The sequence below is a fragment of the Streptomyces sp. NPDC003042 genome (genome assembly GCF_053591315.1).
On record NZ_JBSFTP010000001.1, the window covers coordinates 54944 to 112614 of the forward strand.

Annotated in this window: 40 protein-coding genes and 2 tRNA genes (2 of these 42 running past the window's edge); 24 read left to right on the forward strand and 18 right to left on the reverse strand. The window is 72.5% G+C overall.

Annotated elements, in window-relative coordinates; genetic code table 11:
- The 3 genes in view from ACWDYJ_RS00275 to ACWDYJ_RS00285 are tightly spaced (at most 35 nt apart) and all read right to left on the reverse strand, a layout consistent with a single transcriptional unit that may run on beyond the window.
- A protein-coding gene (locus ACWDYJ_RS00275; protein WP_451563168.1) for a flavin reductase family protein crosses the window boundary here: on the reverse strand, positions 1-487 show its 5' portion. It extends 32 nt beyond the left edge of the window; 487 of the gene's 519 nt are visible here — the first part of the coding sequence; the start codon lies at positions 485-487; the stop codon falls past the left edge of the window.
- A complete protein-coding gene (locus ACWDYJ_RS00280; RefSeq protein WP_451563169.1) occupies positions 484-1797 on the reverse strand; it encodes a cation:proton antiporter in 1314 nt (437 codons plus the stop codon). The genes ACWDYJ_RS00275 and ACWDYJ_RS00280 overlap by 4 nt, the downstream gene beginning before the upstream one ends.
- 35 nt (positions 1798-1832) lie before the next feature.
- Complete coding sequence (locus ACWDYJ_RS00285; protein WP_451563170.1) at positions 1833-3386, reverse strand: tryptophan halogenase family protein; 1554 nt, start codon at positions 3384-3386, stop codon at positions 1833-1835.
- A gap of 358 nt (positions 3387-3744) precedes the next feature.
- Between ACWDYJ_RS00285 and ACWDYJ_RS00290 the strand changes: the two genes are divergently transcribed.
- The 12 genes from ACWDYJ_RS00290 (at position 3745) to trpC (ending at position 25614) form a co-directional block, all read left to right on the forward strand.
- Positions 3745-4482: an AfsR/SARP family transcriptional regulator gene (locus ACWDYJ_RS00290; protein WP_451563171.1), complete on the forward strand. Its 738-nt coding sequence runs from the start codon at positions 3745-3747 to the stop codon at positions 4480-4482.
- Positions 4483-4728: 246 nt separating this feature from the next.
- Positions 4729-5769 (forward strand): LysR family transcriptional regulator, encoded by a 1041-nt coding sequence (locus tag ACWDYJ_RS00295; protein ID WP_451563172.1) that lies wholly within the window; start codon positions 4729-4731, stop codon positions 5767-5769.
- A gap of 117 nt (positions 5770-5886) precedes the next feature.
- Complete coding sequence (locus ACWDYJ_RS00300; RefSeq protein WP_451563173.1) at positions 5887-6165, forward strand: acyl carrier protein; 279 nt, start codon at positions 5887-5889, stop codon at positions 6163-6165.
- A gap of 35 nt (positions 6166-6200) precedes the next feature.
- A complete protein-coding gene (locus tag ACWDYJ_RS00305; RefSeq protein WP_451563174.1) occupies positions 6201-7433 on the forward strand; it encodes a beta-ketoacyl-[acyl-carrier-protein] synthase family protein in 1233 nt (410 codons plus the stop codon).
- On the forward strand, positions 7433-8527 hold the full coding sequence (locus ACWDYJ_RS00310; RefSeq protein ID WP_451563175.1) for a beta-ketoacyl synthase N-terminal-like domain-containing protein: 1095 nt from the start codon (positions 7433-7435) through the stop codon (positions 8525-8527). Before ACWDYJ_RS00305 ends, ACWDYJ_RS00310 begins: the two co-directional genes overlap by 1 nt.
- Before the next feature lie 128 nt (positions 8528-8655).
- Positions 8656-9402 (forward strand): 3-oxoacyl-[acyl-carrier-protein] reductase, encoded by a 747-nt coding sequence (gene fabG / locus ACWDYJ_RS00315; protein WP_451563176.1) that lies wholly within the window; start codon positions 8656-8658, stop codon positions 9400-9402.
- 78 nt (positions 9403-9480) lie between these two features.
- Positions 9481-10185: a DsbA family protein gene (locus ACWDYJ_RS00320; protein ID WP_451563177.1), complete on the forward strand. Its 705-nt coding sequence runs from the start codon at positions 9481-9483 to the stop codon at positions 10183-10185.
- Positions 10186-10323: 138 nt separating this feature from the next.
- Positions 10324-21402 carry an amino acid adenylation domain-containing protein gene (locus ACWDYJ_RS00325; protein WP_451563178.1) on the forward strand — a complete coding sequence of 3693 codons (11079 nt, stop codon included), beginning with the start codon at positions 10324-10326 and terminating at the stop codon, positions 21400-21402.
- Positions 21399-22310 (forward strand): ABC transporter permease, encoded by a 912-nt coding sequence (locus ACWDYJ_RS00330; RefSeq protein ID WP_451563179.1) that lies wholly within the window; start codon positions 21399-21401, stop codon positions 22308-22310. Before ACWDYJ_RS00325 ends, ACWDYJ_RS00330 begins: the two co-directional genes overlap by 4 nt.
- A gap of 28 nt (positions 22311-22338) precedes the next feature.
- Positions 22339-23613, forward strand: coding sequence for a cytochrome P450 (locus ACWDYJ_RS00335; protein ID WP_451563180.1), 1275 nt, complete (start codon positions 22339-22341; stop codon positions 23611-23613).
- 1 nt (position 23614) lies between these two features.
- Entirely contained in the window at positions 23615-24541 is a 927-nt protein-coding gene (locus ACWDYJ_RS00340) for a TauD/TfdA family dioxygenase (RefSeq protein ID WP_451563181.1), read from the forward strand.
- Positions 24542-24714: 173 nt separating this feature from the next.
- Entirely contained in the window at positions 24715-25614 is a 900-nt protein-coding gene (gene trpC, locus ACWDYJ_RS00345) for an indole-3-glycerol phosphate synthase TrpC (protein ID WP_451563182.1), read from the forward strand.
- Here the strand turns inward: trpC and trpD are convergent.
- Entirely contained in the window at positions 25502-26641 is a 1140-nt protein-coding gene (gene trpD / locus ACWDYJ_RS00350; protein WP_451563183.1) for an anthranilate phosphoribosyltransferase, read from the reverse strand. The genes trpC and trpD overlap by 113 nt on opposite strands.
- 141 nt (positions 26642-26782) lie before the next feature.
- Here trpD and pdxR point away from each other — a divergent pair, with 141 nt between their 5' ends.
- Complete coding sequence (gene pdxR / locus ACWDYJ_RS00355) at positions 26783-28195, forward strand: MocR-like pyridoxine biosynthesis transcription factor PdxR (RefSeq protein WP_451563184.1); 1413 nt, start codon at positions 26783-26785, stop codon at positions 28193-28195.
- Here the strand turns inward: pdxR and ACWDYJ_RS00360 are convergent.
- A complete protein-coding gene (locus tag ACWDYJ_RS00360; RefSeq protein ID WP_451563185.1) occupies positions 28185-28769 on the reverse strand; it encodes an anthranilate synthase component II in 585 nt (194 codons plus the stop codon). The genes pdxR and ACWDYJ_RS00360 overlap by 11 nt on opposite strands.
- Positions 28766-30313 carry an anthranilate synthase component I family protein gene (locus tag ACWDYJ_RS00365; protein WP_451563186.1) on the reverse strand — a complete coding sequence of 516 codons (1548 nt, stop codon included), beginning with the start codon at positions 30311-30313 and terminating at the stop codon, positions 28766-28768. Before ACWDYJ_RS00365 ends, ACWDYJ_RS00360 begins: the two co-directional genes overlap by 4 nt.
- 197 nt (positions 30314-30510) lie before the next feature.
- Here ACWDYJ_RS00365 and ACWDYJ_RS00370 point away from each other — a divergent pair, with 197 nt between their 5' ends.
- The gene (locus ACWDYJ_RS00370) at positions 30511-31941 is read left to right on the forward strand and encodes a class II 3-deoxy-7-phosphoheptulonate synthase (RefSeq protein WP_451563187.1); all 1431 of its coding nucleotides are present in this window, start codon (positions 30511-30513) and stop codon (positions 31939-31941) included.
- On the opposite strand, the gene ACWDYJ_RS00375 is transcribed toward ACWDYJ_RS00370, so the two are convergent.
- The gene (locus tag ACWDYJ_RS00375) at positions 31907-32641 is read right to left on the reverse strand and encodes a thioesterase II family protein (RefSeq protein WP_451563188.1); all 735 of its coding nucleotides are present in this window, start codon (positions 32639-32641) and stop codon (positions 31907-31909) included. The genes ACWDYJ_RS00370 and ACWDYJ_RS00375 overlap by 35 nt on opposite strands.
- 180 nt (positions 32642-32821) lie before the next feature.
- Between ACWDYJ_RS00375 and ACWDYJ_RS00380 the strand changes: the two genes are divergently transcribed.
- From ACWDYJ_RS00380 to ACWDYJ_RS00415, 8 genes are all read left to right on the forward strand, one after another.
- A complete protein-coding gene (locus ACWDYJ_RS00380) occupies positions 32822-33904 on the forward strand; it encodes a cysteine synthase family protein (RefSeq protein WP_451563189.1) in 1083 nt (360 codons plus the stop codon).
- Positions 33901-35400, forward strand: coding sequence for an argininosuccinate lyase (argH, locus tag ACWDYJ_RS00385; protein ID WP_451563190.1), 1500 nt, complete (start codon positions 33901-33903; stop codon positions 35398-35400). Before ACWDYJ_RS00380 ends, argH begins: the two co-directional genes overlap by 4 nt.
- On the forward strand, positions 35397-36596 hold the full coding sequence (locus ACWDYJ_RS00390; RefSeq protein WP_451563191.1) for an ATP-grasp domain-containing protein: 1200 nt from the start codon (positions 35397-35399) through the stop codon (positions 36594-36596). The genes argH and ACWDYJ_RS00390 overlap by 4 nt, the downstream gene beginning before the upstream one ends.
- Positions 36593-38827 carry a thioesterase domain-containing protein gene (locus ACWDYJ_RS00395; protein ID WP_451563192.1) on the forward strand — a complete coding sequence of 745 codons (2235 nt, stop codon included), beginning with the start codon at positions 36593-36595 and terminating at the stop codon, positions 38825-38827. The genes ACWDYJ_RS00390 and ACWDYJ_RS00395 overlap by 4 nt, the downstream gene beginning before the upstream one ends.
- Positions 38824-39759, forward strand: a complete 936-nt coding sequence (locus tag ACWDYJ_RS00400; RefSeq protein ID WP_451563193.1) for a GHMP family kinase ATP-binding protein — start codon at positions 38824-38826, stop codon at positions 39757-39759. Before ACWDYJ_RS00395 ends, ACWDYJ_RS00400 begins: the two co-directional genes overlap by 4 nt.
- Positions 39760-39989: 230 nt before the next feature.
- Positions 39990-42203 carry an MMPL family transporter gene (locus tag ACWDYJ_RS00405; protein ID WP_451563194.1) on the forward strand — a complete coding sequence of 738 codons (2214 nt, stop codon included), beginning with the start codon at positions 39990-39992 and terminating at the stop codon, positions 42201-42203.
- Positions 42204-42207: 4 nt separating this feature from the next.
- Positions 42208-43386, forward strand: a complete 1179-nt coding sequence (locus ACWDYJ_RS00410; protein WP_451563195.1) for a sensor histidine kinase — start codon at positions 42208-42210, stop codon at positions 43384-43386.
- The gene (locus ACWDYJ_RS00415) at positions 43386-44063 is read left to right on the forward strand and encodes a response regulator (RefSeq protein ID WP_451563196.1); all 678 of its coding nucleotides are present in this window, start codon (positions 43386-43388) and stop codon (positions 44061-44063) included. Before ACWDYJ_RS00410 ends, ACWDYJ_RS00415 begins: the two co-directional genes overlap by 1 nt.
- 61 nt (positions 44064-44124) lie before the next feature.
- Here the strand turns inward: ACWDYJ_RS00415 and ACWDYJ_RS00420 are convergent.
- Positions 44125-44197, reverse strand: a tRNA-Ala gene (locus ACWDYJ_RS00420).
- Positions 44198-44375: 178 nt separating this feature from the next.
- Between ACWDYJ_RS00420 and ACWDYJ_RS00425 the strand changes: the two genes are divergently transcribed.
- Entirely contained in the window at positions 44376-44924 is a 549-nt protein-coding gene (locus tag ACWDYJ_RS00425) for a helix-turn-helix domain-containing protein (RefSeq protein WP_451563197.1), read from the forward strand.
- A gap of 31 nt (positions 44925-44955) precedes the next feature.
- On the forward strand, positions 44956-46188 hold the full coding sequence (locus ACWDYJ_RS00430; RefSeq protein ID WP_451563198.1) for a protein kinase domain-containing protein: 1233 nt from the start codon (positions 44956-44958) through the stop codon (positions 46186-46188).
- On the opposite strand, the gene ACWDYJ_RS00435 is transcribed toward ACWDYJ_RS00430, so the two are convergent.
- The 10 genes from ACWDYJ_RS00435 to dnaN form a co-directional block, all read right to left on the reverse strand.
- A complete protein-coding gene (locus ACWDYJ_RS00435) occupies positions 46185-47501 on the reverse strand; it encodes a hypothetical protein (RefSeq protein ID WP_451563199.1) in 1317 nt (438 codons plus the stop codon). The two genes, ACWDYJ_RS00430 and ACWDYJ_RS00435, sit on opposite strands and share 4 nt — an antisense overlap.
- Positions 47502-47624: 123 nt before the next feature.
- On the reverse strand, positions 47625-47759 hold the full coding sequence (locus tag ACWDYJ_RS00440; RefSeq protein WP_451563200.1) for a DLW-39 family protein: 135 nt from the start codon (positions 47757-47759) through the stop codon (positions 47625-47627).
- A 148-nt stretch (positions 47760-47907) separates the two neighbouring features.
- Positions 47908-47981: transfer RNA gene (locus ACWDYJ_RS00445), tRNA-Ile, on the reverse strand.
- A 118-nt stretch (positions 47982-48099) separates the two neighbouring features.
- Positions 48100-48747 (reverse strand): DUF3566 domain-containing protein, encoded by a 648-nt coding sequence (locus ACWDYJ_RS00450; protein ID WP_451563201.1) that lies wholly within the window; start codon positions 48745-48747, stop codon positions 48100-48102.
- Positions 48748-48749: 2 nt separating this feature from the next.
- Entirely contained in the window at positions 48750-51362 is a 2613-nt protein-coding gene (gene gyrA / locus ACWDYJ_RS00455; protein WP_451563202.1) for a DNA gyrase subunit A, read from the reverse strand.
- Between the two features lie 40 nt (positions 51363-51402).
- On the reverse strand, positions 51403-53463 hold the full coding sequence (gene gyrB / locus ACWDYJ_RS00460; RefSeq protein ID WP_451563203.1) for a DNA topoisomerase (ATP-hydrolyzing) subunit B: 2061 nt from the start codon (positions 53461-53463) through the stop codon (positions 51403-51405).
- A 337-nt stretch (positions 53464-53800) separates the two neighbouring features.
- Positions 53801-54328 carry a DUF721 domain-containing protein gene (locus ACWDYJ_RS00465; RefSeq protein WP_451563204.1) on the reverse strand — a complete coding sequence of 176 codons (528 nt, stop codon included), beginning with the start codon at positions 54326-54328 and terminating at the stop codon, positions 53801-53803.
- Positions 54325-55470 (reverse strand): DNA replication/repair protein RecF, encoded by a 1146-nt coding sequence (recF, locus tag ACWDYJ_RS00470; protein WP_451563205.1) that lies wholly within the window; start codon positions 55468-55470, stop codon positions 54325-54327. Before recF ends, ACWDYJ_RS00465 begins: the two co-directional genes overlap by 4 nt.
- A gap of 72 nt (positions 55471-55542) precedes the next feature.
- The gene (gene gnd, locus ACWDYJ_RS00475) at positions 55543-56490 is read right to left on the reverse strand and encodes a phosphogluconate dehydrogenase (NAD(+)-dependent, decarboxylating) (RefSeq protein ID WP_451563352.1); all 948 of its coding nucleotides are present in this window, start codon (positions 56488-56490) and stop codon (positions 55543-55545) included.
- Between the two features lie 162 nt (positions 56491-56652).
- Positions 56653-57671, reverse strand: the 3' portion of a protein-coding gene (gene dnaN, locus ACWDYJ_RS00480; protein WP_451563206.1) for a DNA polymerase III subunit beta. The gene runs 112 nt beyond the window's last position; the window shows 1019 of its 1131 coding nt (coding positions 113-1131); the start codon falls outside the window, past its right edge; its stop codon occupies positions 56653-56655.

Consider the following 57671-nt stretch of genomic DNA (forward strand, 5'->3'; position numbering starts at 1 on the left):
GCCCGTACAGGAGCGGCGGCCGGGCGTGCTGCCGGGTTATCCGGCGGGTCTCACCGAAGACGGTGATGTGGTCGCCCATCCGCTGGGTGAGGACCACCTCGCAGTCGGCGACCGTGTGGGCGTCGCGTACGAGGTGCGGTCCACCGGCCCGCGGCGGCTGCTCCCACGGAACCAGTGCGAACCGGTCGGGGTTGCCCGAGGCGAACAGCTCGGCGGTCCGCCGGGCGTCCGCGTGAAGGAAGTTGACGGAGAAGACACCGGAGTTGAGCAGGGCCGCCAGCGTGGGGCTGCCGACCCGGAGGCACACGAGCAGAGTGGGCGGGGCGAGCGAGACGCTGGTCACCGAGGAGCACGTCATGCCCCACGGTTCGCCGTCCAGATCGCGGGTGGTGACGGCGCAGACCCCGGTGGGGAAATCGCTCATCAGCGACCGGAAGGCGTCAGGAGTCGCCTCCGTGGCCGTCGTCGCGGTGGGCTGGGTGGTCATGGGGAGCTGCCTTCCGTCGCCAGGGCGCGCCGCGATCCGGCGGGTACGGGGATCCCGGCCGCCCGCCCGGACGCGCCGCGTTCCCGGTAGTCGAGGAAATTCAGGAGCGGGCCGGTCAGGGCCGTGGTGCCCAGGGCCATCACGACGAGGGCCAGAACGAGGGGCGCCGTCAGGATCCCGGCGCTGAAACCCGCCTGGAGCACGATCAGTTCGGTCAGACCGCGGGTGTTCATCAGGACGGCGATCCGCCGGGCGTCGGCCGGGGGCCGGCCGCCGATCCGGGCGCCCAGGTAGCCGCCGGCCGCCTTGCCGAGGCAGGCCAGCAGGAACGTGGCCACCAGCAGGAGCCAGGACGCCTTGGAGAAGTTGCCGTTCAGCACGGTCACCCCGGTGACCACGAAGAACGCGGGCACCAGGAAGCGGCCGGAGCGGGAGATCCCGTCCACCGCGGGCGTCCACGCGGCGTCCGCGTCCCGGGGGATCGCGAAGCCCACCAGCGCGGCGCCGACGATGGCGGTCATGCCCATCTCCTCCATGGTGACCGCCACCGCCAGGGTGGCCACCGCCAGGAGGACGGCGACCGCGCGCGGGCTCTTCCCGTACGCCTGGCGGGCGAGGGAGGTCCGCAGCGCGAACCGGATCGCCAGCGCGCAGGCGGCGCCGATCAGCAGCGCGAACACCGAGTGCAGGAAGCCCGAGAGGCTGCCCTCGCCCAGGCTGATGGCGAGCATGCACAGCAGCCAGCCGATCGCGTCCACGGTGATGGCGGCGCCGAGGGCGATCCGGCCCGCCGAGGACTCGCTCATGCCCCGGTCGGTGAGGATCCGGGCCATGACCGGCACGGCCGTGATCGACATGGCCACGGCGACCATGAGGACGAACGCGGCCAGCGGGGCGTCACCGCGGGCTGCGGTGTCGTCGGTGACCACGACCAGTCCGGCCAGCAGCAGGCCGGACAGCAGCGGCGGCACGAGCGAGCCGGCCGCCACCCATGCGGTGGTGCGGCGCGGCGGCGCCTGCGGGCCGGCCTGGAGCTTGTGCGCCAGGCCGACCAGGAAGAGCGCGAGCGCCGCCTTCGATATGAGCTTCAGGATGTCCAGGACCGGGCCCGGGAGCACGGCGTCGAAGGCCCCCTGCCCCAGCAGGGCCAGGGCGGCGGGGCCCGCCAGCAGGCCGGCCGTGATCTCGCCGATCACCTCGGGCTGGCGCAGCAGACGGGCGGCCGCCCGGCCCGCCCAGGCCAGCAGGAGGATCACGGCGAGGATGCCCACGACGTGGGCGGTGCGGGTGAGCGGGTCGATAACTTCCATGGCTTCAGGAGCCCCTTCCGGCCGGCCGGCCGAGGTCAGCTGCGCATCTGGGCGAAGTAGTCGTACGCCTTGGGCAGGACCTCGGACAGGCGCCGGGTCTTCTGCCGGATCTCCTCGAACTCCCGCTCCGCCGCGGAGGGGTCGGACAGGGCGAGCGCCGGGGACGGCTTCAGCTCGATCCCGCCCATGCCGAGGAGGATGCACATGTAGGAGTAGGGCGGCAGCCCGTGGTAGTAGGGGAAGATCGTCTCGGAGTCCGGGACCTGGGTCTTCCACTTCTCGATGCGCGCGGCCAGCGACTCCGGGATCGCGCGGGTCTTGGCGTCGCGCCAGTACTGGGTGTCGTCGCGCTTGGCGGCCACGTAGTGCAGTACGAGGAACTCGCGGACGCCGTCCATGACATGGGCGATGGAGTCGTTGTAGAGCTCGCTGTGGACCGGGTTCCAGTCGTCGCCCGGGAAGTTCTTCGCGAGCTGCTCGATCGCGTGGTGGATGAAGAAGATGCCGGTGGACTCCAGGGGCTCGACGAAGCCGCTGGACAGGCCGATGGCGACGCAGTTCTTGACCCAGGAGTTCTCGCTGCGGCCGATCCGCATGTTGATGTGGTTGGCCGGGACGTCCGCGGCGGCCGGGCCGACGAACTCGCGCAGGGTCCGCTCGGCCTCCTCCGGGGAGAGGTAGTCCTTGGCGTAGACGTAGCCGGTGCCGACACGGCCCATCAGCGGGATCGTCCAGATCCAGCCGGCGTCCTGGGCGGTGGCGGTGGTGCAGGGCAGGATGCCGCGGCGCTCCATGTCCATCGGGACCTGGAGGGCGACGGCGCTGTCGTTGGGCAGGGTGTCCTTGTACGAGATGAACGGGGTTTCCAGGGCCTGGTTGATGAGCAGGCCGCGGAAGCCGGTGCAGTCGATGTACAGGTCACCGGTGATGTCGCCGTGCTCGGCGGTGTTGACGCCGGAGATCCAGCCGCGCTCGTCGAGCTTGACCTCGTTGACGTGGTCGATGACGTGCTTGACGCCTCTCTCCACCGAGTACTTCGTGAGGTACTTGGCCAGCAGGGCGGCCTCGAACTGGTAGGCGTACGGGAACTGCGTCTTGCCCTGGTGCTCGACCATGGTGAGGCCGGCCATCTCGTCCGCGCCCTCGACGAACGGCGAGTCGATGAGCGTGCCGTCGGCCTGGCGCGGGCTGAGGCCCTGGTCGATGACCGAGGCCATGACGAAGCAGTCCTTGTCGAACCGGTCCGTCGGGCCCTGCTGCAGCCACCAGTCGGTGAGCGGGAAGCCGTTGACCGACCGCATCTGCTCGAACGGGTGGTAGAAGTAGTGGCCCTTCTCGCGCCAGTTCTCGAACCTGACGGCGAGTTTGTACGTGGCGTTGCAGGCGGGCATCCAGTCCTTCTCCTTGAGTCCGAGGAACTCGAAGAAGTGCCGGATGTCGCTGAAGGTCGCCTCGCCGACGCCGACGGCGCCGACGTGGCCGGACTCGACCAGCGTGATGTCTATACGGTCCCCGAACGCGGCCTTGAAGTACGAGGCCGTCATCCAACCCGCGGTTCCGCCGCCCACGATCACGATCTTGTTGAGCATCTGTGACTCCCCTTCGCTGACTGTTCACGGATGATCCGGAGCCTAGGAACGGGGCGGCGGCCGGGACAGGCTTTTAAGCGCTCGCCGAATGTCCCAGGCGGGGCGCGAATTTCGGACACTTTTTCGCCCGTCAGCCCCATGTCAGGGAAGTCCGGAAGTATGCAGTCCGGCTGCCGGCCCGACAAGAGCCCCGCACCGGCCATACCACGCGGCTTGATTCAGGCCGCCCCGATGGTATTTCCCCCGATCGGTTGACCCGGGACAGCATGAGGGCCTGCCGACAACAACGGGGGTTGCAGAAGTGGAAATCAACCTACTCGGTTCCGTCTCCCTTTCCTGGGGAGACCGTACCTATGCCATGGCCTCGAAGCGCGTGACGTCGCTCCTCACCTTCCTTGCCCTTTCCCCGCGCCGCACGGTCACGGCCGACCAGATCGAGGACGAGCTCTGGTCCCACCAGCGGATGACCAACTCCCGCAACGCCCTCCAGGCGAACGTGGTCCGGCTGCGCAAGTACCTGGAGTCCCTCACGGGGATCAAGGGCTCGGAGCTGATCCGCACGGTGGGCAGCGGCTACCTGCTGGACCTGGCGCCGGAACAGGTCGACGCCCACCGCTTCCTGCGGCAGGCCGAGACCGGCGGCGCCCTCGTCCACCACGACCCGGCGCGGGCCATCAAGGAGCTGGAGCAGGCCCTCCTGCTGTGGCGCGGCCCCGCCCTGATGGATGCCGTGGAGGGGGTACGCATCCGGCAGGCCGCCTCCCACCTGGAGGAACGCCGGATCACCGCGTACGAGGACCTGATCACGGCGATGCTCTCCACGGAGGCGCACCGGATCTCCGTACCGGAGCTGCGCCAGATCGCGGAGGAGCACCCCGAGCGGGAGCGGCTGAGCGAACTGCTGATGCTCGCCCTGTACCGGGAGGGCCGCCAGGCCGAGGCGCTCGAGGTCTTCCACGGCGCCCGGCGCCGGCTCGCCGGGGACCTCGGGCTGGAGCCCGGACGGGCCCTGAACCGGGCCTACCAGGCGATCCTGGAGCAGGACGACGTCCTGGGCGAACCGCGCCAGGCGCTGGTCTACGCCGGGCGGCGCTGACGGCCGCTGAATTCCCGCTGAATTCCCACTGAGCCGGCGCTGAGTCCGCACTGAATCAACGCTGAATCCATGCTGAATTTCCCGTGGCTTCCCGCCGGTCTTCCGCTGACGTGGTGCGCCCGCGGTCTTGCCCTCAAGCGGAATGCCGATACGGTGAAAGAACCGGTTCCGCCCACCCTCCCTGTCCTCGTTCAGGGACGGTGGGCGGAATTCGCCTTTTCCGGGAACCGCGACGGGGACAGGGGCATGGAACTCGAATTGCGTCACGCTCGCATTGTCGTCACGATCAGCACCACCGGGAGCATTTCGGCCGGCGCCCAGGAACTGGGGCTGCCACAGCCCAGTCTCACGGCGCAGCTGCGCCGAATCGAAAGAGCGGTCGGCGGTGATCTGTTCGTCCGCTCCCGGTCGGGTGTGACCCCGACCGAACTGGGCGCGCGGCTCGTCCCGCGCCTGGCCGACCTGGTCCGCCGGGCCGACGAGGTGATGGCCGAGGCGCTGGCCGTCACCGGGGGCCCGCTGCGGCTGGGGAACACCGAATGGACCCCGCCGACCCTGCGCGACGCCCTCCAGGCCGCGCTGCCGGCCACCCCCGTACAGACCCAGACGCTGAACCCGGCGGCCGCCCTGGAGGCGGTACGGCGCGGGGCGCTCACCGCTGCCCTGGTCCCCCGCACCCCGGGGCGGGGCGACACCGGCGGCACGGGCACGGGCACGGGCGCGGGCACAGGTCCGGGCACGGGCGAACCCGACAGCGGCGAGCCCGCCCTGGGCCGGGCACTGATCGTGCGGGAACCGGTGTGGCTGGCCGTCCCGGACGGCCATCCCCTCGCCGGCCGCGCGTTCCTCGGCGCCGAGGAGCTCGCCGAGGTCACCGAGCGCGCCGGGCTGCGGTGGGTGCGGTCCTCCCCCGAGCACTGGTTCCACGCCGTCGAGCGGAGCGTCCTGGGCTCCGGAGCCCCCGGGCGGGTGCTGCACCGCGTCAACAGCCACCAGGAGGCCATGAACTGGGTCCGGGATCTGGGGGTGGCCGCGCTCACCACGCCCTCCGGGGCCCTGCCGGGCGTCTGCCTCGTACCGGTGACGGGAGCCGTGCGGGTCGAGATGGTGCTGCTGTGGCGCAGCAGCGCCGTCAGCCGCGAGACCCTGCACACGCTGGTCGACACCGTGCGCGCGTACTACTGCGGCTACGCCCGCTCGCTGCCCGGCTACTGGGCCTGGATCCAGGCCCACCGCGCGGAGTTCCGGGAGCTGCGGCGCTACCTGCCCGAGCCGGTCGACGCCTGACCCGGCAGCGCGGTCCGGCAGCGCGGCCCGGCAACGCGGCCCGGCCTCAGCGGGGTTTCAGTACCCGGTCAGAAGCGCGTCAGAGGGTCGTCAGAGCGGTCCGCGAGCATCGGCGGCATGACAACAGCAGCGAACCACCTCGACCTCGAAGCCCGCGACCAGATCAAGGAGATCATCTGCGACATCCTGGAGATCGAGCCCGAGGAGATGACCGAGACCAGCCGCTTCAAGGAGGACCACGAGGCGGACTCCATGGGCGCCATCGAGATCCTCTCCCAGCTGGAGCGGGTCTTCGGCACCGACATCGACCAGGCCGAGCTCTCCCGGATGGTCAACCTGGCCGCCGTCGTCACGGTCGTCGAGGAATCCCTGGCCGCCACCGCGGCGGCCAAGTAGCCCACGGCGCACAGCGACTACGACGGGAGCGCAGGGTGTACGACGATGAGCGGGCGCCGCGCCGTGTGGTGATCACCGGCCTCGGCACGGTCACCAGCATCGGCCTCGGTGTCACGGCCTTCCTGGACGGACTGCGGTCCGGACGCAGCGGGGTCAAGCCGATCACGGCATTCGACACGACGGGCTTCGCGCACGCCAACGGCTGCGAAGTCGACGACTTCGAGCCCACGGAATGGATCCACCGGGCGGACCCGGCGGAGCTGGGGCGGGCCACCCAGTTCTCGATCGCCGCCGCCAAGATGGCCGTCGAGGACGCCGGTCTGACCGCGCAGGACCTCCGGGAGCGCAAGGTCCTGGTCTCGGTGGGCACCACCGACGCCGAGTCCCGCGACCTCGACCTGCTCGTCGGACAGCAGCTGGAGAACGGGCCGGAGCAGCTGGACCACGGAATCGTCCGCCGGGCCCAGGCCGGCCGGCTCTCCAGCGGCATCGTCCGCGAGCTCGGCCTCGTGGACGTGGAGGCCCTGACCATCCCCACCGCCTGCGCCGCCGGCAACTACGCCATCGGCAGCGGCTTCGACGCCATCCGCGACGGGGACGTCGAAGCCGCACTGTGCGGCGGCGCCGACGCGGTGTGCCGTAAGACCTTCACCGGCTTCTACCGGCTCGGCACCATCGCCCCCGAGGTCTGCCAGCCCTTCGACAAGGACCGCAAGGGCATCCTGACCGGCGAGGGCGCGGGCATCCTGATGATGGAGAGCCTGGAATCGGCGCGGGCGCGCGGCGCGCGGATCTACGCCGAGGTGCTCGGCTACGGCCTCAACTGCGACGCCCACCACCCGGTCGCCCCCGACGCGGACAGCCTGGCCCGGTGCATGGAGGTGGCGCACCGAAACGCCGGGGTCAAGGCCGAGGACATCGACTTCATCTCCGCGCACGGCACCGGCACCCACGCCAACGACGTGACGGAGGCCGGCGCGATCCGCCAGGTCTTCGACACCCCGCCGCCCACCATCTCCATCAAGTCCATGATCGGCCACTCCATGGGCGCGGCGAGCGCGCTCGCCTCCGCCGCCTGTGCGCTCGCCCTCACCGAGGGCTTCATCCCGCCCACCATCAACCACCGCGAGACCGACCCCGAGTGCGGCCTGGACTGCGTGCCCAACGAGGCCCGCCCCGCCCGGCTGAACGTCGTGCAGAACAACGCGCTGGCCTTCGCGGGCAACAACGCCGTGCTGATCCTCGGCCGGTACGAGGAGGCCGTCTGATGTCCCCGACCCCTCTGGTCATCTCCGGCTGGTCGGCGGTCTCGCCGTTCGGAGTCGGCAGTGACTCCTTCCGCACCGGGATCACCGCCGGCCGCACCACGGTCGGCGCCGTGGACCGCGAGGTCTTCCCCGGCCCGTTCGGCGAGGGCGCCGTCGTCCCCGACTTCACCGCCGCCAAGTACGTCGGCAAGAAGGGGACCCGGACCATGGACCGGGTCACCGCCCTCGCGGTCACCGCGGTCGGTGGGCTCGTCGAGGTGTTCCGCGAGGAGCTGACCGCCCGCCCCGAGCAGACCGGGCTGGTCCTCGGCACCGGCTCCGGCAGCGTGCAGAGCATCATGGACTTCACCCGTGACGCCCTGGCCGGTGAGCGCCCGTACCACGTCGATCCGGCCCGCTTCCCGAACACCGTGATGAACCGGGCCGCCGGACAGAGCGCCATCTGGCACGGCATCAAGGGCCCGAACACCACCGTCGCGGGCGGCTCCCTGACCGGGCTGCTCGCCCTCGGATACGCGCTGCGCCTGCACCGCGGGGGCCACTGCTCCAGGGTGCTGGTGGGCGCGGCCGAGGAGTACTCCACCCAGCGCTCCTGGCTGGAATGGCACGGCCGCATCGAAGAGGAGCGCGACACCCCGCTCGGCGAGGGCAGCGCGGTGTTCCTGCTGGAGACCGCCGAGGACGCCGCGGCCGCCGGGCGCGGCGCACTGGCCCGGGTCGGGGCCACCGCCTTCCGCGCCTTCCACGAGCCCGACGGCGCCCGCGAGGCACTCGCCGTGTGCGTGCGCGGCGCGCTGGAGAAGGCGGGGGTCGCGCCCGGCGCGGTACGGCTGGTGGCGCCGCTGGGCGCCGGCGGTCCGCTCGTCGCCCAGGAGGAGGGCGCCGTCACCGACGTGCTCGGCGACGACGCCGCCCTCCAGTGGGTACGGATCCGGCCGCTGGTCGGCGACACCTCCGCGGCGGCCGCCGCGCTCCAGCTGGCCGGGGTGCTCGCCGCGGCCGGCGAGGCAGGCCTGGCGCCCGGCGAGGCCGCGCTGGTCACCGGTATCGAGCGGGACGGCCTGGTCGGCTGCGCGGTCCTCACCGGCGGCTGACCCCCACACCCCGGCGGTCGGCCAGGGGACTGTTCCCCCGCCCCGGCCGGCCGCCGGTTCCCCGTCCGCGGGCCCGCCCGCGCCCGCCCCCGCGGGGGCCCACGCCACTTCCGAGGAGAAGCAAGCACATGTCCGCAACCGAACGCCGTGTCGCGCTGGTGACCGGGGGTTCCCGGGGCATCGGCCGCCATGTGGTGACCCGCCTCGCCGAGGACGGCTACGACGTCGCCTTCTGCTACCAGTCCGACAAGGAGGCCGCCGACACGGTGGCCGCCCTGGCCGCCGACGCCGGGGCCCGCGTCCACACCGCGCGCGCCGACGTGTCCGACCACGACGCCGTACGGGACTTCGTCCGCGCCAGCGAGAAGGAGCTCGGCCCGCTGCGCACCGTGGTGTCCTGTGCGGGCATCGTCCGCGACAACCCGCTGGTCATGCTGTCCCCCGACGACTGGGACGCCGTGCTGCGCGTCAACCTGGACGGCACCTACAACCTCTGCAAGGCCGCCGTCTTCGCGATGATGAAGCGCCGCGCCGGCTCCGTGATCACCCTGTCCTCGGTGGCCGGGGTGTACGGCAACGCCACGCAGACCAACTACTCGGCGACCAAGGCCGGGATCATCGGCTTCACCAAGGCCCTCGCCAAGGAGAGCGGCCGCTACGGCATCCGCGCCAACGCCGTGGCCCCCGGGTTCATCGAGACGGACATGCTCTCCGGGCTCTCCGAGGAGCACGTGCGGAAGATGACCGAGCGGATCCCGCTCGGCCGGTTCGGCCGGCCCGAGGAGGTCGCCGACCTGGTCTCCTTCCTCGCCTCCGACCGCGCCTCGTACATCACCGGACAGGTCTTCGGGGTCGACGGCGGCCTCGTCGTCTGACGGCCGGGCCCTGCCTCCCCCACACCAACCCCCCACGTTGCTCCGTTCCACGCAGCCAGGCCGACCGAAGGGTTCACCATGGCCAAGAACAAGACGCCCCGCTTCTACTTCTCGCTGCGCAGCCCGTACTCCTGGCTCGCCTACCGCGAGATCATGACCTTCCACCCGGACCTCGCCGAGCGCCTGGAGTGGGTGCCCTTCTTCGAGCCCGACCCGCTGAGCGCCCGGCTGATGGCCGAACAGGGCGGCCGTTTCCCGTACTCGGAGATGTCCCGCGAGAAGAACCGCTACGTGCTCCAGGACGTCGGCCGGCTGACCAAGGCACGCGGTCTCAACGTCACCTGGCCCGTGGACCGCGAGCCGGTCTGGGAAGTCCCGCACCTGGCCTACCTGGTGGCGGAGCGCCGCGGCCGCGGCCACGCCTTCATCGACGCCGTGTACCGGGCCCGGTTCGGCCGCGGGCGCGACATCTGCGACCCGGCCACCATCGAGGACATCGCCTTCGAGATCGGGCTCGACCCGCGCGAGCTGGCGCGCGCCAGCGACGTGCCGGAGCTGCGCGCCGAGGGGATCAAGATCCTGCTGGACGTGTGCCGCGACGGGGTTTTCGGGGTGCCGTTCTTCGTCCAGGGCTACAGCCGGTTCTGGGGCATCGACCGGCTCGACGAGTTCGTCGCCCACGTGCGCGGCCAGGAGGTGCCGGCCGGGTTCATGCCGGAGCCGCTGGCCGCCGTCGGGATGGGCCGGGCGACCGACGACGCCCACGCGGGCGGCTGCGGCTGACCCGCCGCGCCCCCTGCCCGCCCCGCTCCACTCACGTCAGCGCGCCATCAGTTCGCTCTCAGACCGCCGTCAGCGCGCGCGGCAACGATCTGGTCCGTGACAGGGCTGACATCGGAAAACCTTCGCTAGGGGATAGCCATGACGCATGTTCAGACGGTCGGCGGCCTTCCGCTCACCGCCGGCCAGAAGGACATCTGGTTCGACGCGAAACTCTCTGGCGGGGGAGCCACGTACAACACCGCCATCTACTGGGACATCAGGGGCGAGCTCGATCACGGCCTCTTCCGCACCGCGCTGGAGCGACTGGTGACGGAGTCGGAGTGCCTGCGGACGAGATTCACCGAGGTGGACGGCGAGCCGCGCCAGTTCATCGAGCCGCTGGAGCGCCTTCCGCTGACCGTCACCGACGTCAGCGGTGCCGCCGACCCGGCCGCCGCCGCGCACGAGGCGATCCGCGCCGACCTGCGCGTGCCGTTCACCCTGCCCGCCGAGGGCGCCGACAGCAGCCCGGCGGACGCGCGCGAGCCGCTGTTCCGGCTGAGCGTCTTCACCCTGGGCGCCGAACGCACCTTCTTCTGCCTGCTCAACCACCACCTGGTCTCCGACGGATTCAGCTACGTCATCTACTGGCAGCGGCTCGCCGTGATCTACGAGGCCCTGCTGGCCGGCACCACCCTCGACGAGGGCCGCTTCCCGCCGCTGAGCACCCTGCTCGACGCCGAGGCGGCCTACGTCGGCTCGGCCCGCGCCGAGCGTGACCGGGCCTACTGGGAGGAACGTTTCACCACCCGGCCCGAGCTGATCAGCCTCGCCACCCGCGACGCCGAACCCGCCCAGGGCTTCCTCCAGGAGCAGGGCGTCCTGCCCGAGGACGTCGCCGAGCGGCTGCGCGCCGTCGCCTGGGAGTCCCGCGTCACCTGGCAGACCGTGCTCGTCGCGGCCCTGGGCGCCTACACCGGCCGGATGGCCGCCACCGAGGACGTCCTGCTGTCGCTGCCCGTCACCGCCCGCGTCGGCGGCGACACCCAGAAGGTTCCCGGCATGGTGGTCAACTACCTGCCGCTGCGGCTCGCCGTGGACCGCGCCACCACCCGCGCCGGACTGTTCGCCGACGCCTACCGCGCCTTCTCCCAGGCCCTCAAGCACCAGCGCCACCGGGTCAGCAGGATCCGCCGCGCCATGGGCCTGTCCAGCGACGACCGCCGCCCCTTCGGCCCCTTCCTCAACATGATGCCGCAGGTGGAGAAGCTGGCCATCGGACCGTGCGACGCCACCATCCACAGCCCGTCCACCGGACTGGTGGACGACCTGGAGTTCACGGTCGCCGACAAGGGCGACGCCGGCATCGGCGTCGACCTCAGCGGCAACGAGGCCCGCTACACCCGGGCCGAGGTCCGCGCCCACCTCGACCGGTTCGTCTCCTACCTCGACCGGTTCCTGCGCGCCGACGCCGACGAGCCGCTGGCCGCCCTGGAGCTGCTCTCCCCCGGCGAGAGCCGGGAGCTGGCCGCCGCGCTCACCGGACCGGTCCGCCCGACCCCCTACCTGGGCGCGGTCGAGCGGATACGGGCGCACGCCCGGACCACCCCCGACGCCCCCGCCGTCACCGACGACAGCGGCACCCTGACCTACGCGCAGCTCGTCGGCCGCGCCGGCGCGCTCTCCCGGCACCTGACCGGCACCGGCCCCGTCGCCCTGCTCACCGAACCCGGCCGCGACTTCGTCACCGCCGAGGTCGCCGTCCTCGGCGCCGGGCGGGCCTTCGTACCGCTCGACCCGGGCGCCCCGCTGCCCCGTCTGACCGCCCTGCTGCGCGACAGCGGCGCCGCCTTCGTCCTCACCGACGCCGCGCACCGCGAGCTCGCCGGGCAGGCCGCCGCTGCCGCCGGCGACGGCGCCGCACTGCCCGTCCGCGAGATCACCGCCGAGCAGGACGCTCCCGACGCGCTGCCGCCCGTCCTGGGCGGTCCGCAGGACCTCGCGTACGTCATCTACACCTCCGGCTCCACCGGCAAGCCCAAGGGCGCCATGGTGCAGCGCGGCGGCATGGTCAACCACCTGCTCGCCAAGATCGAGGAGCTGTCGCTGGACAGCTCCGACGCGCTCGTCCACAACGCCCCGGTCACCTTCGACGTCACCGTCTGGCAGACCCTCACCACGCTGCTCGTCGGCGGTCGCGTGCGCGCCTTCAGCCGGGCCGAGGCCTCCGACCCCGACGCGCTGTTCACCACCATCGGCGCCGAGGGCCTGACCGTCCTGGAGGTCGTCCCCTCCCTGCTGCGCGCCACCCTGGACGTGTGGGACGCGGCCGGCTCCGCCCCCGAACTGCCCGCCCTGCGCTGGATGATCTCCAACGGGGAGGCCCTGCCGGCCGAGCTGTGCGCCCGCTGGTTCGCCCGCTACCCCACGATCGCGCTGGCCAACCTGTACGGCCCGACCGAGTGCTCCGACGACGTCACCCACGCCTACGCGCGCACGCGAGGCGAACTCGACGCGATGGCCGCCGCGATCGTGCCCATCGGGCGCCCCCTGCGGGGTACCCGGCTGCACATCCTCGGCGACGACCTGCGGCCCGTCCCGCGCGGCGTGCGGGGGGAGCTGTACATCGCGGGCGCCGGCGTGGGCCGCGGCTACCTCGGCGACACCCGCCGCACCGCCGTCACCTTCCTGCCCGACCCCTTCGCGGGCGACGGCTCCCGCATGTACCGCACCGGCGACCTGGTGACGCTGCGCCCCGACGGCCAGCTCGCCTTCATCGGCCGCCGCGACCACCAGGTCAAGATCCGCGGCCAGCGCATCGAACTCGGCGAGGTGGAATCGGCCCTGCGCGCCCTGCCCGGGGTCGCCGACGCCGTCGCCGCCGCCGTCACCGACCCCGCCGGGCACAAGCGCCTGGTCGGCTACCTGGAACCGGAGACCGGGACCTCCCCGGCCGCCCTCGACACCGCCGCGCTGCGCACCCTGCTCGCCGGCCGGCTGCCCGAGGCACTGGTCCCGACCGTGCTGCTCACCCTGGACGCGCTGCCGCTCACCGCACACGGCAAGGTGGACCGCAAGGCGCTGCCCGCGCCCGACCTCGCCGGTCCCAAGAGCGCCGTCCGGGCCGCCCGCACCCCCGAGGAAGGCATCCTCTGCGCGGTCCTGGCCGAGGTCCTGGGCCTGACCGACGTCGGCCCCGACGACAGCTTCTTCGCGCTCGGCGGCGACAGCATCAGCTCCATCCAGGTCGTCAGCCGGGCCCGCCGGGCCGGGCTGGTCGTCACCGCCCGCGACGTCTTCAAGCACCGCACCCCGGCCGCCATCGCGGCCGTGGCCCGGCGCGCCGGGGCCACCCCGGCGGCCGCCGCCGACGACGGCACCGGCGAGATCGACCCCACCCCCATATCCGACCGACTGCGCGAGCAGCTCGCCGAACTGCCGGACGCCACCCGCGAGTTCGCCCAGTACGTGGCCGTCACCGCGCCCGCCGGGCTCACCTCCGCGATCCTCGAACCCGCCCTCCAGGCCGTCCTGGACCGGCACGACGCGCTGCGCCTGAAGCTCACCTCCCCCGTGCCCGGTCTGTGGACCCAGGAGGTCCTGCGGCCGGGCAGCGTCACCGCCGCCGACGTGGTCACCCGGGTGACCGTGCCCGCCGACGCCGATCACGCGGCCGTACGCGCCGAGCAGGTCGCCGCCGCCCGGTCCCGGCTGCGCCCCGAGGACGGCCTCGTCGTCCAGGCGGTCCTGCTGGAGCAGACCCCCGGCGCGGGCGGCCGGCTGCTGCTGGTCGTCCACCACCTCGCCGTCGACGGGGTGTCCTGGCGGATCCTGCTGCCCGACCTGGAGGCCGCCTGGCAGGCCGTCACCCAGGGCCGCGCCCCCGCCCTGGACCCGGTCCCGACCTCCTTCCGCACCTGGGCGAAGACCCTGTCCGCGGAGGCCCGCACCTCCCGGCGCGTCGGCGAACTCCCGTTGTGGACGGCCCAGTCGGCCGACGCGGGCGAAATCCTCGCCGACCGGCCGCTGGACCCGGCCACCGACACCTGGGCCACCGCCGGCCGGCTCCGCCTGGAGCTGCCCGCCGCGCTCACCGCCGACGTGCTCACCCGCGTGCCCGCCGCCCTGCACGCCGAGATCAACGAGGTGCTGCTCACCGGCCTGGCGCTGGCCGTCACCGGCCGCTCCGGGGCCACGGGCACCCGTACCGTCGTCGAGCTCGAAGGCCACGGCCGCGAACAGATCGGGGACGGCCTCGACGTCTCCCGCACGGTCGGCTGGTTCACCAGCGCCTTCCCCGTCGCCCTCGACATCGGCGACCTCGACCGCACCGAGGTCACGTCCGGCGGCCCCGCCGCCGGCACCGCCCTCAAGCGGGTCAAGGCCGCCCTGCGCGCCCTGCCCGACCACGGCATCGGCTACGGGCTGCTGCGCCACGTCAACCCGCAGACCTCGGCCGTGCTCGCCCGCGCCGCCGTACCGCAGATCGGCTTCAACTACCTGGGCCGGTTCGCGGCCGGTGAGGGCGACTGGGCGATCGAGGCCGGCGGCGCCGGGCTGACCGCCTCCGCCGACACCCCGCTGCGCCAGCCCCTGGACCTGGTCGCCCTCACCGAGGACCGCCCCGAGGGCCCGGTCCTGGTCGCCGAGTGGACCTGGCCGTCCTACGCCCTGGACGAGGCCGCCGTACGCGAGATCGCCGAGGACTGGTTCGCCGCCCTGGCGGCCCTCGCCGCACACGCCGCCGGCCCCGGCGCCGGCGGCGGCCGGATCGCCGCCGAGTTCCCGCTCGTCGACGTGGAGCAGCACGAGATCGACGCCTGGGAGCGGGAGCTGCACGGGCTCACCGACGTCCTGCCGCTCTCCCCGCTCCAGCGCGGCCTGTTGTTCCAGGCCGAGTTCGACCGCCAGGGCATGGACGCCTACACCCTCCAGGTCGTCATGGACATCGGCGGCGCCCTGGACGTGGCCGCGCTGCGCGCCGCCGCCACCGCGCTGCTGGACCGCAATCCGGCGCTGCGCGCCCGGTTCCGCGAGCGGTCCCAGGGCGACCCGGTCCAGCTGATCCCCCGCTCCGTGGAACTGCCGTGGACCGAGGAGGACCTCACCGCCACGGCCGATCCCGGCGCGGAGGCGGGCCGGCGCACCGAGGAGGAGTGGCTCCACCGCTTCGACGTGACCCGGGGTCCGCTGACCCGGTTCACCGTCTACCGGCTGGGCACCGAACGCCACCGCGTCGTGTGGACCACCCACCACATGCTGGTGGACGGCTGGTCGCTGTCCGCCGTACTCGCCGAGGAACTCGTCACCCTGTGGGGCAACGGCGCCGACGTCAGCGCGCTGCGCCCGGTGGCGCCCGGCCGCGCCTACCTGGAGTGGTCCGCCGCCCAGGACAAGCCGGCCGCCCGCAAGGCATGGGAGGCGGAGCTCGACGGCATCGACGAGGCCACCCGGCTCGGCCCCGCCGACCGGGCACGGGTCTCCGTACTGCCCGAGACGTACACCGTGGACCTGCCCGCCGAGCTGACCGCCGCCCTCACCCCATGGGCGCACCGGCGCGGCCTGACCATGAACACCGTCGTCCAGGGCGCCTGGGCCGTGGTCCTGGGCAGCCTCACCGGACGCCGGGAGGTCACCTTCGGCGCGGTCGTCTCCGGCCGCCCGGCGGGGCTGCCCGAGGTCGAGCGGATGGTCGGCGCGTTCCTGCACACCCTGCCCGTACGGGCCGACCTGGAAGCGGCTCAGCCCTTCGAGGAGATGCTGGCCGCGCTCCAGGACCGCCAGCTCGGCCTGGAGGAGCACCAGCACCTGGGTCTGGCCGAGGTGCAGCAGGCCGTCGGCGTCGGCGAGCTCTTCGACACCGTCGTCAGCTTCCACAACTACCCGGCGGGCGCGCTGGACGCCATCGGCGACCACGTGCCCGGCCTGACCATGCTGAACTGGAAGGCCCGCGTCGTCGCCGAATACCCGCTCGCGGTCGGGGTGTTCCCCACCGACGGACAGCGGCTGCGCGTGGAGGCCCAGTACCGGCCGGACGTGTTCGACGCCGAGCGGGCCGAGGTGTTCGTGGACCGGTTCGCCCGCGTGCTGCGCCGGCTCGCCGAGGCCCCCGCCACCCCGCTGGGACAGATCGACACGCTGTCCGGCGAGGAGCGGCGGCAGCTGCTCGACAGCTGGTCCGGCGCCTCGGCGGCCCGGCCGGGCGGCGGCTCCCTGGCCACCACCACCTTCGAGCGGTGGGCCGCGCTGTCGCCCGCCAAGCCGGCCGTCTCGCTGGGCACCGAGGAACTCGACTACGCCGAACTGAACAGCCGCGCCAACCGGCTGGCCCGGCTGCTGGCCGAGCGCGGCGTGGGCCCCGAGCAGCCGGTCGCGGTGATGCTGCCGCGCTCCCCCGGGCTGATCGTGGCGGCCCTCGCCGCCATCAAGGCCGGCGCGGTGTTCCTGCCCGTCGACGCCGACTACCCGGCCGACCGGATCGGCTACATCCTTCAGGACGCCCGGCCGCCGGTCCTGCTGACCGACACCCGGACCGCGCAGCGCCCGACGGGCCTGCCCGACCTGGCCGCGCTCGGCGTGACACCGCTGCTGCTCGACGCGCCCGAGGTGAACGCCCACCTCAGCGCGCTGGCCGGCCACGACCTCACCGACGCCGACCGGGCGGCCCCGCCGCACCCGGACAACACGGCGTACATGATCTACACCTCCGGCTCCACCGGCCGCCCCAAGGGCGTCGTCGTACCCCACACCGCACTGATGTCGATGGTCGACAGCCTCTCCGACCGGTTCCGGCTCGACCACGACGTCCGCGTCCTGCAGTTCGCCTCGTTCAGCTTCGACGCCTCGGTCTTCGGCATCATGCTGGCGCTGCTCAACGGCGGGACCCTGGTCATCGCCGACGAGGAGGCCCGTACGCCGGGACAGCCGCTGGTCGACCTGATCAACGAGGCCCGGATCAACCTGGTCGCCCTGCCGCCCGTCGTGGTCGGCGGGCTCCCCGCCGACGCCACCCTCCCCGCCGACCTGCGCCTGGTGGTCACCGGCGAGGCGGTTCCGGCCGCGGTCGTGGAGCGCTGGGCCGGTTCGGTCCGGCTGTTCAACGGCTACGGACCCACCGAGGCCGTCGTCGGCTGCACCGTCGCCGGTCCGCTGACCCCGCGGGGCGGGCGGCCGCCGATCGGCCGACCCACCAACGCCCACCGGGCCTACGTACTGGACCGGAACCTGCGGCCCGTCGCCCCGGGCGTCACCGGCGAGCTGTACGTCGCCGGGGGCCTGGCCCGCGGCTACCTGGACCGGCCCGGACTGACCGCGTCCCGGTTCGTCGCCGACCCCTACGGCCCGGCCGGCTCCCGGATGTACCGCACCGGGGACCTGGTCGCCTGGCTGCCCGACGGTGAACTGGACTACCTGGACCGCGTCGACGACCAGGTGCAACTGCGCGGCATCCGCGTCGAGCTCGGCGAGATCTCCTCCGCCCTGCTCGCGCAGCCCGGCGTCGAGCAGGCGGTCGTGGTGATGCGCGAGGACGAGGCGGGCGAGCGCCGGCTGGTGGCGTACGTGGTCGCGGGCTCGGCCGTCGGCCCCGAGGCCACCGCCGTCCTGCGCGACCGGCTCGCCGAGGAACTGCCCGACTACATGGTCCCCTCCGCGGTCGTGGCCCTGGAGGAACTGCCCCTGACCGCCCACGGCAAGCTCGACCGCAACGCCCTGCCCGACCCCGACCTGGGCGCCGTCTCCCGCGGCCGGGCGGCCCGGACGCCCGTCGAAGGCATCCTGTGCGGGCTGTTCGCCGACGTCCTCGGCCTGGAACAGGTCTCCATCGACGACGACTTCTTCGAGATCGGCGGGCACTCGCTGCTCGCTACCCGCCTCGTCAGCCGGGTTCGCAGCACCCTCGGCGTCGAACTTCCCATTCGTGCCCTGTTCGAGGCCCGTTCCGTGGTGGCCCTGGCCGGACAGGTCGCGGACGCCGACCGGGCCCGGCCCGCGCTGGTCCCGGCCGCGCCGGGCGGGGAGCGCCCGCTCTCCTTCAGCCAGCAGCGCCAGTGGTTCCTCAACCGGCGCCAGGGCCGCGCCGACGGCTCGTACAACAGCGCCATGGCCTTCCGGCTCACCGGGAAGCTCGACGTGAGCGCCCTAGAGGCGGCCCTGCTCGACCTGACCGCCCGGCACGAGGTGCTGCGGACGGTGATCCCCGAGCACGACGGGGTGCCCTCGCTGCGGGTCCTGGACCCGGGCACGGGCGGGCCGGTGCTGAGGACCCTGTCCGTCTTCACCGACCAGCTCGGCACCGCGCTGGCCGCCGAGGCCGACCGCGGCTTCGACCTCACCGAGGAGACCCCGCTGCGGGTCCGGCTGTTCCCGGCCGGCGCCGACTCGTACGTGCTGCTGATCGTGGTGCACCACATCGCCTTCGACGGCTGGTCCATGGAGCCGCTGCTCGCCGACCTCGCCACCGCCTACCGCGCCCGCACCGGCGGGAGGGCCCCGCGCTGGGAGCCGCTGCCGGTGCAGTACTCCGACTTCGCCGTCTGGCAGCGCGAGCTGCTCGGCGACGCGGCGGACCCGGACGGCCTGGGCGCGCGGCAGCTGGACTTCTGGCGCGACGCGCTGGCGGGTCTGCCCGAGGAACTGCCGCTGGCGACCGATTTCCCCCGTCCGCAGGGTGGCGGGACCGCCGGTGACACCGTGATGTTCGATGTGGACCCGGAACTGCACGGGGCGCTGGCGGACATCGCCCGCGGCACCGGCACCACCGAGTTCATCGTCTTCCAGGCGGCCTTCTCGGCCCTGCTGACCCGGTGGGGCGCCGGAACCGACATCCCGCTCGGGGTGTCCGTCGCCGGACGGACGGACGACGCGCTCGCCGATGTCGTCGGGATGTTCCTCAACACCCTGGTGCTGCGCGGCGACACCGGTGGCGACCCCACCTTCCGGGAGCTGCTGGAGCGGCTGCGGGAGACCGACCTGGCCGCGTACTCGCACCAGGACGTGCCCTTCGACCAGGTCGTGGAAGCGGTCCGGCCGGCCCGCGCGCTGGGCAGGCACCCGCTGTTCCAGGTCTCGCTCACCGTGCAGCACGACGGGGTTCGGGTGCCGGAGCTGGTGGAGCTGAGCGCCGCGCCCGAGTACGTGGGCTCCGACCAGGCCAAGCTGGACCTGGTGCTGGAGCTGTTCAACTGGCCGGGACGGGACGGGATGCGCGGGCTGCTGACCTTCAGCACCGCGCTGTTCACCCGGGGCACCGCGGAGCGGCTCGTGGAGCAGTTCCAGCAGGTGCTGCGGGCGGCCGTCGCCGACCCGGAGGTACGGATCAGCGCGCTGGAGGCGGAGCGCGGCCCCGTCGGGGCCGAGGCCGTCGGGGCCGGGGCCGAAAGCGGCTCTGCGGCCGGAGCCGTACGGGACACCCTGACCGGGCTCCTCGCCCGGCGGGCCGCCGCCGCACCGCGCGACACCGCCGTCGGCGCCGGATCACAGGCCCTGTCGTACGAGGAGCTCGGCGCCCGCGCCGACCGGCTGGCGCACCACCTCGCGGGGCGGGGGGCCGGTCCCGGCCGGGTCGTCGCCCTCGCACTGCCGCGCGCCGCCGACCAGGCGGTGGCCGCGCTCGCGGTCCTGAAGACCGGCGCGGCGTACGTGCCGGTCGGCGCGGAGGAGCCCACCGACCGGATCCGGGAGGTGCTGGAGGCGGCCGCCGCGGTGGCCGTGCTCACCACCGAGGGCCTGGCCGGGCGGCTGCGGAGCACCGGGGTGCCGGTGCTGGTCCCGGACTCCGCGGCGGTGCGCGGCCGGGCAGCGGACTCCGCGGAGCCGGCGGAGCCCCTGGGCCACGTACCGGCGCCGGACCAGCCCGCGTACCTGCTGCGCGGGCCCGGTGACGGCGCGCTGACCCCGGTCGGCCACGCCGAGGCGGCCGCGTACTGCGCGCTCACCGGCGAGGGGCTGTGGCCGGCGTTGGTCGCGGGCACCGCCACGTCCGCCCCCGACCGCCCGGGCCGCGACTGGTCCACTCCGGACCCGTCCGCGCCGGCCGCCGGCGCCGCGGGTGACGCCTCCGTGCCCGGGTCCACGACCACGGCCGACGCCGACGCCGACCCGGTGGTGGAGAGCCTGCTGGGGATCATCCGCGGGGTGCTCGGCACTGACGCGGTCACCGCGGAGCAGAACTTCTTCGAAGCCGGCATGGACAGCATGAAGTCGCTGCGGGTGGTCAGCCTGGCCCGCAAGGCCGGTCTGGGCCTGAGCATCGCGGACGTCTTCCTCCACCAGAGCGCCGACGCCCTGGCCGCGAGCCTGCGCCCGGAGCCGGAGCCGGAGCCCGAGCCCGTCCCGGAGCCTGCGGCAGCGCCGCCGGCCCTGCCGGACGGCATGCGCGGCAGCGCCCGCGGCATGGCCGAGGCCATCGCCGAGGCCGACGCGATCGAGCACGTCGAGCACTTCACCCCGATGCTGACCATCCAGCCCGACGGCGACCGCACCCCGCTGTTCTGCGTGCACAGCGGTGTGGGCCTGTCCCTCTCCTACCTGACCCTGGTGCCGTACCTGCACCCCGACCAGCCCGTCTACGCCCTCCAGTCGCCCACCGTGGTGGCCGGGGCCCCGCTGCCGGAGAGCATCGAGGAGAACGCCGCCTCGTACATCCGGCTCATCAAGGAGGTCCGGCCCGAGGGCCCGTACCACCTGCTGGGCTGGTCCTTCGGCGGTCTTCTCGCCTACGAGATCGCCGTCCAGCTGAGGGCGGCCGGCGACGAGGTCGGCGTCCTGACCGTCATGGACTCCTTCCCCCGTACCGACGCCGTCGACGAGCGCGACGAACAGGTCCGCCTCGGCTGGCTGATGGAGGGCATCGGCCACCACCGCGAGGAGTTCGCGGGCCGCCCCCTGACACCGCAGGACCTCTACGAGACCCTGCGCCGCGACAACAACCCGCTGGCCCGCCTCGGCCTCGAACGCCTCGGCCGCGTGGTCGCCCTGATGGGCCGCCACCAGCTCCTCAACACCCGCTACCGACCGGAGGAGTACGCCGGTGACGTGCAGCTCTTCCTGGCCGAACACTCGCCCTGGGGCGAGGTGACCGACAAGGACGTGCTGTGGAAGGAGTTCATGACGGGCGCCGTACAGGTCCACCGGATCGACTGCGCGCACGACGACATGCTGGGCCCGGAGCCGCTGACCGCCATCGGCCCGGCCCTGCGGACCGCTCTCGACGCGTGGAAGGCCGGTAACCGGTCATGACGACGACCCTCCCGCGCCCCGCGCCGGACCCCGACAAGACCGACAAGACCGCCAGGACCGCCAGGAGCACCAGGACCGCCGCGACCGGGACGCCGCACCTCGCGGCGGGCCGGCCGGCGGGCCCGCGGACCCTGCTCATCGAGACCGGCGCCGTCATCGGCCGGCGGCTGCGCCGGATGCGGCGCGCCCCCGGCCGCTCGATCGGCATCGTGCTCAACCCGATGCTCTCGCTGATCATGCTCGGCTATCTCTTCCGCTACTCGATCCACCTGCCGCAGGGCGGCGACTACGTCGAGTACGTCTTCGCCGGCGGAGCCGTCCAGGTCGGCCTGGCCTGTGTCGGCCCCACCGCGGTATCGCTCGCCCTGGACCTCCAGGGCGGGCTGGTCGACCGGTTCCGCTCGCTGCCCATCAGCCGGGCCTCCATACCGATCGGACACACCGCCGCGGACTGGGTGGTGGGCATGGGCGGACTGGGCACCACCGTCCTGATCGGCCTCCTCCTGGGCTGGCGTTCGCACACCGGGCTGCTGCCCACCCTGGCGGGCTTCGCCCTGATCGCGGTCTTCATCTACGCGATGCTGTGGCTCGGGGTGCTGCTCGCCCTGACCCTGCGCAGCGTCGAGACGATCAGCGTGGTGGCCCCGTTCATCGTGGTCGTGCTGCCCTTCCTGTCCAGCGCCTTCCTCTCCCCGCAGACCATGCCGTCGGCGCTGCGCCCGCTCGCCGAGTGGAACCCGGTGACCGCCGTCATCGCGTCCTGCCGGGACCTGTGGGGGAACCCGGACACGCCCAGCACCGGGTTCGCGGGCGACCATCCGCTCCTGGTGGTCTCGGTCACCCTGACCGTGATCTTCGTGACCTGCACCGTCGTGAGCCTGCGCCGTTTCCGTACGGCGACCAGCTGAAGCCCCCGTCGAAGACCCGAGGAACACCATGACCGTGACCCAGGAGGTGGCCGCGACCGCGGCCCCCGACCCCGCCACCCTCGACCTCACCGACCCGCAGACCTTCCTCGACGTCGACGTCCACGCCATGTGGCGCCGGTTCCGCACCGAGAGCCCGGTCCACTGGCACCCCGCCGGAGCACGCACCCCCGGCTTCTGGGTGATCTCCACTTACGCCGACGCCGTCGCCGTCTACCGGGACAACAAGCGCTTCACCTCGGAAAAGGGCAACGTGCTGGCCACGCTGCTCCAGGGCGAGGACTCCGCGTCCCGCAAGATGCTCGCCGTCACCGACGGCGTCCGGCACCGCGACATCCGGGGCGTGATGCTCAAGTCGTTCGCGCCGCGCGTCCTGGAGCCGGTCGTCGCCGGCGTCCACGAGCACACCCGCGAACTGCTCGGCAAGGCGATCGCGGCGGACCGGGTGGACTTCGTCGCCGACGTCGTCGACCACATCCCGATCCACACCATGGGCGCCCTGCTCGACATCCCGCTCGCGGACCGCCCGCGCCTGGTCGAGTGGAACACCCGGACCCTGGCGCGCCACGGTTCGGGGGACGACGAGTTCGAGTCCCTCATGGCCCGCAACGAGATCATCATGTACATGAGCGAGCTGGCCGCCGCGAGACGCCGCGACCCCGGCGAGGACGTCCTCAGCACCCTCGCCGCCGCCACCGTCGACGGCAGGCCGCTCACCGAGGACGAGATCGTCCTGAACGCCTACAGCCTCATCCTCGGCGGAGACGAGTCCACCCGGACCTCCCTCATCGGCGGGCTGATCGCCCTGGCCGAGCACCCCGAGCAGTGGCGCCGGCTGAAGTCCGGGGAGGTGTCCGCGGACACCGCGACCGAGGAGATCCTGCGCTGGACCACCCCGGCCATGCACTTCGGACGCCGCGCCCTGGTCGACGTACCGCTGGGCGACCAGCTGATCAAGGCCGGTGACGTCGTCACCCTCTGGAACACCTCGGCCAACTTCGACGAGGAGGCCTTCGCCGACCCGGAGGCCTTCGACGTCGGCCGCACCCCCAACAAGCACGTGGTGTTCGGCCACGGGCCGCACTTCTGCCTCGGCGCCTTCCTGGGCCGGGTGCACGTCAAAGCCATGGTGGAGGCGCTGTCCTCCATGGTCTCGGACATCACCCTGCTCGGCCCGCCGCAGCGCCTCTACTCCAACTTCGTCCGCGCCTACAGCGCTCTGCCCGTCGCCCTCACCGCGCACACGGCGCCCGGGGCGGCGACGACCGGCAAGGAGACCCACTGACATGCGACACGAGACACGTACGGCCGGCGGCACCACGCTGGCCGTCCTGTACGCCGACACCCCCTCGGACGAGGTCCGGGCGCGGGCCGAGGAACTCCTCGCCGAGCACGGCGCGGTCCTCGTCCGGGGGCTCGGGCTCACCGACGCGGGCGCCTTCCACCGCGCGGTGACCCTGTTCGGCGACTCCCTCATCGACAGCTACCGGGGCGGCAACACGCCCCGGGCGGCGGTCTCCGACGGGGTGTTCACCTCCACCGAGTACCCGGCCCGCTTCGACATCTCCCTCCACAACGAGATGTCGTACGCCCAGTCCTGGCCCTCCCGGCTGTTCTTCGGCTGCCTCGTCGCGCCCGAGACCGGCGGCGCCACCCCCGTCTGCGACGGCGGCGCGCTGCTGGCGGCGCTGCCGCCGGAGGTACGCGACCGGTTCGCCTCCGGCGTCGTCTACAAGCAGCACCTGCACGGCGGTTTCGGCCTCGGCAAGTCCTGGCAGGCCACCTTCGAGACGCAGGACAAGGCGGTGGTCGAACGGTTCCTGGAGGACTCGGCGGCCGAGTACGCCTGGACGGCCGACGGCGGCCTGCGGGTCAGTCAGCACCGGCCCGGCATCCGCCACAACCCGCGCACCGGCGCGCAGACCTGGTTCAACCAGGCCGACCAGTGGCACCCGTCCAACCTGCCGGCGGACGAGGCCGAGTCCCTGCTGTCGCTGATCGACGACGTGGAGGACCTGCCGCACTGGATCACCTACGGCGACGGCAGCCCCCTGTCGGACGACGACCTGGCCCATGTGCGCGAGGCGCAGCGGGAGAACAAGCTGGTGGAGCCCTGGCAGGTGGGCGACATCATGATGGTGGACAACATGTCGGTGCTGCACGGCCGTGAGGCGTACACGGGCGACCGGAAGATCGTCGTGTCGATGACCTGACCCCCGGCGCACGGCCGGTACGGCGAAGGGGGCCCGGCACGCGGTACGCCGGGCCCCTTCTGGCGGGACGGGACTTTCACCGCACCCTTAAGGACGTGGTCCGCGCCCGCCCCCATCCCTAGGGTCTGATCCCGATGGCGCCCGTGGTGCCCGGGGCGAGAATGGACGGAAATATGAACGCGCTCGACGACATCATCGGCGGCGTACGGGCCGGCCTCGCCGACCGGCGGCGCCGGATCCCGGAGTGTGAGCTGCGCGACCTGGCCTCGGAGGTCCAACCGGTACCGGACTGCGCGGAGTTGCTGCGCGGCACCGACGGTTTGAAGGTGATCGCGGAGGTGAAGCGGTCCAGCCCCGCGGCCGGACGGCTCGCCACCATCGAGGACCCGGCGGAGCTGGCGGCCGGCTACGAGGCGGGCGGCGCGGCGGCGATCAGCGTCCTGACGGAGGAACTGCGCTTCGACGGGTCGCTGGCCGATCTGGACGCCGTCCGGGCCAGGGTCGAAGTGCCGCTGCTGCGCAAGGACTTCATTGTCGACCCGTACCAGGTGTGGGAGGCGCGGGCGCACGGCGCGAGCCTGCTCCTGCTCATCGTCGCGGCGCTCGAACAGCCCCTGCTGATCGACCTGGTCGCGCAGGCGGCGGAGATCGGCCTGACCCCGCTGGTGGAGGTCCACGACCAGGGCGAGGCCCGCAGGGCGCTGGACGCCGGGGCCTGGGTGATCGGGGTCAACGCGCGCAATCTGAAGACCCTGGAGATGGACAAGGGCGCCTTCACGCGGATCGCTCCGGACATTCCGGAGAACATCGTGCGGATCGCCGCGTCCGGGGTGCGCGGCCCGCGCTGCGCGGTCGAGTACGCGTCGATGGGGGCCGACGCGATCCTGGTGGGCGAGTCGCTGGTCACCAGCGGCCACCACCGGGAGGCGGTGGCCGCTCTGGTGGCGGCGGGCCGTCGGTTCAACGGCCGGCGGCCACCCGGTTCGCTGCCGGGCCTGCCCGGTCCGCGGCTGCCAGGTGCTCCAGGGCCGCGCCTTCCAGGGCAAGGTTCTCCAGGGCCCGCTTCGCCGTGACCGCCGCCCAGCGCTCCAGCACGGCCGCCGCGGCACCCGAGTCGACCGCCTCGGCGGCCAGCGCCACCCCGGCGGCGAGCCGCTCGGCCACGGGCCGCGCGTCCGGGGCCAGGGCCGCCAGACCCGCCGCCGCCGACAGCAGCACCGCGTCCCGGACCGGACCCCGCGCCCCGGCGAGCACCTCGCGGGCGACCCGGGCGTTGTGAACCCGGTCCCCTCCGCGCAGTGCCGCGGCCGGCGCGTACGCGATCCCGATGTCCCGCGGATCGAAGGTCTCCCTGCGCACCTCTGATCCCCGCGGGCCGGAGCCGGTGACCGACCACACGGTGGAGGTAGTGGTGACCGTCAGCTCGTCCATCCCGTCGTCGCCCCGGAAGACCAGCGCGGACACCCCGCGGCGGGCCAGTACCTCGGCGATCAGCGGGGCCAGCCGGGCGTCGGCGACTCCGACGGCCTGCGCCGCGGGATCGGCCGGATTGGTCAGCGGGCCCAGGGCGTTGAAGACGGTACGGACGCCCAGTTCACGGCGCGGGCCCGCGGCGTGCCGCATCGCCGGGTGGAACATCGGGGCGAAGGCGAAGGTGATGCCGGTCTCCTCGGCGACCTCCGCGACGTCTGCGGCGGGGAGGTCCAGGCAGATCCCCAGCTCCTCCAGCACGTCGGCCGAACCACAGGCGGACGAGGCGGAGCGGTTGCCGTGCTTGACCACCCGGGCGCCCGTCCCGGCGGCCACCACGGCCGACATGGTGGAGACGTTCACGCTGTGCGAGCCGTCCCCGCCGGTGCCGACGATGTCCAGGGCGGGGCCGGGCACGGCCAGCGGGACGGCGTGCCGGCGCATCCCGCGCACCAGGCCCTCCACCTCCTCGGCGGTCTCCCCCTTGGCGCGCAGGGCCGTCATCAGCCCGGCGAGCCGGACCGGACCGGCCTCACCGGCCATCACCTGGTCCATGGCCCACTCGGTCTCGCCCGCCGACAGGTTCCGGCGGTCCAGCAAGGCGTTCAGCAATTCCGGCCAGGCAGTCACGTAGGTCTCCTCGAACGGGGAAATACATCCGCCACCATTCTGGAAAACGGGACTCCTGGTTTCCAGACCACTGCCCGGCCGCTCGCACGGTCCAATTCGACGGGAATGAAATCGGACGGCCGCAAACGGAAGGAGAAACCAGTGGTCCTGCACGCCGCGGTGACCCTCGTCAGGGAATCTGATGTTCCGCTGACGTCGCAGATCCAGCAATTCATCAAGAAAGAGGTGACCGAGGGAATTCTGCACCCCGGCACCCGGTTGCCCTCCAGCCGCCGGCTCGCCGACGACCTCGGCGTCTCCCGCAGCGTCGTGGTCGAGGCGTACGGGCAGCTCGTCGCCGAGGGCTACCTCGAGGCGGTCCAGGGCGCCGGCACGCAAGTCGTGCGCCATCTGGACCGCGCCGGGGCCGCGCCCCCGGTCCCCTCCCTGCTGGACGACGGGCACCTGCCCCGCGCGGCCCCGTCCGTCCGCTGGGACCTGCGCCCCGGCGGCCGCAACGTCCTCGAGTTCCCGCGCCGTGAATGGCTCGCCGGCTACCAGCGGGCCCTGCACTCCGCCGACCCGGCCGCCCTGGACTACCCTCCGCTCGCCGGGGATCCCCGGCTGCGCGTGGAACTCGCCCAGTACCTCGGCCGGACGTGCGGCGTGCGCAGCAGCCCCGGGCAGGTGATGGTGACCGCCGGGTTCGCCCAGACGCTGGGCCTGCTCGCCGCCGTACTGCCGCAGCTGGGCATCGACGCCCTCGGCATCGAGAACCCCGGCCACCCCGGCCAGCGCCGGTTCGTCCGCGAGAGCGGCCTGCGGCCGGTCCCGCTGCCGGTCGACGGGGAGGGCGTCGACGTGGCCGCCCTGGCCGCGTCCGGGATACGGGCCGTCCTGCTCACTCCCGCCCACCAGTTCCCCACGGGGTCCACGCTCTCCGCGGAGCGCCGCGAGATCCTGGTGCGGTGGGCGCGCGAGGTCGACGGTCTGATCATCGAGGACGACTACGACCGGGGCCTGTGGTACGAGCGCGGCGCCGGGCGGCCGCTGGCCCTCCAGCGGCTCGCACCCGACCACGTGGTCTACGCGGGCACCGTCAGCAAGACCCTCGCCCCCGGGCTGCGCCTGGGCTGGCTCGCCGCGCCCGCGCCGCTGCTGGACCGGCTGCTGCGCGCCCGCGCCCGCCAGGACCTGGGCACCGACGTGCTCACCCAGCTGGCCTTCGCGGAGTTCCTGCGCGGCGGCGCGTACGACCGGCACCTGCGGCGGCTGAACTCCCTGTGCCGCGACCGGCACACCGCACTGTGCGAGGCCGTACGCCGCCACCTGCCGGGGGCGACGGTGAGGGGCCGGGCCGCGGGACTGCACGCGTACGTGACGCTGCCCCGGCACACCGACGAGGCGGCGCTGGTGGCCGGGGCGCTGCGCCGCTCGGTGCTGCTCACGGGGGCGGCCGCCTGCCACGCCCGCCCCGGCGAGGGCGCGCCCGCACTCGTGGTCGGGCACGCGCATCTGCCGAGGTCGGGCGCGGACCAGGCGGCCCGGGAGCTGGCGGCGGTCCTCAGGGGGTGAGGGCGCCGCAGCGCATCGCCAGGAAGTTCTCCATCATGGTCAGCCCGCCGGTGGTCATGATGGACTCCGGGTGGAACTGCACGCCCTCCACCGCCAGCGTGCGGTGCCGCAGCCCCATCACGTAGCCGTGGTCGGCGGCCACGGCCGTGGTCACCAGCGGCTCGGGCAGCGGGTCGGCGACCAGCAGCGAGTGGTAGCGGGTGGCCTCCACGCTGTGGCCCAGGCCCTCGAAGAGGCCCGCGCCGTCGTGCCGGACGGTGCTGGTGCGCCCGTGCATCACCTGCCCGGCCACCTCGACCCGGCCCCCGTACGCGAGCCCGATGGCCTGGTGCCCCAGGCACACCCCCAGCACCGGGACGCGCCCGGCGAACTCGTGCACCAGCTCCACGTGTCCGGACCGCGCCGGATGCCCCGGGCCCGGCCCGAGCACCACCGCGTCGGGCTCCAGGTCGGCCAGCTGCCCCGGCGTCCGGGTCCGCGAGCGCACCACCTCGGTGTCCGCGCCCAGCACCCGCAGGTACTGGTCGATGATGTGGACGAAACTGTCGTACGCGTCGATCAGCAGCACCTTCACCGCAGCAGCTCCTCACCGGTGAGCGCCCAGTAGGCGGCCCCCATCTTGGCCAGCGTCTCCTGCCACTCGGACTCCGGGTCGGACTGGGCGACCATGCCCGCCGAGCTCTGCGTGGAGTACCGGTGGCCGTCGTACTCGATCGTGCGGATGCACAGGGCCAGCTCGCTCCAGCCGCGTACGTCGACCAGCCCGACCGCCCCCGCGTAGGCGCCCCGGCTCTCCCTCTCCAGGCCGTCGATGATCTCCATGGCGCGGACCTTGGGCGCGCCCGACATGGTCCCGGCCGGGAAGGTGGCCCGTACCGCGTCCCAGACGTCCGTCCCCGGCTCCAGCCGACCGCTGACCGTGGAGACCAGGTGGAAGACGTGCGAGAAGGTCTCCACCTCCATCAGCCGGTCCACCGGCTGGGTGCTGGGCAGCGAGACCCGGCCGATGTCGTTGCGGCACAGGTCGACGAGCATGATGTGCTCGGCCTGCTCCTTGGTGCTCTGCCGCATCTCCTTGACGCGGCGCTGGTTGACCTCGTCGTCGGGGCCCCGGCGGGCGGTGCCGGCGATCGGGCGCATCACGATCGCGCCGTCCTCGATCCGGAAGAACAGCTCCGGGCTGGCACCGATCAGGGTCCGTCCGGCCTGCGGCATCAGGTACATGTACGGAGAGGGGTTGCGGCCGCGCAGCCGCCGGTACACCTCCAGCGGGGTCAGGTCGCTCTCCACGTCGAGGCGGTGGCCGATCTGGATCTGGTAGACGTCGCCGACGCCGATGTGCTCCAGGCAGCGCGCCGCCCAGCCGAGGAAGGTCTCGCGGTCGACGCTGTCGCGCACGGAGCGCGGGACGGGCGCCTCGGGATACCCGTCCGCGGCCACCGGGCGCGCCTGCGCCGGGGCGGGCAGTTCGGGCAGTTCGGGCGGCTCCGGCAGGCCCGCGAACGCCGGGCTGTCGGCGCGCAGCCGGCGCACCCGCCCGTCGTTGACGTCGTACCAGACGGTGTCCCGGAACAGGGTGAGCGTGATGTCCGGACGTCCGCCGTCGCCGCCGGTCCGCTCCGGCAGCTCCTCCATGTGCCAGGCCGACTCGTACGCCAGCGAGGTCAGGAACCCGAAGGCGTACCGCTCGCGCGGGAGGTCGGTGGTCAGCGAGAACAGCCCCTGGGCCCGGCCGAGCGCGTCCCAGACCTGCTCGGACCGCTCGAAGCGGAAGACGTACGGCCCCTCGGGAAGTGGGTGGTGGGCCACCGGGCAGCCCGCGGCGGGCCCGTCCGCCGCCGGGGCCGCCGCGGCCAGCCCGGCCGCCTCGACCGCGCCGGCCAGCGCCCGCTTGAGCGCCGGGGCGGCGCCGTCCACCTCGACCCGGTCGGCGTGGACGCGGATCTCGGCGAGCCGTCCGAAGCCGACGACCGCGGAGCGGCGGTCCGGCGCCGCCCCCTCCAGACTCTCGAACAGGAACACCTCCTGCTCGGGCAGCACCGCGCTCAGCGCCGCGTACAGCTCCAGCGGGGCGTGCCGGGCCAGCTCCTCGACGCCGACCCGTACCTCGACCGGCAAAAGACCGGAATCACCCGGACCGCTTGAACCGTTTGGAACGTGTGAATCCCACAATGTGAACTCCCCCTGAATTCGGTTTCCGTCGGAATGAGTGAATCAACTTTCTCCGAACCACCGCCAGACCAATTCCACACCCCCGATGCGGTCCATTTACAAAATGCTTGACCATTCCCGGGCCCCGGTGGGTAACTGAGGCCATGGGAGAAAACAAAAACAGATCGTCCTGGCGCGCATTCCCCGCCGCCCAGCAACCCGACTGGCCCGACCCGGCAGCCCTGCGCGCCGTCACCGGCCGCCTCGCCGAAGCGCCTCCGCTGGTCTTCGGCGCCGAATGCGAACAGCTGCGCCTGAAGATGGCGGCCGTCGCCCGCGGCGAGGCGATCCTGCTCCAGGGCGGCGACTGCGCCGAAACCTTCGCCCAGGTCACCACCGACTCCATCCGCGGCAAGCTGAAGACCCTGCTCCAGATGGCCGTCGTGCTCTCCCACGCCACCGCCCTGCCGGTGGTCAAGGTGGGCCGGATGGCCGGGCAGTACGCCAAGCCGCGCTCCAGCCCCTACGAGGAACTCGACGGGCTGAGACTGCCCTCGTACCGCGGCGACGCCGTCAACGGCCTGGAGTTCACCCCTGCCGCACGCACCCCCGACCCCGAGCGGCTGCGCGTCATGTACGAGGCCTCCGCCCGTACCCTGAACGTGGTTCGGGCCCTGACCACCAGCGGTTTCGCCGACCTGCACCAGGTCCACGCCTGGAATCGGGGCTTCGTCGCCGGCTCCGCCGCCGGCGAGCGCTACGAGGCCCTCGCCGACGAGATCGACCGCACCCTCGCCTTCATGCGGGCCTGCCGGGTCGACACCCGCGAGCTCGGCACCGCCGAGTTCTTCGTCGGACACGAGGGCCTGCTGCTGGACTACGAGGAGGCGCTGACCCGCACGGAACCGGAGACGGGCCGCACCTACGCCGCCAGCGGCCACCTGCTGTGGATCGGCGAGCGCACCCGCGACCTGGACGGCGCCCACGTCGAGTTCTTCTCACGGATCGACAACCCGATCGCCGTGAAACTGGGCCCCGCCACCGAGGCCGACACCGTCCTCGCCCTCCTCGACCGGCTCGACCCGGACCGCGAGCCCGGCCGCCTCACCTTCGTCGTCCGGGCCGGCGCCGACAAGATCCGCGACATGCTTCCCACCCTGGTGGAGAAGGTCGCCGCCGAGGGCGCCCTGCCCTGCTGGGTCAGCGACCCGATGCACGGCAACACCGTCACCGCGCCCACCGGGCACAAGACCCGCTCCTTCGACACCGTCCTCGACGAGGTGAACGGCTTCGTCGAGGTCCACCGCTCCCTGGGCACCCACCCCGGCGGCATCCACGTAGAACTGACCGGCGACGACGTCACCGAATGCACGGGAGGCGGCAACGCTGTACGGCCCGAGGACCTGCCCCACCGCTACGAGACGGCCTGCGACCCCCGCCTCAACCACACCCAGTCCCTCGACCTGGCCTTCCGCCTCGCCGAGATGTACCGGGAGGCCCCTAGGGGGTGTTTCTCGGATCTCCGCGAAACACCCCCTAGCCCGCCTCACCACCAGCGGGTCAGCTCCGCAGCGGACGCAGCGCCTCTTCGATGAGCCCGAACGGCGGCCGTTCGGCGAGGTAGAAGTGCTCGCCGGGCACCGTCAGCGCCTCCACCGGCCCCCGGGTCGACTGCCGCCAGGCACCGCTCTGCGCGGCGGTCACCCGGGGATCCGCGTCGCCCACGATCGCGGTGACCGGGCAGCCCAGCGGCGACCGCGGCCGGCCCTCGTACGCGGCGAGCATCCGGAAGTCCGCCCCGATGTACGGCATCACCAGCTCCACGAACCCGGCGTTGTTCAGCAACTCGGGGTCCGTGCCGCCCAGTTCGACCAGCGTCCGGCCGATCGACTCCCGGTCCCAGGCAGCCGCCGCCGCCGGGTCCCCGGCCATCAGATGCGGCGCCTTCGCCCCTGACGCGAACAGGTGCGCCACGCCCGAGCCGGCCTCCTCCAGCGCCCGCACCACCTCGTAGGCCACGATCGCGCCCATGCTGTGCCCGAAGAAGGCCACCGGCCGCTCATCGGCCGAGGCCAGCAGCTCGGCGGCGATCTCCCGCGCCATCGGCACCAGTTCGGCCGCGCACTCCTCGGAGAACCGCTCGGCGCGTCCCGGGTAGCAGACCGCGTGGACCTCGCAGTCGCCCAGCCCCTTCGCCCAGGACCGGAAGAAGTACGGCGAGCCGCCCGCGTGCGGGAAGCACACCACCCGCCGCTCCGCGAACGGCCGCGCGTCGACCACCTGTGTCCACACCATGCCTGCCACCTCTGCCCCACCCTGCCGTTCCACGGCGTCCGCACACTTCCGACGGCGCGATGGTCCCGGCTCCCGCTGACGGCCCGCTGACGTCCGGCGGGAGTCCTGTCAGTCCGCTGTCAGGCTCCTTCAGCACAGTGACGTCAGTCCGCCACGCCGACCTCTGTCCCTGGAGATTCCATGACGGCGACCTCCGCCTTCCCCTCGATCGCCGAAGCCACGATGATGCCCCGGCTGATCCGGCTCGGCCCGAACCTGTACGGCGCGGCATTCACCCTGATGAAGCTGCTCCCGGCCCATCACATCCTCAAGCAGGCCGAGGAGAGCGGCGAGCTGGGCCCCGACACCGTGATCGTCGAAACCACCTCCGGCACCTTCGGGCTCGCCCTGGCCATGCAGGCGGCCCTGATGCGCCGCGAGCTCATCCTGGTCAGCGACCCCGCCATCGACGCCAATCTGTACCGGCGCCTGACCGACCTCGGCGCCCGCGTCGAGATCTGCCACGAACCGGCCGAGGTCGGCGGGTTCCAGGAGGCCCGGCTGCGCCGGCTCGCCGAGATCCGCGCCGAACTGCCCGACTCCTTCTGCCCCGAGCAGTACAGCAACCCCGGCAACCCGGGCGCCTACCGCCTCGTAGCCGACCAGCTCACCGGAACCCTGGGCACCGTCGACGCCCTCATCGGCCCCGTCGGCTCCGGCGGCTCCATGTGCGGCACCGTACGGGCCCTGCGCGAGCACACCCCGCACACCGAGGCCATCGGCGTCGACAGCCACCACAGCGTGCTGTTCGGACAGGCCGACGGCTCCCGGGAACTGCGTGGCCTCGGCAACAGCCTGTGGCCCGCCAACCTCGACCACCGCGTCTTCGACGAGGTGCACTGGCTGACCGCCGGCGAGGCCTACGCCTCCACCCGCGCCCTGCACGCCCGTCACGCCCTCTTCCAGGGCCCCACCAGCGGCGCCGCCTACCTCGTCGCCCGCTGGTGGGCCGAGCGTCACCCCTACCGCACCGGCGTGGTGATGCTCCCCGACGAGGGCTACCGCTACCAGGCCACCGTCTACGACGACGCCTGGCTCCAGGACCACGGCCACCCGCTGCGTGAGCGGCCCGGCGCCCTGTCGGGGCCCGTCCCCACCACCGGCCCCGACACCGCCGGCGAGCGGTGGACCCGGTTCGCCTGGGACCGCCGCGCCTACGAGGAGGTCCCCGGCGCCGTGCCCCGCCCGGCCGCCGCCGTCCAGCCGGTGGGGGTGGGCGCATGACCGCCTCCACCGCCTCCACCGCGGATGCCGGAACCGGGCGGCTGACGCAGCTCCTGGGCGCCCGCACCCGGCGCGTGGTCTACGGCGAGCCCGGCCCCGAGGCCGTCCGCCGCGAGCTGGAGGCCACCAGCACCGTCGACCTCGCCCACGTCGTCATGCTCGGCGAGAGCGGGCTGCTGCCCGGCCCCGCCGCGGCCGCGCTGCTGGAGCGGGTCCGCCGGCTGCGGGAGAGCGGCTTCGCCGAACTCACCGGCCGCGAGGCCCCCCGTGGCCTCTACCTCATGTACGAGGGCTACCTCGTGGAGGAACTCGGCTCCGACATCGGCGGCAAGGTCCACACCGCCCGCTCGCGCAACGACATCAAGGCCACGGTCACCGCCATGCGGCTGCGTGGCGAACTCACAGACCTGCTCGGCGAGATCCTGCGCCTCCAGGCCGTCCTGCTCTCCCGCGCCCGCCGCCACCAGGGCGCCGTGATGCCCGTCTACACCCACTTCCAGCCCGCCATGCCGATCAGCTACGGCTACTACCTGGCCGGGATCGCCACCGCCCTGGACCGCGACATCACCGCGCTGCGGCACACCGTCGACGACCTCGACCGCTGCCCCCTGGGCGCCGGCGCCGTCGCCGGCACCGACCTGCCGATCCGCCCCGAGCGCACCGCCGCCCTGCTCGGCTTCCGCGGCGGCCCGACCCTGCACGCCACCGACGCGGTCGCCTCCCGCGACACCATGCTGCGCGGCCTGGCCGTGATCGCCTCGGCGGCCGTCACTCTCAGCCGGCTCGCCACCGACCTCCAGCTGTGGAGCACCCAGGAGTTCGGGTTCGTCGAATTCCCCGAAAGGCTCGTCGGCGGAAGCTCGGCCATGCCCCAGAAACGCAACGCGTTCCTGCTCGAACACGTCAAGGCCAAGGCGGCCTGGGCGGTCGGCGCCTGGACCGCGTCGGCGTCCGCCAGCAAATCCACGCCCTTCACCAATTCCATCGAGGTCGGCACCGAAGCCGTCGCCGTCGCCTGGCCCGCACTGGTCGCCGTACGCGAATCCGTACTCCTCGCCCAGGTCCTGGTCTCCGGCGCCAGGCCGGTCACCGACCGGATGGAACAGCGGGCCCGGGAGGGCTTCGTCACCGCCACCGTCATCGCCAACCGGCTCGTCGGCGAAGGCGTACCCTTCCGCACCGCGCACCACGTGGTGGGCGCGGCCGTCCGGGACGCCATCGCCTCCGGCGAAGGCGAACTCACCAAGATCGAAACCCCGGACGGGGTCGCCGACCTCGGCGGGGCACTGCCCACGCTGGCCGACGTCGTCGCCGACCTGGACCGCGGCGGCGGCCCCGGCGAATGCGCCGCCATCGTCACCACCCTGCGGGACCTGCTCGCCGGGCACGGCGCCTGGCTCACCACCTACCGGGAGGGTCTGCGCGACGCCGCCCTGCGCCTCGGCGCCGATGTGGAGGCCGTCATCGCACAGCACGGAACGGGAGAGACACCATGACCACGGGCGGCGCCTCGTTCACCTTCCTGGAGAGCAACACCACCGGCACCGGGCGGGACTTCTGCGCCGCCGCCCGGGCCCGGGGCCTGCGGCCCGTGCTGCTGACCCGGGACCCCTCCCGGTACCCGTACGTCGCGCGGGACGGCATCGACACGGTGCTGCTGGACACCTCCGATCCGCAGGCCGTCCTGGAGGCCGCCACCCGGCTCGCCCCGGCGGGGATCGCCTCCAGCTCCGAGTACTACGTCGCCCTCGCGGCCCGGACCGCGGCCAAGCTGGGACTGCCCGGCCCCGACGCCGACGCCGTCACCCGCTGCCGCTCCAAGGACACCCAGCGGGCCCTGCACGCCGCCGCCCAGGTGCCGGTACCGCGGTTCGCGGCCGTCTCCGACGCCGCGGAGGCGGCCGGGGCCGCCGCCCGGATCGGGTTCCCCGTCGTCGTCAAACCCGTCAGCGGCTCCGGCTCCATCGGCGTGCGGCTGTGCGCCGACGCCGAGGAGACCCGGGCCTGGACCGGGCGGCTGCTGGCCGAGGGCTCGACCACCGTGCTGGTGGAGGCGACCGTCTTCGGCCCCGAGTTCTCCGTGGAGACCTTCGACGGAGCCGTGGTGGCGGTGGTGGCCAAGCACGTCGGCCCCGAGCCGTACTTCGTGGAAACCGGCCACGACGTGCCCGCCCCCGTCCCCGCCCCCGTCGCCGACGCCCTCGCCACCACCGCCGTACGGGCCGTGGCCGCGCTGGGGCTGCACTACGGAGCCGCCCACACCGAGCTGCGCCTCGGCCCCGACGGGCCCGTGGTCATCGAGGTCAACCCCCGCCTGGCCGGGGGCATGATCCCCGTCGCCGTGCGCGCCGCGACCGGCGTGGACCTGGTGGACACCGTCATCGCGCGGGCCGCCGGACAGCCCGCCGCCGTACCCGGAACGGCTGCCGGACACGCCGCCGTCCGCTTCGTGCGGCTCCCCGCCGAGGGCCGGGTCACGGCCGTCGCGGGCCTGGCCGACGCGAGCGCCGCGCCGGGCGTGGCCGCGGCCTCCGTGACCACCGCCGTGGGCCGGGAGGTGCGGGTGACGCACTCCTTCCAGGACCGCCTGGCCGTCGTGGTCGCCGCCGGACCCGACCCCGCCACCGCGACGGCCCGCGCTTCCGCCGCCGCCGCCATGATCGACATCACCGTGGAGGAGACCCACCGATGAAAGGCGCACCCACTGCCCCCTCGCGTACGCGGCTCCCCCGCCGGCCCGCCCCGGCCGCCGCCGCCCCGGCCGGCCCGGCCCGCACCGGCACCCACCACGTCCCCGTACCCGCCGGGACGGCCGCCGATCTGCACCGGGCCGCCGCCGCCCTCGGCACGCCACTGGCCGCACTGCTCGGCGCGGCCCACGCCCGGGTGCTGGCCACCGTGGCCGCCGAGCCGGAACTGCTGACCGGCCTCACCGACGGCCGCTCGACCCGGGTGCTCCACCTCACCGTGGCCCCCTCCACCTGGGCGGAACTCGCCGCCACCACGGCCACCGCCCTGCGACGGGCCGCTCCCGCCGACGGATCGCGGCCCGAGGTGGTCCTCGGCCTGACCCCGGGCTCGGACGGGCCGCTGGGGGAGGGCGAGGCGCTGCGCGTCACCTTCACCGGCGACGGGCCGCGTCTCGGACTGCGGCTGCGCTACGACCCCCACGCGGTGGACTCCGCGTACGCGGAGAGGTTCGCCGGCCACCACCTCACCGCGCTGCGCCTCCTCGCCGACGACCCCCACGCCCCCCACGACCCCGAAGCCGCCCAGCCCGGGACTCCACAGTCCGGGACTCCACAGCCCGGCGACCCGCGGACCCCTCCAACCGAAGCACTCCCCCCCGCACCCCCACACCCAGTAGCCCCCCAGGCTCGGTCCCCCCAAGCCGCAGCCGCCCGGACCTGGGCCCCCGAGCCCCACGCCCTCCACCCCGGCCCTCCGGCCCACGCCCCCCACGACCCCCCGCCCCCGACCCCCGAGGCCGACGCTCCGCAGCCCGGCACCCACCGGGCCACGCCCCCACGGGTCGAGGTCCCGCAGCCCGCCCGGGATTGGGTCGGCGCGCCCGCCCCGGAGGCGCCCGCCCCCGTCGCGGCTGGCCCCGGACCGCGTGGTCCCGGTGAGGTCGAGCGGAGCCTGCTCGCCGTGCCCGGCATCCGCGAGGCGGCCGTCATCACCGTCAAGGACGCCGGGATCCACCGCCACCTGGTGGCCTTCTTCACCACCGACGCCGCCCACACGGTCACCGTCGAGCAGGCCCGTGCCCACCTGGCCGCCACCCTGCCCGCCCCCCTGGTCCCCAGCTACCTGCACCACCTCGGCCGACTGCCCCGCACGGGCACGGGCACACCCGACGCGAACGCCCTCGCCGAACTCGCCATCACCCTCGGCCACGGCGGCGCCGGCCACACCGGTCCCGCGACCGCCACCGAACGCCGCCTCGCCATGCTGTGGGCGGAAGTCCTCGGCGTACCGCTGGAGCGGATCGGCCGCCACGACGACTTCTTCGCCCTCGGCGCCAGCTCACTGGCCGCGGTCCGGGTGATCGTCCGTCTGGAGCGCGCCCTCACGCTGAAGGAACTCGTCGCGCACCCGGTCCTGGCCGACCTGGCCGACCTGCTGGAGCGCCGCCACCACGGCGCGCCCCGCGACACCGCTCCGCCCCTGCTGCACCCGCTGCTCCCCGTCCGGGCCGCACACCACACCCTCGTGTGCCTGCCCTACGCGGGCGGCAGCGCCCTCAACTTCCGTGCCCTGGCCGCCGAGCTGGAGGCGGCGGGAATCGCCGTACTGGCCGCCGAGCTGCCCGGCCACGATTTCGCCGCCGAGGACGAGGCCCTCCAGGACGTGACGGTGATCGCCCGCCGTGCCCGCGACGAGATCCTCGCGCAGGTCACCACACCCGTCCTGCTGTGGGGCCACAGCTCGGGCGCCGCCGCCGCCCTGGAGACCGCCCGGCTCCTTCAGGAGGCCGGCCGCCCGGCCGACCGCGTCTTCCTCGGCGCGCAGTTGCTGCCCACCCCGCACGCCCTGCGCACGGAGCTGGCCGACACCGGCACGGCCACTCGGGAGACCCTGCTGAACCGGCTGCGCGCCGACCACGCCTACGTGGAACTCGACGCGTTCGCCGAGGCACGTGCGGCGGCCGTCGCCCGTGCCTACCGGCACGATGTGAACACCGCCAACCGGCACCTGCTGCGGATCCACCAGGACCCCGCGGCCCACTGGATCGACGCCCCGGTGGAGGTGGTGGTGGCCCGCGACGACGCCTGGACGGCGGCGGCCGTACCCGGACACCTGGCGTGGCGGTCGGTCGCCGACCACGTCACGCTGCACGAACTCGAAGAGGGCGGGCACTACTTCCCCGGCACCAGGGCCGCGGAGACCGCCGCCGTGGTGAGGAGGACCACCGGATGAGCACGACCCAGACGGCCGCGCCGGTCAGCCCGGCGGCCGGCCCCGCCGGCGGCTACCGGCAGGTCGCCGCCACCGGCGTCAGCACCGCCTTCGGCACCTTCGGCGAGCTGCTCCAGGGGGTGCTCCCCGAGGAGGACGGGAACTTCCTGGTCACCCTGCCGGTGGCCCGCTGGTCCATGGCGCGCTTCGAAGTGCGCCCCGCAGACACGGAGTTGCAGGTGTGGCCGCCGCACAAGAAGAAGGCCCTGCGGCTCACCTCCATGATCCTTCAGGACGAGGGCCTGCCGGCCGGCGGCCTGCTCCGCATCGACAGCACCCTCCCGGAGGGAAAGGGCCTGGCCAGCTCCTCCGCCGACCTCGTGGCCACCGCGCGGGCCGTCGCCAACGCGCTGTCCGTCCCGATGCCCCCGCGCCGCATCGAGTCGTACCTCGCGCGCATCGAGCCGACCGACGGGGTGCTGTACTCCTCGGTGGTGGCCTTCCACCACCGCAGTGTCCGCCTGCGGGCCCGGCTCGGGTCCCTGCCGTCCATGGCGGTGGTCGGCGTCGACGAGGGCGGCGCCGTCGACACGGTCGCCTTCAACAACATCCCCAAACCGTTCACCGCCGCCGACAAGCGGGAGTACGCGCGCCTGCTGCACCGGGTCACCGACGCCGTCGCCGCCCGCGACCTGGCCGAGGTCGGCCGGGTCGCCACCGCCAGCGCCCGCATGAACCAGGTGCTGCGCCACAAGTGGTCGCTGGAGCCGATGGCCGGCATCTGCGAGGAGGTCGGCGGGCTCGGCGTGGTGGTCGGCCACAGCGGCACCACCCTGGGCATCCTCATGGACACCGACGCCCCGGACTGCCCCGCCCGCCTCGCCGCCGCCGCGCAGCTCTGCCAGGAGCTCGTGGGCAACGTGACGGTCTACCGCACCCTCAGCTTCCACTGACCGGAGCCCCGGCTCCACCCGACCCGCGCCCGGGTCCACCCCGTACCCGGGCGCGCACCGGCCCCCGGGGCGAGCGACCACGCTCGCCCCGGGGGCCTTCGTACGTCCCACGAGGGGACAGGTTCCGCTTCCGCTTCGAACCACCCCCCTGGGGTCCACCAGTCGGTGGACCCCAGGTTCAACCGGTCGAGCCTGTCGGCCGCACCCCTGCTCCGACCAGCATGTACAGCATGACGAACCCCACCGTACGCATGGCCCGATGGAGTGCCCGCAACCCCTGGCGGGCCATCACCGGCTGGCTCCTCTTCGTCGTTCTCTGCCTGGGGGCGGGAATCGCGATCGGGGCCAACCCCGCGACCAGCGAGGACTTCCGGATCGGCGAGGCCGGCCGGGCCGAGGCCATCGCCACCGAGGGCGGCCTCCAGCAGAAGCCCGTCGAGCGCGTCCTGATCCACGCCAAGCCCGGCACCGGAGAGCTGGACCGGACCCAGGCCGACGCCGCCGCCCGCGACATCGGCGAGCGGATGCGGGCCCTGCCCGAAGTCGCCGCCGTGGCCGACCCGGTGCCCGCCTCCAACGGCTCCGCCGTCCGCGTGGACGTCACCATGAAGGGCGCCGAGTTCGACGCCAAGAAGCACGTGGACGCCCTCCTCGCGCAGACCGCGGCTGTCCAGGAGGCCTACCCCGGACTGTGGGTCGAGGAGGTCGGTTCCCCCTCCATCAGCAAGGGCGTCGACGGGCTCCGCGACGACGACCTGGCCCGTACCGAGGTCATCGCCCTCCCCGTCACCCTGATCACCCTGCTGGTCGTCTTCAGCTCCATCGCCATGGCCCTCGTCCCGCTGCTGCTGGCGATCTCCTCGATCATCGCCGCCGTCGGCCTGTCGATGCTCGCCTCGCACGCCTTCCCGGACGCCGGCGTCGGCACCAACGTGATCCTGCTGATCGGCCTGGCCGTGGGCGTGGACTACACCCTCTTCTACCTCAAGCGGGAACGTGAGGAGCGGGCCCGTGCGGGCGGCCGCCTCACCCCGCAGGCCGTCGTCGAACTGGCCGCCGCCACCTCCGGCCGCGCGGTCGTCGTCTCCGGACTGGCCGTCGCCATCTCCAGCGCCACCCTGTTCCTCGCCGACGACGTGATCTTCTCCTCGATCGCCACCGGCGCCATCGTCGTCTCCCTGGTCGCCGTTCTCAGCTCGCTGACCGTGCTCCCCGCCCTGCTGGCCAAGCTCGGCGAGCGCGCCGACCGTCGCCGGGCCCGCAAGGAGGCCCGCGCCGCCGCCAAGGGCCGCACGCCGCGCGTCAGGCAGTCGAAGACCGGCACCGGCCGGATCACCGCCGCCGTGCTGCGGCCCACCACCAAGCACCCCGTCGCCACCCTGGCGGTCGCCACCCTCGCGATGGTCGCCCTCGCCCTGCCCGTACTCAACCTCAACCTCACCGAGATGGGCCGCGACACCCACTCGCGCGCCATCGGCGCCATGCAGACCTACGACCGGGCGATGGCCGCCTACCCCGAGCTCAACTCGATGCACCAGGTCCTCGTGAAGGCGGACGCCGACCGCCGCGAAGAAGTGGCCGCCGCCCTCACCGAGCTCGCCGACCGCGCCACCGCCGAGGACCCCGCGATCAGCGGCCGGCCGATCCTGCGCACCTCCCCCGACGGCCGGATCACCATGCTGGAGATGGCGGTCGCCCACCCCGTCGGCAGCGCCGAGGCCCACACGTCCCTGAGGAAGCTGCGTACGGAGCTGCTCCCCGCCACCGCCGGCAGGCTCACCGGGATCGAGAGCGCCGTCACCGGCGACGTCGCCCGCAACGCCGACTACCCCGCGCACCAGAAGCAGAAGCTCCCGCTGATCATCGGCGCCCTGCTGCTCGTCACCTTCGCGATGACCGTGTGGGCCTTCCGCTCCATCGTCCTCGGCCTGATCGGCATCGTCCTCAACCTGCTCTCCGCCCTCGCCTCGCTCGGCCTGCTGGTGCTCGTCTTCCAGAACGAATGGGCCGAGGGCATCCTCGCCTTCGAGTCCACCGGCTCCATCGGAGCCCGGGTACCGCTCTTCCTCTTCGTCATCCTCTTCGGGCTCTCGATGGACTACCAGGTCTTCGTGATCAGCCGGATCCGGGAAGCCGCCATGAACGGCACCCCGACCCGCCAGGCCGTCCTGGACGGCATCGGCAGCTCGGCCGGCGTGGTCACCAGCGCCGCCGTGGTCATGGTGACGGTCTTCGCCAGCTTCGCCGCCCTGCACCTGATCGAGATGAAGCAGATCGGCTTCAGCCTCGCGGCGGCCGTCCTCCTGGACGCCTTCGTGATCCGCATCCTGATCCTGCCCTCCCTGATGCTGCTGCTCGGCGAGTGGAACTGGTGGCCGTCGCGCGGAATGCGCCGGGTCCGCTCCGCCGCCTCAACGGAACCTCAGCTCGCAAAAGTAGGCTGACCCCATGAACGAACGGCCGCAGTTCACCGACAGGTTGACCGTGCAGAGGTTCCACAGCTGGTACACCGCGGCCTGGGTGCTCCTCGGCCTGATCCCCTCGGTCATCGGGGTGGAGAACGACTCGGGAGCACCCAAGTGGGGGGCCCTGGCCCTCCTGGCGGTCCTCGCAGCCGCCTACACCTGCGTACGGCGCTTCCCGGACAACCCCCTGCTGCGGCCGCAGGCGTACCTGGCCCTCCTCGCCCTGGGCCTCGGGGCGATGGGAGGGCTGCCGGGCGGCGGGGCGGCCCTGTTCATCGTCTCCCTCCCGCAGTTCTGGCTCTTCGCCTCCGGCGTCCGCGCCTCGATCGTCCTCAGCGGAGCCGCCGCCGCGGCCACCGCGGTCGGCAGCACCCTGCGCAGCGACGAGTCCCTCACCGGCAACGTCGTCTTCGTCTTCATCGGTTACGCCGCCTCGGTCCTGATCGGCCTGCTGATCCACCGGCTCCAGGCCGACAGCGACGCCCGGGCCGGGCTGCTGGGCGCCGAGCTGGAGAGCGCCCAGGCCCGCCTCGCCGAGGCCCACCGGCAACAGGGCGCCGTCGAGGAACGCGAGCGGCTGGCCCGCGAGATCCACGACACCCTCGCCCAGGGTTTCGCCTCCATCATCGTGCTGGCGGAAGCGGCCCGCTCGACCGTCACCTCCGACCCGAAACGCACCGCGCAGCAGCTGCTCTCCATCGAGCAGACCGCCCGCGAGAACTTCACCGAGGCCCGCGTCCTGGTCGGCTCCGCCCCGCAGAGCGGCCTGGCCCCCGGCTCGGTCGCCGTCACCCTGCGCCGCACCCTGGACCGCTTCACCCAGGACACCGGGCTCACCGTCGAGGCCGAGCTCCCGCCGGACATCGACTGCGACCAGCAGACCCGGATCGCCCTGCTGCGCTGCACGCAGGAATCACTGGCCAACGTACGCAAACACGCCGCCGCCACCACGGTGGGCGTCACCCTCACCCAGCACCCGCACGCCATCGAGCTGGAGATCACCGACGACGGACGCGGGTTCGTGGTCGAGGACTCCCGGGGCTTCGGCCTGGACGGCATGCGCAAGCGCCTCGCGGAACTCGACGGTGAGCTGAAAGTGACCAGCTCGCTCGGGGACGGCACCCGCATCCTCGCCACGATCCACACGAACGGACAGCCCTGATGACGACGACACCCGGCCCCACCCCCGCGAGCGGACCCATCCGGGTCATCGTGGTGGACGACCACTCGGTGATGCGCGCAGGGGTCCTCGCCCTCCTGGCACCGGAACCCTCCATCGCCGTCGTCGGCGAGGCCGACAACGGCCGCGAGGCCGTCGCCCTCGTCGAGGAGCTGCGCCCCGACGTGGCCCTGATCGATCTGCGGATGCCGGTCCTGGACGGGGTCGCCGCCACCACCCGTATCGTCGCCGGCCCGGCCCCGACCCGCGTCCTGATCCTCACCACCTACGACACGGACGTGGAGATCGAACGGGCCGTCGAGGCCGGCGCCATCGGCTACCTGCTCAAGGACACCACCCGCGAGCAGCTCGTGGACGCCGTCCGCTCGGCGGCCCGCGGCGAGACGGTCCTGGCTCCCCGGGTCGCCGAACGCCTGGTGGCCAAGATGCGCCAGCCGGCCCCGGTGTCGCTGACCGCCCGCGAGCTGGACGTACTGAACGCGGTGGCCGACGGGCTGTCCAACGCGGACATCGGCAGGCGCCTGGTCATCGCCGAGGCCACCGTGAAGACCCATCTGCTCCGCGTCTTCGCCAAGCTCGACGTCAGCGACCGCACCCACGCGGTGGTCGTCGCCCTGGAACGCGGCCTCCTCACCCGTCCGGACCGCGGCACCGGCTGAGGAACAGCATGAAAAAGACCCCTCTCCCAACGTTTCCGCAGGTGAGAAGGGTCTTTCGAGGTGGAGCCTAGGAGATTCGAACTCCTGACATCTGCCTTGCAAAGGCAGCGCTCTACCAACTGAGCTAAGGCCCCGGGCAACCGGACGCGACCGTCCCCGGTGGGGTGCGGTTGTTCCGCAGAACAGAGTACCCGGTGCACCCCCTCATCTCGCGCACCCCCTCATCCCACAAAAATAACAGGGACTCCCGCCCCGCGACCACGCTCCGTAAGATGCTCGCGAGGTTCGCACCAGCGAAGGGGAGTAGTAAGAGTGGACGCTGTTCAGCAAGAGGCTACGGCCAAGGCCAGAGAGCTTCAGCGCAGTTGGTACGGGGAGCCGCTCGGCGCACTGTTCCGACGGCTCATAGATGACCTCGGCCTGAACCAGGCTCGCCTCGCTGCCGTCCTCGGACTGTCGGCTCCGATGCTGTCCCAGCTGATGAGCGGCCAGCGCGCCAAGATCGGCAACCCGGCCGTGGTCCAGCGGGTCCAGGCCCTTCAGGACCTCGCCGGACAGGTCGCGGCCGGAAGCGTCAGCGCGGGGGAGGCCACCGACCGGATGGACGAGATCAAGAACACCCAGGGCGGCTCCGTCCTCAGCGGCAGCGGCCAGACCCCCACCGGTTCGGGCGCGCCCACCGTCAAGCGGGTCGTCCGCGAGATCCAGTCGCTGCTGCGCTCGGTCTCCGCGGCCGGAGACATCATCGACGCGGCGAACACGCTCGCTCCCACCCACCCGGAACTGGCAGAGTTCCTCCGGGTGTACGGCGCGGGTCGCACCGCCGAGGCGGTGGCCCACTACGAGGCCCACCAGAACTGACACGTGCGGGTGACGGGGGACGGGCACAGCGATGGGTGAGGTCTTCGCCGGTCGGTACGAACTGATCGATCCGATCGGGCGCGGTGGCGCGGGCGCCGTCTGGCGCGCCTGGGACCACCGGCGGCGCAGGTACGTCGCCGCCAAGGTCCTGCTGCAGAGCGACGCCCACACCCTGCTGCGCTTCGTGCGCGAGCAGGCGCTGCGCATCGATCACCCGCACGTGCTGGCCCCGGCCAGCTGGGCGGCGGACGACGACAAGGTCCTGTTCACCATGGACCTGGTCTCCGGCGGTTCCCTCGCCCATGTGATCGGGGACTACGGGGCCCTGCCGCCCCGTTTCGTGTGCACGCTGCTCGACCAGCTCCTGTCCGGGCTGGCGACGGTGCACGCGGAAGGCGTCGTCCACCGCGACATCAAACCGGCCAACATCCTGATGGAGGCCACCGGAACCGGACGGCCGCACCTGCGGCTGTCCGACTTCGGCATCTCCATGCGCAAGGGCGAGCCCCGGCTGACCGAGACCAACTACGTGGTGGGCACGCCCGGTTATTTCGCTCCCGAGCAACTGCTGGGCGCCGAACCCGACTTCCCCGCCGACCTCTTCGCCGTCGGGCTGGTCGCCCTCTACCTGTTGCAGGGCCGCAAGCCCGACTCCCAGGCCCTGGTGGAACACTTCCTGGCCCACGGCATCCCCGGACCGCCCGAGGGCGTCCCGGCGCCGCTGTGGGACGTCATCGCGAACCTCCTGCGACCCGACCCCCAGAGCCGGTTCCGGACGGCCACAGGGGCTCGTAAGGCCCTTGCCGAGGCGGCCCAGCTGCTGCCGCCCTCCGCGCCGGACGAGGACCCGGTGGAGGTGTTCGACCAACTGGGGCCGCTGCCTTCCGGCTTCGGCCCCCAGGGGCCGCTGAGCAGCGCCGCGGTGACTTCGCAGCCACCCACCGCGGCCCCGGTCCCGCCGGGCCCCGCCGCGGCCGCCACGGCGGGCGCGTCGCCGGGCGAGCCGACCCGTACGGACCCGCGCGGCACGCTCACCCCGACGGCTCCCGCCGTTCCGACGGCCCCGACGGCGTTCGGGCCGCCGCCCGGCTACGGGCCCTCGCAGACCGGCAGCTTCCACCTCTCGCCGCCGACCGCACCGCCCGTCCACCACCCCGTCCCGGCGGGCCGCATCGCGCCGCCCCCGGGGAAGGTCACCGCCGGAATCCTCACCGCCGCCCTGCTCTGCTTCGCGGTGGGCGTCTGGGCACTGACCCGGCTCTAAGCAGGGCGGCGGCGAGCGCCGCGCGCCAGCAGCATCCAGCCCCCGAGCACGAGCAGGAGCACCGTCCCGGTCCCGAAGCCCGCACCCGCCACGATCCGCATCGCGGAGGCGGTGTCCTGCGCCGCCACGGCCTCCGGGGCGGTGAGTCCGTCCTTGGCGGCGACCCGGTCGGCGGCTCCGACCCCGAACCCGCCCGCCGCCAGGCCCGCCTTGTACGCGGGCGCCGGGCCCGCGGTGCCCGTCACCTCCATCCGCAGCGTCAGCGGGACCGGAGCGGCGTCCTGCGTGAACTCGGAGACCTTCCCGCCCATGGTCACCACGATGTAGTACCAGCCGGCGATGCCCACGTGCTGCGCCTCCCGGTCACTGGAGAAGCGGTTCTCGTAGGCGACGGGAGGGGTCTTCTCCAGGGTCAGCCCGGCCTGCTTGCCGTCGTACGAGGCGTCCTTGTACGAGACCAGCCCCCGGTAGGGGCTGTACAGCGAGACGGTGAGCCCGTTGGAGGCGGAGCCGTACTGCTTGGTCATCCGGGCGGCGGCCAGTTCGGCGCCGAGCCCGAGCTGCTGGCCCCAGTCGAGCGGAACGCGGTAGAAGCGCGTCTGGCCCGGCCGCAGTTCGTCCCGCCAGACCCCGCTGTCCAGGGCGCGGGCGTCGTTGAAGCCGGTGCCCCCGGTACGGGGCACCGCCTCCTTGCCGGGCAGCACCGGGGAGGCCGACGGCCAGGCGCTGGGCGCGGCGGTGGGCCCGCCGGCGTCGCGGCCGGGCTCGCGCTGGACCCGCAGCTCCAGCGGCCAGGGCTTCTGGTCGGAGTCCTTGGCCGAGGTACGGGTGACCTTGGCGTAGTAGGTGCCGCCCGGCGCGCAGTCGGCGTCCTCCTTGCCCCACCGCACGCCGACGGCGCTGATCGGGACGGGGTCGTAGCCGAAGTCGGCCGTACCGGAGCTGCCCGGGCAGGTCCGCCCGGCGGTGGTCATGATCTCCACCTCGATGCCGTCGCTGTAGGAGATCTTGGCGCCCGGTTCGGGCCGCACCACGGCGGAGACGTACACGTTGGACTGGTCCTGCTCCAGGAAGAGCTGGTAGACACGCTCCTCGGGGCCGAGGGTGTCCTCGTAGACGCTTCCCGCCTGGATCAGTGGCGCGTCCGCGGTGGAGGGCTTGCCCACCACCTTCTTCGCGTCGCGCGCGGCGCTGTACGTCGGCAACGGCTGCGGCGCCGTGCCGTCCGCGTGGGCGTGCCCCGCCCCCGGCAGCCCCGCCACCAGGCCCAGAGCCGCCGCCCCCGCCCATACCGTCGTCCGTACCCGAACCATCACGCCCACCCCGAGTTTTGCTGACGCAAGCCAAATCTTTGCATAACGTAACTTTTTGTCACAGAACAGCACAAAGCCCCGGCCGCAGCGGCAGCCGGGGCTTCATGAGATCAGCCTTGGGTCTCACACACCGGAACCAGAGGGCACGGAGTCAGTTGCCTCCGTCCACAGGTCCTGCTCGGCGCGGTCCGCCTGGATCTGGCGGTACACGAGGAGCCCGCCGACGGCGGCCAGTGCGACCAGGAGCAGCTTCTTCAACACCGCGCGACCTCGTCTTTCGTTGACGTTGGGGACTTCTGGCCGCCAACAATACACACCGACCGATACCGATCGGTTACCTGGGAAGCCCCCAACAGGCCCTACGACGAAGACCCCCAGGCCTGGGGCCTGGGGGTCTTCGACACTGTGGGGCTAACAGGATTTGAACCTGTGGCCTCATCCTTATCAGGGATGCGCTCTAACCAACTGAGCTATAGCCCCATCCGCGCTGCGCGCTGACATCTGAAGATTAGCGCACGGAGGCGGCAGCTCCAAAATCGCTGGGGCCGCCGCCCCCGTATGGCCTCCTACGCACAGTCCGCGCAGGTCACCGAAGCGCTCATTCGTCCTCGGCGAGCGTGAGTTCCACGCCGCCCACGAAGCCCGCGGACAGGTTGTAAATGAACGCGCCCAGCGTCGCCAGCGCCGTCATCAGCACCACGTCGATGACCGCGATCACCGAGGTGAAGATCAGCACGCGCGGCAGCGACAGGAAGGACTGGAGGTCGAATCCGTTGCTCTCGTTCGAACCGGTCGCCTCGCTGATCGTGCCGCCGACGGTGGAGAAGATGCCCATGGCGTCCATGACCATCCACAGCACCACCGACGCGACGACCGTGCACACGCCCAGGGCGATCGACAGCAGGAAGCTGACCTTCATCACCGACCACGGGTCGGCCTTCGCCACCCGCAGCCGCGCCTTGCGCGTCCTGGGCGCCGTACGGATCCCCGTGCGGGGCCCCCGCTGCCCACTCGGGCCCGTGGGCGCCGCTTGAGCCTGCGGGGGGTTGTGCGCCTGACCGGCCCTGTCCTGACCGGCCCTGTCCTGACCGGCGGCCTGCGGCTTCGACTGCTGCTTCGGCTGCGACTGCGGCTTCGGCTGCGGTCCTCGGGTGTCCGTCACGGTTCCCCCCTGGGAGTCCGCGGCGGGGCCACGGGCACCGTTCGCTCCAGTCTTGGCCGGTCCGGCGCCCGTGGCTCCACTCACGCTTACTCCTCGTGCTCCCCAGCCGAGGGCTGCGTGCCCCCGGCGGCCTCGGCGGCCTGTCCGTCGGCTGCCTCGGTCTCGATCTCTGTCTCGATCTCGTCGACCTCGTCAGCTTCCTGACCGGCCTCGGCGTTACGAGCGATGCCGACCACGGCATCGCGCTTGCCCAGGTTGATCAGCTGGACGCCCATGGTGTCACGGCCGGTCTCCCTGACTTCGTTGACGCGCGTACGGATCACACCACCGCTGAGCGTGATGGCGAGGATCTCGTCCGTCGCGTCGACCACCAGCGCGCCCACGAGCGAACCGCGGTCCTCCACGATCTTGGCGGCCTTGATGCCCAGACCACCACGTCCCTGGACGCGGTACTCGTCCACCGGAGTCCGCTTGGCGTAACCGCCGTCGGTGGCGGTGAAGACGAAGGTACCGGGCCGCACCACGCTCATGGAAAGCAGCTCGTCACCCTCGCGGAAGCTCATGCCCTTCACACCCGAAGTGGCACGCCCCATCGGACGCAGCGCGTCGTCGGTCGCCGTGAAGCGGATCGACTGCGCCTTCTTGCTGATCAGCAGCAGGTCGTCCGCGGCGGACACCAGCTCCGCGCCGATCAGCTCGTCGTCGCTGCCGTCCTCGGTCTCCCGGAGGTTGATGGCGATGACGCCACCCGAACGGGGCGAGTCGTAGTCCTTGAGCGCCGTCTTCTTCACCAGGCCGCCCTTGGTGGCCAGGATCAGGTAGGGCGCCACGTCGTAGTCGCGCACCGCGAGGATCTGGGCGATCTTCTCGTCCGGCTGGAAGGCCAGCAGGTTCGCCACGTGCTGCCCGCGCGCGTCGCGGCCGGCGTCCGGCAGCTCGTACGCCTTGGACCGGTAGACGCGGCCCTTGTTCGTGAAGAAGAGCAGCCAGTGGTGCGTGGTGGAGACGAAGAAGTGGTCGACCAGGTCGTCCTGCTTCAGCTTCGTACCGCGCACGCCCTTGCCGCCGCGCTTCTGCGAGCGGTAGTCCTCGGTCTTGGTGCGCTTGACGTAACCGCCGTGCGTGATCGTGACGACGATGTCCTCTTCGGCGATCAGGTCCTCCATGGACATGTCGCCGTCGAAGGGCACCAGCTTGGAACGCCGGTCGTCACCGAACTTCTCGACGATCGCCGCCAGTTCCTCGCTGACGATCGTCCGCTGACGCTGCTCGGAGCCCAGGATCGCGTTGTACTCGTTGATCTTGGCCTGGAGCTCGTCGTGCTCCGCCACGATCTTCTGCCGCTCCAGAGCGGCCAGCCGGCGCAGCTGCATCTCCAGGATCGCGTTCGCCTGGATCTCGTCGATCTCGAGGAGGCCCATCAGGCCCTCGCGCGCGATGTCGACCGTGTTGCTGCGCCGGATCAGCGCGATGACCTCTTCGATCGCGTCCAGCGCCTTGAGCAGACCGCGCAGGATGTGCGCGCGCTCCTCCGCCTTGCGCAGGCGGAACTTCGTACGCCGGACGATGACCTCGATCTGGTGCGTCACCCAGTGGCGGATGAACGCGTCGATCGACAGCGTGCGCGGCACACCGTCCACCAGCGCCAGCATGTTGGCGCCGAAGTTCGTCTGGAGGTCGGTGTGCTTGTACAGGTTGTTCAGCACGACCTTGGCGACCGCGTCGCGCTTCAGGACGATGACCAGGCGCTGGCCGGTCCGCGACGAGGTCTCGTCACGGACGTCGGCGATGCCGCCGACCTTCCCGTCCTTCACCAGGTCCGCGATCTTCTGCGCCAGGTTGTCGGGGTTGGTCTGGTACGGGAGTTCCGTGACCACCAGGCACTGGCGGTTCTGGATCTCCTCGACCTCCACCACCGCGCGCATCGTGATGGAGCCGCGACCGGTGCGGTACGCCTCCTCGATGCCCTTGCGGCCCACGACCAGGGCGCCGGAGGGGAAGTCCGGGCCCTTGATCCGCTCGATGAGCGCGTCCTGGAGCTCCTCGTGCGAGGCCCCCGGGTGCTCCAGCGCCCACTGGGCACCGGCCGCGACCTCGCGGAGGTTGTGCGGCGGGATGTTCGTCGCCATGCCGACCGCGATACCGGCACTGCCGTTGACCAGCAGGTTCGGGAAGCGCGCCGGCAGGACCGTCGGCTCCTGGTTGCGGCCGTCGTAGTTGTCCGTGAAGTCGACGGTCTCCTCGTCGATGTCCCGGAGCATCTCCATGGCCAGCGGCATCAGCTTGCACTCGGTGTAGCGCATCGCGGCCGCCGGGTCATTGCCCGGGGAGCCGAAGTTGCCGTTCGAGTCCACCAGCGGCATCCGCAGCGACCACGGCTGCGCCAGGCGGACCAGGGCGTCGTAGATCGAGGAGTCGCCGTGCGGGTGGTACGTACCCATGACGTCACCGACGACACGGGCGCACTTGTAGAAGCCCTTCTCGGGCCGGTAACCGCCGTCGTACATCGCGTACAGCACACGGCGGTGTACGGGCTTGAGCCCGTCCCGTACGTCCGGGAGCGCGCGCGAGACGATGACGGACATCGCGTAGTCGAGGTAGGAGCGCTGCATCTCCGTCTCGAGCCCGACCGGCTCGACACGCATGGCAAGGCCCTCGGCCTGCGGATTCTCAGGCGTGGGGGTGATCTCGTCGGCCATTGCTGGTCGTCAGTCCTTTCGTGCGGCCATGAGAGCCGACTCAGATGTCGAGGAAGCGAACGTCCTTGGCGTTGCGCTGGATGAAGGAGCGCCGCGCCTCGACGTCCTCACCCATCAGCACCGAGAACAGGTCGTCGGCCTGCGCCGCGTCGTCCAGGGTGACCTGGCCGAGGACACGGTGATCGGTGTCCATGGTGGTGATGCGCAGTTCCTCGGCGTTCATCTCACCCAGACCCTTGAAGCGCTGGATCGAGTCCTCGCGGATCCGCTTGCCGTTCTGCTTGCCGAGCTCGACCAGCGCGTCGCGCTCGCGGTCCGAGTACGCGTACTCGAAGTCCTCGCGGCCCCACTTGATCTTGTACAGGGGCGGGCGGGACAGGTACACGTGACCGGCCTCGACCAGCGGCCGCATGAAGCGGAACAGGAAGGTCAGCAGCAGGGTGTTGATGTGCTGGCCGTCGACGTCGGCGTCCGCCATCAGGATGATCTTGTGATAGCGGAGCTTCTCGATGTTGAAGTCCTCGTGCACACCGGTACCGAAGGCGCTGATCAGCGCCTGGACCTCGGTGTTCTGGAGGATCTTGTCGATGCGCGCCTTCTCGACGTTCAGGATCTTGCCGCGGATCGGCAGGATGGCCTGGTACATCGGGTTGCGGCCGGACTTGGCCGAGCCGCCGGCCGAGTCGCCCTCGACGATGAAGATCTCGCACATCGTCGGGTCGTTCGACTGGCAGTCGGACAGCTTGCCCGGCAGCGAGGCGCTCTCCAGCAGACCCTTGCGACGGGTGAGGTCACGGGCCTTGCGGGCCGCGACGCGCGCCGTGGCCGCGTTGATCGACTTGCGGACGATGTCCGCGGCCTCGTTCGGGTTGCGGTCGAACCAGTCGTTGAGGTGCTCGTGGACGACCTTCTGCACGAAGGTCTTGGCCTCCGTGTTGCCCAGCTTGGTCTTCGTCTGGCCCTCGAACTGCGGTTCGCCCAGCTTGATCGAGATGATCGCCGTCAGACCCTCGCGGACGTCCTCGCCGGCGAGGTTGTCGTCCTTCTCGCGCAGGAACTTCTTTTCGCGCGCGTAACGGTTCACCAGACCGGTCAGGGCCGCACGGAAGCCCTCCTCGTGCGTACCGCCCTCATGCGTGTGGATCGTGTTCGCGAAGGAGTAGACCCCCTCCGTGTACTGCGAATTCCACTGCATCGCGATCTCGACCGAGAGCATGCGCTCCTTGTCCTCGGCCTCGACGTCGATGACGGTCGGGTGGATCAGCTCGCCCTTGCGCGAGTTGAGGTACGTCACGAAGTCGACGATGCCGCCCTCGTAGTGGTACTTCACCGTGCGCGCGGAGGGCTCGACCGCGTCCGCGTCCGGGTCGTCGGCGCCGACCGTGGCCTTCGCCGACTCGCGCTCGTCCGTCAGCGACAGGGTCAGGCCCTTGTTGAGGAAGGCCATCTCCTGGAAGCGCCGCGACAGCGTCTCGAAGGAGTAGTCGGTCGTCTCGAAGATGTCGGAGTCGGCCCAGAACGTCACCGTCGTACCGTGCTCGTCGGTCGGCTCGTTCTTGGCGAGGGGAGCCGTCGGGACGCCGAGCTTGTAGTCCTGCGTCCAGCGGTAGCCGTCACGCTTGACCTCGACCGCGACGCGCGTCGACAGCGCGTTCACGACGGACACACCCACGCCGTGCAGACCGCCGGAGACGGCGTAGCCGCCGCCGCCGAACTTGCCGCCCGCGTGCAGGACGGTCAGCACCACCTCGACGGCGGGCTTTCCCTCGGACGGGACGATGTCGACCGGGATACCGCGGCCGTTGTCGACGACGCGCACGCCGCCGTCCGCGAGGATCGTCACGTCGATCGTGTCGGCGTGACCGGCCATGGCCTCGTCGACGGAGTTGTCGACGACCTCTTGGACGAGGTGGTGCAGCCCGCGCTCGCCCGTGGACCCGATGTACATGCCGGGGCGCTTGCGGACGGCATCCAGGCCCTCCAGGACCTGGATGTTGCTGCCGGTGTACGAAGACTCACCGGCCTCGCCGCCGGTGGTGGACTCGTTCTTCTCGATGGGGTCGCCGGAATCGGCCACGAAGCGCCCTTTCTGGCACAGCACAGGCCGTACTCCGGGCCAGCAGGCATGCAAGCTGGAGCGGCTGCGTCAATCTGCGTTGTCAGCGTGTAGTCGGCGTTAAGTCGACGGATCCCGCATGCGCGCGGGATTGGCTCCAGTCTACCGGTACCACGGACATGAATGGGGGTTTGCCGGTACCTGAGTACGCATGTGCCGCCCTGAACCTCTACTCTCCGACTCCCCATATCCAGGGAGGGGCTCAAAGTGGCTCACACGGGCATCCAGCGCTTCGGGCTGTCAACCCGTCACTACCGTGAGGGACACCACCCGCCGCCGACCGCCGCGTCGGCCTGCGAGCCGCGCGTCCGGGACGGCGGGCTCACCCGTAGGTGTCGCCCGGACCCTTACTGCCCGGCGCCCGCCACGGCCCGTACCCCTTCGGCCTCCCGGCGGGCCCCTGCACCTTGATCAGCCGTACCGTGCCCTGCCCGAGGTCCGCGTTCAGCCGCGCCACCAGCTGCGGGGCCAGCAGCTTCAGCTGCGCGGCCCAGGCCGAGGAATCGCACCGTACGAGGAGTTCACGGTCCTCGTACCGCTCCGGTTCACAGTGCGCCGCGATGTCCGGGCCGACGATCTCCGCCCAGCGCTCCATCACACCGGCCACCGCGATCGGCATCTCCCACCCGTGCTCCGTGCGCAGCCGGGCCAGCGCGGCCATCAGCGGCATCGGATCCCTGCCGTCCGCACGCGCGCCGGAGCGCAGCCCGGGATGCTGCTGCCGCTTCTTGCCGCCCGCCGCGTTGCCCCGGGCGCGCGCCTGCTCCCGCGCGGCGGCCAGCGCCTGCCGGGCCAGATCCACCCCGGACAGCTGCGGGGGCTTGCGCTTCTCCTGCTCGCCGTCGCTCACAGCCGGGTCACCTCGCCGCCGGACACCCCGAACCGCGTCCCCTTCAGCACGCCGGGAACGTCATCGTCCACCGCCGCCGTCACCAGGACCTGCTCGCCCGGCGCCACCAGCTCCGCAAGCCGCTCGCGGCGGCGGGTGTCGAGCTCGGCGAAGACGTCGTCCAGGATCAGCACCGGCTCGGCGCCCTCCGAGCGCAGCAGCTCGTAGGAGGCCAGGCGCAGCGCCAGCGCGAACGACCAGGACTCGCCATGGCTCGCGTACCCCTTCGCCGGGAGTTCGCCCAGCCGCAGCAGCACGTCGTCACGGTGCGGGCCGACCAGGGTCACGCCGCGCTCGATCTCCTGCTTGCGCACCTCCGAGAGGGCGGCCAGGAGCACCTCGTGGAGCGCCTCCCGGGTACGCGCCTCGGCACGGTCGGCCGCCTGGCCGGTCTCGGCCGCCGACGACTTGTACGTGAGCCCCAGCGGGCCGCCGCCGGGCGCCAGCTGCTCGTAGGCCTTGTCCGCCAGCGGCAGCAGCGTCGCGATCAGGTCCAGCCGCTGCGCGAGCAGCTCGGCGCCCACCTGCGCCAGGTGCTGGTCCCACACGTCGAGCGTGGAGAGGTCCATGGAACGGCCGCCGTGCCGGCGCGCCATCGCGGCCGACTTCAGCAGGGTGTTGCGCTGCTTGAGCACCCGTTCGTAGTCGGAGCGGACGGCCGCCATCCGCGGCGAGCGCGCCGTGACCAGTTCGTCGAGGAACCGGCGCCGCTCGCCCGGGTCGCCCTTCACCAGGGCCAGGTCCTCCGGCGCGAACAGCACCGTACGGACGATCCCCAGCACATCCCGCGGCCTGACCTGCGAGGACCGGTTGATCCGGGCCCGGTTCGCCCGCCCCGGGTTCAGCTCCAGCTCCACCAGCTGCCGGCGTTCGCCCTGGGTCACGGCGGCGCGGATGATCGCCCGGTCCGCGCCCATCCGTACGAGGGGGGCGTCCGAGGAGACCCGGTGGCTGCCGAGCGTCGCCAGGTAGCCGATGGCCTCGACGAGGTTGGTCTTGCCCTGGCCGTTCGGGCCCACGAAAGCCGTGACGCCCGGACCGAGGGGAACCTCGGCCCGGGCGTACGAGCGGAAGTCGGCCAATGAGAGATGCGAAACGTGCATACGGCGCCGACCTCCCCCGGCTTCCTGCTGCTCTGCTCTGTACTGCTCTGTACTGCTGCTGCTTCTTCTCGACTACTTCTTCTCGACGGCGTGGCCACCGAACTGGTTGCGCAGCGCGGCGATCATCTTCATCTGCGGGGAGTCGTCCTGGCGGGACGCGAAGCGGGCGAACAGCGAGGCGGTGATCGCGGGCAGCGGCACCGCGTTGTCGATCGCGGCCTCGACCGTCCAGCGGCCCTCGCCCGAGTCCTGCGCGTAGCCGCGCAGCTGCTGCAGGTGCTCGTCCTCGTCCAGCGCGTTCACCGCGAGGTCCAGCAGCCAGGAGCGGATGACCGTGCCCTCCTGCCAGGACCGGAACACCTCGCGGACGTCGGTGACCGAGTCCACCTTCTCCAGGAGCTCCCAGCCCTCGGCGTAGGCCTGCATCATGGCGTACTCGATGCCGTTGTGGACCATCTTCGCGAAGTGGCCCGCGCCGACCTTGCCGGCGTGGACGGCGCCGAAGTCACCCTCGGGCTTGAGGGCGTCGAAGACCGGCTGGACGGCGGCGACGTGCTTCTCCTCACCGCCGTACATCAGCGCGTAGCCGTTCTCCAGGCCCCAGACGCCGCCCGAGACGCCGCAGTCGACGAAGCCGATGCCCTTGGCCTTCAGCTCCTCGGCGTGCTTCTCGTCGTCGGTCCAGCGGGAGTTCCCGCCGTCGACGACGATGTCGCCGGGCGAGAGCAGGTCCGCCAGCTCGTCGACGGTGGACTGCGTCGCCGCGCCCGCCGGGACCATCACCCACACCACGCGGGGAGCCTGGAGGCTGTCCACAAGTTCCCGCAGGCTGTGGACATCGGCCAGGTCCGGGTTGCGGTCGTATCCGATGACGGTGTGGCCTGCGCGGCGGATGCGCTCGCGCATGTTGCCGCCCATCTTGCCGAGACCGACGAGACCAAGCTCCATCAAGAGGTTCCTTAAACGTTGTGGCCGTCTGTGCCGGGGCTGCCCTGACCGTGTCGTGCGACGCGCCGGGATCGCCCACCGGATCCGAGCCTACGCCGGGCCGTGGGCCGGGGCCCCACGGCCCGTTGCGTCGTCCAGGACTCACCAGGCGGGCCGGAGCACGGGCCGCGAGCCGCCTGACGGCGTCGGGCCCGCCCTCGCAGACTGCGAGACCGGGCCCGACGGGGAAGAACGTCAGCCGGAGAGACGCACCGGCATGATCAGGTACTTGTAGGCCTCGTCCGCCTCCGCGTCGACCGCCGGGCGGCCGCTGAGCAGGGCCGGCTTGGTGGAGGTGGTGAAGCTCAGCTGCGCGGCCGGCGCGTCGATCGCGCTCAGGCCGTCCAGCAGGAAGGTCGGGTTGAAGGCGATCGAGATGTCGTCGCCCTCCAGCTTCGCGTCGACGCGTTCCACAGCCTGTGCGTCGTCGCTGGACCCGGCTTCCAGGATGAGCACGCCCTGCTCGAAGCTGAGGCGGACCGGGGTGTTGCGCTCGGCGACGAGAGCCACGCGCTTGACCGCCTCGACGAACGGGGCGGTCTCGATCACCGCGATGGAGTTGAACTCCGTCGGGAAGAGCGTGCGGTACTTCGGCAGGTCGCCCTCGAGCAGCCGGGTCGTCGTACGGCGGCCCGCGCCCTCGAAGCCGATGAGGCCCTCGCCCTGGCCGGAGCTCGACAGCGCGATGGTGACGGTGTCACCGCTGGTCAGGGACTTGGCGGTGTCCAGGAGCGTCTTGGCGGGCACCAGGGCCACGGCCGAGACGTCCGGGTTCTCCGGCTTCCACAGGAACTCGCGGACCGCGAAGCGGTAGCGGTCGGTGGAGGCCAGGGTGACGCGGTCGCCCTCGATCTCGATGCGGACACCGGTCAGCACGGGCAGCGTGTCGTCGCGGCCGGCGGCGATGGCGACCTGGGCGGCGGCGGAGGCGAAGACCTCGCCGGGCACGGTGCCGGTCGCGGTCGGCATCTGCGGCAGCGCCGGGTATTCCTCCACAGGCAGGGTGTGGAGTGTGAATCGCGAGGAGCCGCAGACCACGGTCGCCCGTACACCCTCTGTGGAAATCTCCACCGGGCGGTTGGGCAGGGCGCGGCAGATGTCGGCGAGGAGCCGGCCGGAGACCAGGACGGTGCCGTCCTCCTCCACGTCGGCCTCGACGGAGACGCGGGCCGAGACCTCGTAGTCGAAGCCGGAGAGGCTCAGCAGGCCGTCCT

Excerpts from the sequence above, each read along its gene's own strand:
- ACWDYJ_RS00280 (WP_451563169.1), bottom strand. The coding sequence starts at position 1,797 with ATGGAAGTTATCGACCCGCTCACCCGCACCGCCCACGTCGTGGGCATC.
- ACWDYJ_RS00285 (WP_451563170.1), bottom strand. The coding sequence starts at position 3,386 with ATGCTCAACAAGATCGTGATCGTGGGCGGCGGAACCGCGGGTTGGATG.
- ACWDYJ_RS00290 (WP_451563171.1), top strand. The coding sequence starts at position 3,745 with ATGGCCTCGAAGCGCGTGACGTCGCTCCTCACCTTCCTTGCCCTTTCC.
- ACWDYJ_RS00295 (WP_451563172.1), top strand. The coding sequence starts at position 4,729 with ATGGAACTCGAATTGCGTCACGCTCGCATTGTCGTCACGATCAGCACC.
- ACWDYJ_RS00300 (WP_451563173.1), top strand. The coding sequence starts at position 5,887 with ATGACAACAGCAGCGAACCACCTCGACCTCGAAGCCCGCGACCAGATC.
- ACWDYJ_RS00310 (WP_451563175.1), top strand. The coding sequence starts at position 7,433 with ATGTCCCCGACCCCTCTGGTCATCTCCGGCTGGTCGGCGGTCTCGCCG.
- fabG (WP_451563176.1), top strand. The coding sequence starts at position 8,656 with ATGTCCGCAACCGAACGCCGTGTCGCGCTGGTGACCGGGGGTTCCCGG.
- ACWDYJ_RS00320 (WP_451563177.1), top strand. The coding sequence starts at position 9,481 with ATGGCCAAGAACAAGACGCCCCGCTTCTACTTCTCGCTGCGCAGCCCG.
- ACWDYJ_RS00325 (WP_451563178.1), top strand. The coding sequence starts at position 10,324 with ATGACGCATGTTCAGACGGTCGGCGGCCTTCCGCTCACCGCCGGCCAG.
- ACWDYJ_RS00330 (WP_451563179.1), top strand. The coding sequence starts at position 21,399 with ATGACGACGACCCTCCCGCGCCCCGCGCCGGACCCCGACAAGACCGAC.
- ACWDYJ_RS00335 (WP_451563180.1), top strand. The coding sequence starts at position 22,339 with ATGACCGTGACCCAGGAGGTGGCCGCGACCGCGGCCCCCGACCCCGCC.
- ACWDYJ_RS00340 (WP_451563181.1), top strand. The coding sequence starts at position 23,615 with ATGCGACACGAGACACGTACGGCCGGCGGCACCACGCTGGCCGTCCTG.
- trpC (WP_451563182.1), top strand. The coding sequence starts at position 24,715 with ATGAACGCGCTCGACGACATCATCGGCGGCGTACGGGCCGGCCTCGCC.
- ACWDYJ_RS00370 (WP_451563187.1), top strand. The coding sequence starts at position 30,511 with ATGGGAGAAAACAAAAACAGATCGTCCTGGCGCGCATTCCCCGCCGCC.
- ACWDYJ_RS00375 (WP_451563188.1), bottom strand. The coding sequence starts at position 32,641 with ATGGTGTGGACACAGGTGGTCGACGCGCGGCCGTTCGCGGAGCGGCGG.
- ACWDYJ_RS00380 (WP_451563189.1), top strand. The coding sequence starts at position 32,822 with ATGACGGCGACCTCCGCCTTCCCCTCGATCGCCGAAGCCACGATGATG.
- argH (WP_451563190.1), top strand. The coding sequence starts at position 33,901 with ATGACCGCCTCCACCGCCTCCACCGCGGATGCCGGAACCGGGCGGCTG.
- ACWDYJ_RS00390 (WP_451563191.1), top strand. The coding sequence starts at position 35,397 with ATGACCACGGGCGGCGCCTCGTTCACCTTCCTGGAGAGCAACACCACC.
- ACWDYJ_RS00395 (WP_451563192.1), top strand. The coding sequence starts at position 36,593 with ATGAAAGGCGCACCCACTGCCCCCTCGCGTACGCGGCTCCCCCGCCGG.
- ACWDYJ_RS00400 (WP_451563193.1), top strand. The coding sequence starts at position 38,824 with ATGAGCACGACCCAGACGGCCGCGCCGGTCAGCCCGGCGGCCGGCCCC.
- ACWDYJ_RS00405 (WP_451563194.1), top strand. The coding sequence starts at position 39,990 with ATGACGAACCCCACCGTACGCATGGCCCGATGGAGTGCCCGCAACCCC.
- ACWDYJ_RS00410 (WP_451563195.1), top strand. The coding sequence starts at position 42,208 with ATGAACGAACGGCCGCAGTTCACCGACAGGTTGACCGTGCAGAGGTTC.
- ACWDYJ_RS00415 (WP_451563196.1), top strand. The coding sequence starts at position 43,386 with ATGACGACGACACCCGGCCCCACCCCCGCGAGCGGACCCATCCGGGTC.
- ACWDYJ_RS00430 (WP_451563198.1), top strand. The coding sequence starts at position 44,956 with ATGGGTGAGGTCTTCGCCGGTCGGTACGAACTGATCGATCCGATCGGG.
- ACWDYJ_RS00435 (WP_451563199.1), bottom strand. The coding sequence starts at position 47,501 with ATGGTTCGGGTACGGACGACGGTATGGGCGGGGGCGGCGGCTCTGGGC.
- gyrA (WP_451563202.1), bottom strand. The coding sequence starts at position 51,362 with ATGGCCGACGAGATCACCCCCACGCCTGAGAATCCGCAGGCCGAGGGC.
- recF (WP_451563205.1), bottom strand. The coding sequence starts at position 55,470 with ATGCACGTTTCGCATCTCTCATTGGCCGACTTCCGCTCGTACGCCCGG.